This is a genomic window from Bacillus cihuensis (genome assembly GCF_000504145.1).
Lineage (GTDB): Bacteria > Bacillota > Bacilli > Bacillales > DSM-1321 > Peribacillus > Peribacillus huizhouensis.
Window position 1 is genome coordinate 832,779 of record NZ_KI632495.1, and the last position, 57,671, is coordinate 890,449.

The 57,671-nt window shown below is 36.4% G+C and carries 53 protein-coding genes and 1 riboswitch; of the genes, 9 read left to right on the forward strand and 44 right to left on the reverse strand.

Going from position 1 to position 57,671, the window contains the following annotated elements; genetic code table 11:
* Positions 1–126 precede the first annotated feature (126 nt).
* From V179_RS0109895 to V179_RS0109945, 11 genes are all read right to left on the reverse strand, one after another.
* Positions 127–1,140 (reverse strand): glycoside hydrolase family 15 protein, encoded by a 1,014-nt coding sequence (locus V179_RS0109895; protein WP_028391298.1) that lies wholly within the window; start codon positions 1,138–1,140, stop codon positions 127–129.
* Between the two features lie 392 nt (positions 1,141–1,532).
* Positions 1,533–1,859 (reverse strand): AzlD domain-containing protein, encoded by a 327-nt coding sequence (locus tag V179_RS0109900; protein WP_028391299.1) that lies wholly within the window; start codon positions 1,857–1,859, stop codon positions 1,533–1,535.
* On the reverse strand, positions 1,850–2,581 hold the full coding sequence (locus V179_RS0109905) for an AzlC family ABC transporter permease (protein WP_028391300.1): 732 nt from the start codon (positions 2,579–2,581) through the stop codon (positions 1,850–1,852). Before V179_RS0109905 ends, V179_RS0109900 begins: the two co-directional genes overlap by 10 nt.
* A 228-nt stretch (positions 2,582–2,809) precedes the next feature.
* Positions 2,810–3,334 carry a mismatch-specific DNA-glycosylase gene (locus tag V179_RS0109910; protein ID WP_028391301.1) on the reverse strand — a complete coding sequence of 175 codons (525 nt, stop codon included), beginning with the start codon at positions 3,332–3,334 and terminating at the stop codon, positions 2,810–2,812.
* A gap of 193 nt (positions 3,335–3,527) precedes the next feature.
* A complete protein-coding gene (locus V179_RS0109915) occupies positions 3,528–4,184 on the reverse strand; it encodes a TetR/AcrR family transcriptional regulator (protein ID WP_028391302.1) in 657 nt (218 codons plus the stop codon).
* Positions 4,185–4,215: 31 nt separating this feature from the next.
* A complete protein-coding gene (locus tag V179_RS0109920) occupies positions 4,216–5,271 on the reverse strand; it encodes an ABC transporter permease (protein WP_028391303.1) in 1,056 nt (351 codons plus the stop codon).
* Positions 5,268–5,993, reverse strand: coding sequence for an ABC transporter ATP-binding protein (locus tag V179_RS0109925; protein WP_028391304.1), 726 nt, complete (start codon positions 5,991–5,993; stop codon positions 5,268–5,270). Before V179_RS0109925 ends, V179_RS0109920 begins: the two co-directional genes overlap by 4 nt.
* 219 nt (positions 5,994–6,212) lie before the next feature.
* The gene (gene rpsN, locus V179_RS0109930; protein WP_028391305.1) at positions 6,213–6,482 is read right to left on the reverse strand and encodes a 30S ribosomal protein S14; all 270 of its coding nucleotides are present in this window, start codon (positions 6,480–6,482) and stop codon (positions 6,213–6,215) included.
* 59 nt (positions 6,483–6,541) lie between these two features.
* Entirely contained in the window at positions 6,542–6,691 is a 150-nt protein-coding gene (gene rpmG / locus V179_RS0109935) for a 50S ribosomal protein L33 (protein WP_028391306.1), read from the reverse strand.
* A 30-nt stretch (positions 6,692–6,721) separates the two neighbouring features.
* Complete coding sequence (locus V179_RS0109940) at positions 6,722–7,903, reverse strand: GTP-binding protein (RefSeq protein WP_028391307.1); 1,182 nt, start codon at positions 7,901–7,903, stop codon at positions 6,722–6,724.
* A 333-nt stretch (positions 7,904–8,236) separates the two neighbouring features.
* Complete coding sequence (locus tag V179_RS0109945) at positions 8,237–9,214, reverse strand: aromatic ring-hydroxylating oxygenase subunit alpha (protein ID WP_028391308.1); 978 nt, start codon at positions 9,212–9,214, stop codon at positions 8,237–8,239.
* Positions 9,215–9,405: 191 nt separating this feature from the next.
* Between V179_RS0109945 and V179_RS0109950 the strand changes: the two genes are divergently transcribed.
* Complete coding sequence (locus V179_RS0109950) at positions 9,406–10,740, forward strand: uracil-xanthine permease family protein (protein ID WP_028391309.1); 1,335 nt, start codon at positions 9,406–9,408, stop codon at positions 10,738–10,740.
* Positions 10,741–11,229: 489 nt separating this feature from the next.
* Here the strand turns inward: V179_RS0109950 and pdxT are convergent, their stop codons facing one another.
* Together pdxT and pdxS are read right to left on the reverse strand one after the other, a co-directional pair.
* Positions 11,230–11,823 carry a pyridoxal 5'-phosphate synthase glutaminase subunit PdxT gene (pdxT, locus tag V179_RS0109955; protein ID WP_028391310.1) on the reverse strand — a complete coding sequence of 198 codons (594 nt, stop codon included), beginning with the start codon at positions 11,821–11,823 and terminating at the stop codon, positions 11,230–11,232.
* Positions 11,823–12,710, reverse strand: coding sequence for a pyridoxal 5'-phosphate synthase lyase subunit PdxS (gene pdxS, locus V179_RS0109960; protein WP_028391311.1), 888 nt, complete (start codon positions 12,708–12,710; stop codon positions 11,823–11,825). The genes pdxT and pdxS overlap by 1 nt, the downstream gene beginning before the upstream one ends.
* Positions 12,711–12,832: 122 nt before the next feature.
* Here pdxS and pdxR point away from each other — a divergent pair, with 122 nt between their 5' ends.
* Positions 12,833–14,233 (forward strand): MocR-like pyridoxine biosynthesis transcription factor PdxR, encoded by a 1,401-nt coding sequence (pdxR, locus tag V179_RS0109965; RefSeq protein ID WP_028391312.1) that lies wholly within the window; start codon positions 12,833–12,835, stop codon positions 14,231–14,233.
* 294 nt (positions 14,234–14,527) lie between these two features.
* Here pdxR and V179_RS29100 read toward each other — a convergent pair whose 3' ends face one another.
* The 9 genes from V179_RS29100 to pepF all read right to left on the reverse strand — a co-directional run bounded on the left by V179_RS29100 (position 14,528) and on the right by pepF (position 27,389).
* Complete coding sequence (locus tag V179_RS29100) at positions 14,528–14,794, reverse strand: hypothetical protein (protein WP_051404912.1); 267 nt, start codon at positions 14,792–14,794, stop codon at positions 14,528–14,530.
* A 747-nt stretch (positions 14,795–15,541) separates the two neighbouring features.
* Positions 15,542–16,312 (reverse strand): sporulation protein, encoded by a 771-nt coding sequence (locus V179_RS0109970; RefSeq protein WP_028391313.1) that lies wholly within the window; start codon positions 16,310–16,312, stop codon positions 15,542–15,544.
* Positions 16,313–16,380: 68 nt separating this feature from the next.
* Complete coding sequence (pabB, locus tag V179_RS0109975) at positions 16,381–18,114, reverse strand: aminodeoxychorismate synthase component I (RefSeq protein WP_051404913.1); 1,734 nt, start codon at positions 18,112–18,114, stop codon at positions 16,381–16,383.
* Positions 18,115–18,286: 172 nt separating this feature from the next.
* The gene (locus tag V179_RS0109980; protein WP_028391315.1) at positions 18,287–18,853 is read right to left on the reverse strand and encodes an anthranilate synthase component II; all 567 of its coding nucleotides are present in this window, start codon (positions 18,851–18,853) and stop codon (positions 18,287–18,289) included.
* Between the two features lie 335 nt (positions 18,854–19,188).
* Positions 19,189–20,211 (reverse strand): LLM class flavin-dependent oxidoreductase, encoded by a 1,023-nt coding sequence (locus V179_RS0109985; RefSeq protein WP_028391316.1) that lies wholly within the window; start codon positions 20,209–20,211, stop codon positions 19,189–19,191.
* A gap of 413 nt (positions 20,212–20,624) precedes the next feature.
* A complete protein-coding gene (locus V179_RS0109990) occupies positions 20,625–21,992 on the reverse strand; it encodes an LLM class flavin-dependent oxidoreductase (protein ID WP_028391317.1) in 1,368 nt (455 codons plus the stop codon).
* 53 nt (positions 21,993–22,045) lie between these two features.
* Entirely contained in the window at positions 22,046–22,645 is a 600-nt protein-coding gene (gene ssuE / locus V179_RS0109995) for an NADPH-dependent FMN reductase (protein WP_051404914.1), read from the reverse strand.
* A gap of 45 nt (positions 22,646–22,690) precedes the next feature.
* A riboswitch (SAM riboswitch) is annotated at positions 22,691–22,795 on the reverse strand.
* Positions 22,796–23,202: 407 nt separating this feature from the next.
* Entirely contained in the window at positions 23,203–25,449 is a 2,247-nt protein-coding gene (locus V179_RS0110000) for an AAA domain-containing protein (RefSeq protein WP_028391319.1), read from the reverse strand.
* 143 nt (positions 25,450–25,592) lie between these two features.
* Positions 25,593–27,389, reverse strand: coding sequence for an oligoendopeptidase F (gene pepF / locus V179_RS0110005; protein WP_028391320.1), 1,797 nt, complete (start codon positions 27,387–27,389; stop codon positions 25,593–25,595).
* 267 nt (positions 27,390–27,656) lie between these two features.
* Between pepF and V179_RS0110010 the strand changes: the two genes are divergently transcribed.
* Both V179_RS0110010 and V179_RS0110015 read left to right on the forward strand, forming a co-directional pair.
* Entirely contained in the window at positions 27,657–28,979 is a 1,323-nt protein-coding gene (locus V179_RS0110010) for an FAD-binding oxidoreductase (protein ID WP_235179017.1), read from the forward strand.
* Positions 28,976–29,527: an MFS transporter gene (locus tag V179_RS0110015; protein ID WP_028391322.1), complete on the forward strand. Its 552-nt coding sequence runs from the start codon at positions 28,976–28,978 to the stop codon at positions 29,525–29,527. Before V179_RS0110010 ends, V179_RS0110015 begins: the two co-directional genes overlap by 4 nt.
* 182 nt (positions 29,528–29,709) lie before the next feature.
* Here the strand turns inward: V179_RS0110015 and V179_RS0110020 are convergent, their stop codons facing one another.
* The 3 genes from V179_RS0110020 to V179_RS0110030 all read right to left on the reverse strand — a co-directional run bounded on the left by V179_RS0110020 (position 29,710) and on the right by V179_RS0110030 (position 32,485).
* Complete coding sequence (locus V179_RS0110020) at positions 29,710–30,444, reverse strand: YqcI/YcgG family protein (protein WP_028391323.1); 735 nt, start codon at positions 30,442–30,444, stop codon at positions 29,710–29,712.
* Between the two features lie 131 nt (positions 30,445–30,575).
* Positions 30,576–31,667 carry a branched-chain amino acid aminotransferase gene (locus tag V179_RS0110025; protein WP_028391324.1) on the reverse strand — a complete coding sequence of 364 codons (1,092 nt, stop codon included), beginning with the start codon at positions 31,665–31,667 and terminating at the stop codon, positions 30,576–30,578.
* A gap of 341 nt (positions 31,668–32,008) precedes the next feature.
* Complete coding sequence (locus V179_RS0110030; protein WP_028391325.1) at positions 32,009–32,485, reverse strand: YueI family protein; 477 nt, start codon at positions 32,483–32,485, stop codon at positions 32,009–32,011.
* Between the two features lie 603 nt (positions 32,486–33,088).
* Between V179_RS0110030 and V179_RS27720 the strand changes: the two genes are divergently transcribed.
* Complete coding sequence (locus tag V179_RS27720; RefSeq protein ID WP_034300995.1) at positions 33,089–33,829, forward strand: L,D-transpeptidase family protein; 741 nt, start codon at positions 33,089–33,091, stop codon at positions 33,827–33,829.
* Positions 33,830–34,419: 590 nt separating this feature from the next.
* On the opposite strand, the gene V179_RS0110045 is transcribed toward V179_RS27720, so the two are convergent.
* The 10 genes from V179_RS0110045 to V179_RS0110090 all read right to left on the reverse strand — a co-directional run bounded on the left by V179_RS0110045 (position 34,420) and on the right by V179_RS0110090 (position 42,617).
* Positions 34,420–34,899: a metal-dependent hydrolase gene (locus tag V179_RS0110045; RefSeq protein ID WP_028391326.1), complete on the reverse strand. Its 480-nt coding sequence runs from the start codon at positions 34,897–34,899 to the stop codon at positions 34,420–34,422.
* 248 nt (positions 34,900–35,147) lie between these two features.
* A complete protein-coding gene (locus V179_RS32025) occupies positions 35,148–35,270 on the reverse strand; it encodes a hypothetical protein (RefSeq protein WP_268745187.1) in 123 nt (40 codons plus the stop codon).
* Between the two features lie 148 nt (positions 35,271–35,418).
* A complete protein-coding gene (locus V179_RS32435; protein WP_051404915.1) occupies positions 35,419–35,895 on the reverse strand; it encodes a VanZ family protein in 477 nt (158 codons plus the stop codon).
* Between the two features lie 841 nt (positions 35,896–36,736).
* Positions 36,737–36,865 (reverse strand): hypothetical protein, encoded by a 129-nt coding sequence (locus tag V179_RS32030; protein ID WP_268745188.1) that lies wholly within the window; start codon positions 36,863–36,865, stop codon positions 36,737–36,739.
* A gap of 289 nt (positions 36,866–37,154) precedes the next feature.
* Positions 37,155–37,805, reverse strand: coding sequence for an amino acid ABC transporter permease (locus tag V179_RS0110065; RefSeq protein ID WP_028391328.1), 651 nt, complete (start codon positions 37,803–37,805; stop codon positions 37,155–37,157).
* Between the two features lie 13 nt (positions 37,806–37,818).
* Entirely contained in the window at positions 37,819–38,457 is a 639-nt protein-coding gene (locus tag V179_RS0110070; protein ID WP_028391329.1) for an amino acid ABC transporter permease, read from the reverse strand.
* A 64-nt stretch (positions 38,458–38,521) separates the two neighbouring features.
* Positions 38,522–39,340 (reverse strand): transporter substrate-binding domain-containing protein, encoded by an 819-nt coding sequence (locus V179_RS0110075; RefSeq protein ID WP_028391330.1) that lies wholly within the window; start codon positions 39,338–39,340, stop codon positions 38,522–38,524.
* 21 nt (positions 39,341–39,361) lie between these two features.
* A complete protein-coding gene (locus V179_RS0110080) occupies positions 39,362–40,090 on the reverse strand; it encodes an amino acid ABC transporter ATP-binding protein (protein ID WP_028391331.1) in 729 nt (242 codons plus the stop codon).
* An 834-nt stretch (positions 40,091–40,924) separates the two neighbouring features.
* Positions 40,925–41,335 (reverse strand): hypothetical protein, encoded by a 411-nt coding sequence (locus tag V179_RS0110085; protein ID WP_028391332.1) that lies wholly within the window; start codon positions 41,333–41,335, stop codon positions 40,925–40,927.
* A 379-nt stretch (positions 41,336–41,714) separates the two neighbouring features.
* Positions 41,715–42,617, reverse strand: a complete 903-nt coding sequence (locus V179_RS0110090; RefSeq protein WP_028391333.1) for an AEC family transporter — start codon at positions 42,615–42,617, stop codon at positions 41,715–41,717.
* A gap of 440 nt (positions 42,618–43,057) precedes the next feature.
* Here V179_RS0110090 and V179_RS0110095 point away from each other — a divergent pair, with 440 nt between their 5' ends.
* The 4 genes from V179_RS0110095 (at position 43,058) to V179_RS0110110 (ending at position 47,956) form a co-directional block, all read left to right on the forward strand.
* A complete protein-coding gene (locus tag V179_RS0110095) occupies positions 43,058–44,098 on the forward strand; it encodes a lactonase family protein (RefSeq protein ID WP_028391334.1) in 1,041 nt (346 codons plus the stop codon).
* 245 nt (positions 44,099–44,343) lie between these two features.
* Complete coding sequence (locus V179_RS0110100; RefSeq protein WP_028391335.1) at positions 44,344–45,306, forward strand: D-2-hydroxyacid dehydrogenase; 963 nt, start codon at positions 44,344–44,346, stop codon at positions 45,304–45,306.
* 459 nt (positions 45,307–45,765) lie between these two features.
* Positions 45,766–46,290 (forward strand): DUF2179 domain-containing protein, encoded by a 525-nt coding sequence (locus V179_RS0110105; RefSeq protein ID WP_028391336.1) that lies wholly within the window; start codon positions 45,766–45,768, stop codon positions 46,288–46,290.
* A gap of 427 nt (positions 46,291–46,717) precedes the next feature.
* Positions 46,718–47,956: a multidrug effflux MFS transporter gene (locus V179_RS0110110; protein ID WP_028391337.1), complete on the forward strand. Its 1,239-nt coding sequence runs from the start codon at positions 46,718–46,720 to the stop codon at positions 47,954–47,956.
* A gap of 425 nt (positions 47,957–48,381) precedes the next feature.
* Here the strand turns inward: V179_RS0110110 and V179_RS0110115 are convergent, their stop codons facing one another.
* The 9 genes from V179_RS0110115 to V179_RS0110155 all read right to left on the reverse strand — a co-directional run bounded on the left by V179_RS0110115 (position 48,382) and on the right by V179_RS0110155 (position 57,671).
* Positions 48,382–49,374 carry an ABC transporter ATP-binding protein gene (locus V179_RS0110115; protein WP_281384497.1) on the reverse strand — a complete coding sequence of 331 codons (993 nt, stop codon included), beginning with the start codon at positions 49,372–49,374 and terminating at the stop codon, positions 48,382–48,384.
* Positions 49,371–50,399 carry an ABC transporter ATP-binding protein gene (locus tag V179_RS27725; protein WP_051404916.1) on the reverse strand — a complete coding sequence of 343 codons (1,029 nt, stop codon included), beginning with the start codon at positions 50,397–50,399 and terminating at the stop codon, positions 49,371–49,373. The genes V179_RS0110115 and V179_RS27725 overlap by 4 nt, the downstream gene beginning before the upstream one ends.
* A 55-nt stretch (positions 50,400–50,454) precedes the next feature.
* On the reverse strand, positions 50,455–51,384 hold the full coding sequence (locus V179_RS0110125; protein ID WP_028391339.1) for an ABC transporter permease: 930 nt from the start codon (positions 51,382–51,384) through the stop codon (positions 50,455–50,457).
* Positions 51,384–52,313, reverse strand: a complete 930-nt coding sequence (locus tag V179_RS0110130) for an ABC transporter permease (protein ID WP_028391340.1) — start codon at positions 52,311–52,313, stop codon at positions 51,384–51,386. The genes V179_RS0110125 and V179_RS0110130 overlap by 1 nt, the downstream gene beginning before the upstream one ends.
* A 106-nt stretch (positions 52,314–52,419) precedes the next feature.
* Positions 52,420–54,081, reverse strand: coding sequence for a peptide ABC transporter substrate-binding protein (locus V179_RS0110135; RefSeq protein WP_028391341.1), 1,662 nt, complete (start codon positions 54,079–54,081; stop codon positions 52,420–52,422).
* 340 nt (positions 54,082–54,421) lie between these two features.
* Positions 54,422–55,177, reverse strand: a complete 756-nt coding sequence (locus V179_RS0110140) for a Cof-type HAD-IIB family hydrolase (RefSeq protein ID WP_028391342.1) — start codon at positions 55,175–55,177, stop codon at positions 54,422–54,424.
* 123 nt (positions 55,178–55,300) lie between these two features.
* Positions 55,301–56,077, reverse strand: coding sequence for a nucleotidyltransferase domain-containing protein (locus tag V179_RS0110145; protein WP_028391343.1), 777 nt, complete (start codon positions 56,075–56,077; stop codon positions 55,301–55,303).
* Positions 56,078–56,193: 116 nt separating this feature from the next.
* Positions 56,194–57,180 (reverse strand): cation diffusion facilitator family transporter, encoded by a 987-nt coding sequence (locus V179_RS0110150; protein ID WP_028391344.1) that lies wholly within the window; start codon positions 57,178–57,180, stop codon positions 56,194–56,196.
* 212 nt (positions 57,181–57,392) lie between these two features.
* Positions 57,393–57,671 (reverse strand): CC/Se motif family (seleno)protein, encoded by a 279-nt coding sequence (locus V179_RS0110155; RefSeq protein WP_028391345.1) that lies wholly within the window; start codon positions 57,669–57,671, stop codon positions 57,393–57,395.

Consider the following 57,671-nt stretch of genomic DNA (forward strand, 5'->3'; position numbering starts at 1 on the left):
TATCGTTTGGATTTTTATATTTATTTTAAATTTATATATTATTATTGAATAATTACGTTTCTATTTTTTATAAAATATTTATACATAAAAAAACGAGACTGTTTGAGCAGCCTCATTTCAAAAAATCTATGTCGCTTTTTCATCACTGACTTTTCCAATGCGGTCAATGAATAGATATGATAACGCAACTGACCAGGCTAGCGGCGTATTACCATTTGGGATGTTTGTTCCGCCGATATACAACTCAGGCACTTCCCAATTTTCTGGAATAATCGCTTCTGTTTTTCCTAAATAACCAATTGCTTTGTTAAATAGACCTAATTCTAAATAACAAAGGCCGAGCCACGGGAGTCCAAAACACCATTCAGCCTCACTGCCCTGATTATAATACTGATCATTTTCGTAACGAATTACGCCATATTTTCGTTCCAATTTGGTAGATACATTTTCTACAACTTTCAATGCGGTTTTACGATCCAATATACGATAAGGGTAGACAAGTGAAAGCAACGCAAGATCCGTGTCCTTTGATTCACTTTCTCTTGGAAGTAGGAATCTTAATGTTTCTTCACCTTTTTTAATCGATTCTTCTTTCACATTCACGAGCATTTTCACTGCGTTTAATCCTGCTACACATGCTCCGATACTTGATGTGTGCAGCTCCATATTTTCTTCCCACATTCCATTGTCTTTTGCTTGCCAGTATTGAAGACAGTCTAGGTAATCAACAAGCTTTTGAACAATTTCTAAATCTTTTTCATCACGAATCACTTTTTGTCCTAAACGATACCCTTCCCCTACTCCCCATAAGAATGCACCAATGGCATCATTTTGTGCATGACCCCATTCTACAGGTATTTCTTTTAAATCGGTTGAATAGCGCGAGTGAATATACTCAAACAAATATACAGGTCGCTTTTGTCGATGGATATCAATTTTCCACTCGTATGTTTTAAATAGATCGAATAAGGCATGATATGCTTTTTCATAACGTTCTGATGGTTTTTGCATAAAAGGAAGAACCGTATAAACAATATCCCGAATCCAAACAAAACTATAATCTTGCGACAAACTTGCCGTATAAGCTCCATTCGATAAACGCATCCGATCTAGAACTTTAATGGCTTCATTTGTATTCATTTAATAACACCCCCATAGCTATTTGCTTTCTTCACCATTGTTGACAGAGATTCAATTTCTAAACATATCAAGAAAAAGATTCTCGACAAGCACCGAAAGATAACGCTTACAATTATTGTTACTTATAATCTATGTTGAAATATATGATTTGATTATCAACATCTAAAATTCAGCATCTGCCTACGTAATTAATATTGTTCGTTGGTGATCTTAGCATATTTTATATCGTACTTCCTGACTAAATATATAAAATTCAAAATAGAGGTGTCCGATTAGGTTCTTAACTCGCACTTTATATCAGTATGTAGTGTCTCATACAATTATATTATACTGTATTTAGTTGTTAAGGGGGCGCCCCTATGCTTTTGGGACGCCTCCTTCCATCCAACCAATTATAGTAAATATCGAAAAATCATTAATGTCGATACGCCTACTAGTACTGTACCGAGTAAACTCTTTGTGTAAATAGCTACTAATAACGTTGGAATAGCAGTTATTATGCTTAAGCTGTTTGCTTGAAGTGAAATTTTATTATCATGTAAGAGTAATTCCGATGCCAATAGAGCTGCCATTACAGCAACCGGTACGTGTTTGAGCCAATTTATTCCCCATTCTGGTATTTCAAGTTTACTGAGAACAACTAATGGTAAAACTCTAGGTATAAATGTAACAATGGCAGATCCAATAATAACGCTAATAATATACCAATTTATTTCCACTTCGAAATCACCAACCCGATTGTAGCTGAAAGAATCGTCGCCAGAATGACCCCAGCACTCCCTGGTACGAAAAAGCTTGCCACTATAACGATGATACTTGAGCTTACTGCAACGATTATATCTGTGAAGTATTTTTTCTGGCTAAGAATTTGTAAAACAAGCAAGCCGATAAACATCGCAGGTAAAGCGAAATCAAGTCCAAATCGTTCGGGATCTGGTATCCACTGGCCGAAAATTCCTCCAGCAATTGTAGCGAGTACCCAATTTAAATAGGCGGCGATATTTAAGCCGAGCATCCATTTATAATCTAATTGTTTTTTAGACTGGGCATGCGTAATAGCTACTCCGAATGTTTCATCGGTTAATAATGCACCCGTGATAAGATTTTTCGATGTCGTATTATTTCTAAAGTATGGAGCAATTGCTGCACTCAACAGAAGATGTCGACTATTGATGAAGAAAATGGTGACGATAATCGCAGATACAGGATGACTTGCTGCAATCATTCCCGCAGCAATAAATTGACCAGAGCCGGCATAAAGAAGCAGGCTCATTAGTGCAATTTCAAACATGTTCAAGCCCGCAGTCTTCTCAACAACTCCTGCTGCAAATCCAATACTAAGATAGCCTAATAATGTAGGTATGCAATCTTTAACACCTTGCCAAAAGCTATCATCTGCTTCCACTACGTTTTTGTTCAAATCAGTACTTAGTTCCCTCATATGTTATACCCCTGTTCTGCGTGGCTTTGTTCAATGTTCAACAATTATCATTTTTTGTATGAAGGACATGGGGACGGTGCTACGCGACTTACTCTTCTAGCCAAATCTACTTTGCAGATATACATGCTTTATTAAGAGAGTATTTCATAATCCTTGCTCCGCACCGCCACCATAGTGATTAAGCGAGTGTTGTGTGCTAATGGATCCTTCATGGTAAATGGTGGCGCTTTATTGCCATCTTCGTTGTGTTTCCTCAATAATAGAAGGTAGCTCGCTGTATATGTTTATAACTTCTTCTATTTTCATTCTGACCAATCCACTAGAAGAAGGAGCCACAAATTCAATCGTTTCTGGAATTACCCTTTCGTCTTGTACACCCCAGAATATATTTTTTTTCTGGCTGTATTGCTGATACACTCCCTTGCCTACAAAACAAACTACCTTTGGCTTGAAAGTTTTAATTTTTTGCTTCAATTCTTTCCTGCCTTGTATGTATTCTTCTTTCGTAATTTCATCTGCCGCTTTAGTGGGGCGTGAAACAATATTCGTAAATCCATATCCTAACTCTAGTAGTGTGTGATCTTCTATAGGTTGATATTTTCTTGGCGTTAATCCCGCTTCATGAATAATGCGCCAAAAGCGATTGTTCGGATTTGCATAATGATGACCGGTTTCTCCAGAGCGGACGCTAGGGTTAAAGCCGACAAAAAGCAAGTCCAAATCTTCCTTAATATGATCTAAGATGCCTTCCATTGTGCTCCCTCTTCTCATATATATTTTCTATTTTACATCTACTTAAAGAATTTTCTACCTTTATTTATCATTATTGTCCGTGCGAATTACTTCCGGTTAAAGCGGTATAAATGAAAGGTCAGACCTCGCGACTACAATATCCAGTTCACATTTAGTACCACATGAACCGTGTATAATGCGCGCGGTCAGGCTCTCATTGTTTTCTTAATCCATCCATTATAAATTGAATTAAATTTTCAATTTCAGCCTCTTCATTTATATCGCAATTATCTAATTGTAATACAAACCGCGATACGAAATAACCTCCAATCAAAGTAAAAATCATTCTTTGAATCGTATGGCTTGGGATATCGATCAGCTCACCACGATCTTTATACGTATTAATCACTTTTGTGATTCGATGTAAAATGTTGTCAGCAAAAAAAGGTAGCAACTCTTTTCTTAATTCGTCATTATATAAAAGTTCTTTAACAACTATTTGAAATATTTCTCTATTTTCATTTATAAAATGAAGCCGATTTTTTAGTAAGGCTCTCAAAAAATCCTCAAAACACCCCACATTTTTTGACATAATTTCAGTGAAAACTTCTTCAGCCATCGTAGGGATAGAATCTTTTATAAACGGAAGAATAACTGATAGTAATAAATTATCTTTCGTACCATAATGACGAAAAATGGTTCCTTCGGCAACCATCGCAGCTTTTGCTATTTCACTTGTTGAAGTATTTGCGTATCCTTTTTCGGCAAATAATTTAATAGCCGTTTCGACTATTTTTTGTTGCTTATCCGTTTGTTTCTTTGTTAATTTTGTTTGAGCTATGATTGCATCTAATAGTTTGTCATCAGACAAAGAAGACCACTTCCTTTAAACTCTGAACTACTTATAACCTACGGTACTTTTTCAATGCGAATATATTTAGTATAATAAAGAATGTCGCAAATACAACCAATACGAAAAGATCGCCACATATATCCTTCAAACCTAGTCCTTTATACATGACACCTTTCAAAGCGTCAGCTGCATAATAGATTGGCATGATTTTACCAATGGATTGTAACCAATTCGCCATTCCTTCAAGTGGGAAAATCCCAGCAAAGAATACTTGTGGTATAACTGCGATCGGAATAAATTGTACCATTTGAAATTCAGAAGCAGCAAAGGTAGACAATAGTGTACCTAAAGAAAGGGCGACTAACGCTAACAGTAAATTAATAAGGATAACATGCCAAACGGAACCTACCAAGACCATATCTAACACATTTATTGAAAATAATACGACAATAACAGTTTGAATTACAGCAAAGATACCAAAGCCAACCAAGTATGCGGTAACGATTTCTCCTCTGCGTATCGGTGTTGACATTAACCGTTCCAATGTACCAGTAGTTCGCTCCTTTAATAATCCAATTCCTGAGATGAGAAATACAAAAAAGAATACAAAAAAACCAACTAATACAGGACTTAACACATCAAAAAATGATGTTTCACTATTTCCATATACATACTGCGTATCAATGTCGTTTTTCTGTATTGCTAATGGGGCAGCATTTGGATTTAAAACTTTTGATTGTGCCTGGAAGGATACAGATTGGTTTACCTTCATTTGCAACGCTTTTGCTATTGATGGATCACTATTTTGTAATGTTAGTACCAATTTTTCATCCTTTAGTTCCAATAAACCGTCAAGTTCTTCTTCTACTATTAATTCCCTACCCGCTTGGTCATAATGCTTCACATTTATTTTTGTTTCCTCTAAAATTTTAACCAGGTTATTATCAATATTCACTACACCTAATTTAGGGTCAACTGTATTTCCATTGAATAAGAAATACATTAAAGTAAGAATGATTAACGGTGCAACAAACAAGAGTGCTAATGTCCTTTTGTCCCGTAACATTTCCTGACAGATTCTTTTGATTACCGCTACTGTTCTCATGAATCATTCCTCCCCGCTTTTAAGAACACTTCATCAAAATTATCAACTTGGTATTGCTCCTTTAATTCTTTTGGTGTACCTCTAGTTAAGATGACACCATCTCTTATCATCGCTACAAAATCACATCTTTCTGCTTCATCCATAACATGTGTTGTCACAATGATTGTTTTCCCTTCCTCATTTTTCAAACGTAACAATTCATTCCAAATACTTAATCTCAATTCAGGATCAATCCCTACAGTTGGTTCGTCTAATATTAAGATTTTTGGGTTTTGGATTAAAGCAATCGCAAGAGATAATCGACGTTTCATCCCACCGGAGTATGCTTTAACTCTTTTATTTAGTTCGTTGGTTAGATGTACTAAATCAGCTGCATAAGAAATTCGTTCCTTTATTTCTGTTTTATTTAATTTGTAAAGTGAAGCAAAAAATTTAAGGTTTTCCATGCCTGTTAACTCGGAATATAGGGCATCAGATTGAGCCATGTAACCAATCGCTTGGAGTAATCCTAAATGAGGCATTTTTTTATTTAATACATGAATTGTTCCAGTATCTGTCGTATCCATGCCAACAATCATTTTTACTAATGTTGTCTTACCAGCACCTGAAGGACCAATAAACCCGTATATTTGACCCTCTTCGATCGTTAAATCGATCTGATTTAAAACCACCTTTTTTCCAAAGCTTTTGCTCACTTGGTTAATAGCAATACTGTAATTCATTTATCTTACCTCCTCTAAATAATAAGTGAGTAATTACTCACTTATTATTTCCCTTTTTTTATTCTTATGTCAATAAAAAGTGAGTGATTACTTTTTTAATTTTAATATTAAAAAAAATGCTAAAAGCAGTGAGAGTTCTTTACTGAAACCCACTGCTTTTAGCATTGTTTGTACTTTTCAATTTAACTTAAGTGAACCAAGAAAGACAATTTCATCTTGTTACCAGCTAGCTTTTTTCACGCCAGGAATTTGCCCTTTATGGGCTAGCTCTCTAAATACGATACGAGACATATTAAATTTACGCATATACCCTCTTGGTCTACCCGTTACTCCACAACGATTATGCAGTCTTGTTGGTGAAGCGTCTCTAGGTAATTTCATAAGGCCTTCATAATCCTTATTTAAGATTAGTTGCTTTCTTATTTCTGCATATTTTTCTACAGTTTTTTGCTGTTTTTTAGCTTTTGCTACTTTTGACTTTTTGGCCATTCTATACCACTCCTTAAATCTTAATGATTACGATTTATCACATGAATTTTTACACTACTTTATTTAGTTTCGCGATGCAACGTGACTCTCTTTAAACGCGGGCAATACTTTTTCAATTCAATTCTGTCTGGATTGTTTCGTTTATTTTTTGTCGTAATATAATTACGGTCACCAGTTTCTATACATGCAAGCGTTATTGATACTCTCATTATTTTTTCCTCCTAGTTTTTAAGTATTGCTTATGAAAAAGCTGGCAGCGGGTCATGCATTTGAGCCCAATCTTGATTCAATTCCTCTTCTGTTAACAAGCACTGATCCAATGTATTAATGATCTTTTCTTGATCCATATGGATTCCTATTAACACAAGCTCAGTCATACGATCTCCATATTCCTTGTCCCATTGTTCGAGCAATTCAGGCTCTGCTGCTAACATCTTTTGTTTTTCCTTTTCTGGATAAGCAGCAATCCAAAGTCCAGCTTGTTCAATTGTTAATGATGGACCTGCTTGTGATAAAAGAGTTGCAAGATTATTTCTTGTAGCGAGCCACAGAAACCCTTTTGCACGGATAATTTCCACTGGCCATTGTTCAAGCCAATGTGAAAGTCGAACCGGATGGAATGGCCGTTTTCTGCGATAGACGAAGGATGCAATGTTATACTCTTCCGTTTCTGGAACATGTTCTTCATTTAATTCTTTAATCCAACCTGCGCTCTGGCTTGACTTTTCAAAGTCAAAACTTTGTGTTCCGAGTACTTCCCCTACAGGTATTTGAGCATGAATCGTTTCAATTAATCGTGCATCAGGATTTAAAGTTTGAAGAACTCCTTTAAGTTCTGCTACATGTTTTTTTGTTACCAAATCTATCTTGTTAAGAACAATTACATTCGCAAATTCAATTTGCTCAATGAGAAGGTCTGCTACTTCACGTTCATCTTGTTCACTTGCACCTTGTTTGCGCTCTAACAACGTCTCCCCTGTAGAAAAATCATGCCAGAAACGATTGGCATCAACGACAGTAACCATCGTATCTAGCTGACAAAGGGCCGTTAAATCTATACCTAAATCCTCGAATGCATAGGTGAATGTTTGTGCCACAGGTACTGGCTCACTAATTCCTGTTGATTCAATCACAATATAATCAATGTTTCCTTGAAGGGCTAGTTTTTCCACTTCCAAAAGCAAATCTTCGCGTAATGTACAGCATATGCAGCCATTCTGCAATTCCACAAGCTTTTCTTCTGTTCTCGAAAACCCACCCGACTTAATCAGTGCTGCATCAATATTCACTTCACTCATATCATTCACAATAACGGCGATTTTCTTTTCTTCCCGGTTATGTAAAATATGATTTAATAAAGTAGTTTTACCAGAGCCTAAATAACCACTTAATACCGTTACAGGCACTTTCTTATTATTCATAACACATCTCCTTAAGATAAATCGTAAATATTACGATTTAATGCAAATGTTTTAACTTCCGAATACTTCTGTTAGATTATAAACCGAAATCATTACTATTTGCAATCGATTTTCACAAAAAATTTTAATATTTATTTGAAGGTATAAAAATAGAGTATATCAGGCATGTAAAACATTCTAATAATGAAAGGAGAATGTCCGAAAGCAAAGAGTCTGACCCCGCGATAACTAAATTCAGTATAAGATATGTGTATCAAACACTACATACTGATTTAGAATGCAAGGTCAGACCCTTATGAGTTACCCTATTTAATTGAATTAGTTAGGCAATTCTTATGCTGTTCCTAATTCTACCCCTAATTTCTTTAAATACTGACGATAGGCAATACTTACCCGATCACTCTTTAGTGATAATTCAACTTGTAGATCCAATGGTAAATCTTCAGGTTTTTGGTTTTCAACAATTGGTTTGTCTTGAGAAAATATCATATCCTGAAACTCAATAATTTCCTGATCTGATTGTCCTGAATCATAATTGAATAACATGACACCAAATGCAACTGACTTCTTCTCTTCAACAGGTAATATCGTTAAAAGAATCACCATCTCTTGATTTGTTTCATGATCTTTTTTCGTAAAACGAACTGTTAATGGACGAAGGATTTCGTACGTATAGTAAACATGCTTAGGTTGACCTGAACCATCTGGATCTGGTTGATAGATCGCAATTTCATCAGAACGAATACTTTCATCCTCCCAATGAATATCATAATCACCAATAACCGAATGTTCTGGGACACCAAGAAAACCTTCATGTAAAATAGATAAATGACCGACATCAAGAAAATTTTCCACAATTCTTGGCGGATTCGCTAAGGCTTCAACCGGCCCCCATATCACGCTGCGAAACTTCTCATCATTATATTCAGGAAGATTAAATAACTCCGTCCCTGAATTTTCAAGATTAACCCAAACTAGTCCATATTTTTCGATACAACCATATTTAAAAGCTTTTGCTTTCTTTGGTATCGCTCGACCTTCAGGAAGCTGAGGGATATGAGAACATTCCCCATTCGATTCATATTCCCAGCCATGGTATGGACATACCAACTTTCCATCTTTTACACATCCTAATGACAAAGCTGCTCCCCGGTGGATACACAAATCTTTAAAGGCATGAACCCCTTCTTCATTGCGGTACAGAACAAGACGCTCTCCCATTACGATAACTTGAACAGGTTTCTCTTTAATATCTATCGACCTACTAGCGACAATCCAATCATTTCGTAAAACTTCATCTTGTATCAACAAAATAGTTCCCCCTCTAGCCAGTTCACTTATTCGTTATTATTTTAGAAATATTTTAAGAATTTGTCAACGGAAACCGAATAATTTTAAATTTAATAAAAAAAATGTTCGTTTTTTGTTTACGAAATGCCCTTTTTCTCCTATAATAACGGTTATAACTTTCACAAACATATTTCCGAGGGGGAAAGTATCAGGTGGAACAACAAAAGAATAATTCAGAAGTATTAGTAGGTATTGATGAAAAAATCAGCGTTGGGAGAGCCATTTTGCTTGGTTTGCAACATGTACTTGCAATGGATCTTTACATCGCACCAATCATCATCGCCGGCTTATTGGCGCTTGATACGAGTAATACAACTTTTTTTGTACAAATGTGTTTTTTAACAGCTGGTATTGCGACCATCATCCAAACTGGATTTGGAATTAAACTTCCAGTTGTACAAGGTCCCTCCTATGTTCCTATCGGTGCACTTGCGGCAATTGGTGGAAAGCTAGGTCTTGGAGCTATTTATGGAAGCTTGATTCCCGGAGCACTTTTAATAGCGTTGATTGGATATCCATTGAAAATTTTTGCTAAAACAGTAGTGAAAATTATCCCACCGCTTGTTGGCGGAACCGTAATTGTAATTGTTGGAATTTCTTTAATGCCAAATGCATTTAATAGTATTTACGCAGCGCCTGGACACTTAGGTCACAATGTGATCGTTGCAGCCGTATCAGCTGGCGTATTAGTTACTTGTATGATTCTTGGTAAACAAGCAAAGAAATTTGGAACGATTTTCAGACTGATCTCCGTTATTCTAGCAATCATTGCTGGCACGATTACAGCGCGTCTATTTGGTCAAATTGATTTTTCAGCTGTCTCCGATGCAGCTTGGTTTTCCTTACCAAAATTCTTTCCTTTCGGAGCACCTGTATTTGATTTAAGTGCTATTTTAACAATTGTTTTTATCTATTTAATTATTTTAATTGAAACGACTGGTACATGGTTCGTTGTCTCAAAAGTGACGGATAGTGAGTTAACAGAAAAAAAGTTAAACAGAGCGTCTTTTGGTGAAGGTCTTGGATGTTTCGTTGGAACATTGTTTGGAGGGACTCCAATGACAGGATACTCCTCAAATGCTGGAATTATTGCCATCACAGGTGTTGCTAGTCGAATGGCGATTCTCGCAGCAGGTGGAATCTTGATTGCTTTAGGATTAATCCCGAAACTTTCAGCTTTAATTATATCGATTCCTGAACCTGTAATCAACGGAATTTTCGGAATCGTCTGTGTTGCCATTGTTATGAATGGATTCAAAGTTATCCAACATATTGTAGTCGACGATCGAAACATGATGGTAATCGGGATCCCTATTTTATTAGCAATCGGCGTCACGGTACTTCCGAAGGATATTCTCTATTCATTACCTGATTTCGCTAATTATATTCTTTCTTCTGGAATTGGTATAGGTGCCATTTCCGCTGTTGTTTTAAATTTGATTATTCCTCATGAAAAGCCTCAAAAGGATTTACAGGAAACAGCTTAATTGTTCTCAAAAACCTTCTGTTCATTTAATGACAGAAGGTTTTTTTAATTCGTAGTTCCTAAATTATTGAATATATTAAAGCTCATTGTTGATTTTGGCACTATGTTGATTGGAGCGGAAGGCGAACGCCTTTCGTTCCATCAACAGGCAAGTTAAACAGAGCCAAATTCTAAAACTCTTTTATGTGAATTACAGGAACAAAACGCCGCACATCTTATCTATTTAGCACGATTTCTTCTACTTTATCGAACATTACGTAATTTAGCACTAATACCAGTTTAAACGTTAAAAAAATTCACTTGACCAATGTGTCTTATACTTCACTACATGGTCAAGTGTCAATATTTCGGGACTTTTGCAAAATTAGTTTCTTACCATAAAACATTTTATCTTTGCCCAACTTAATAATATTCCTGTTCCATAACAAGAGGGTCAGAGCTCACATCTAACTAGTGCGATAACTCTGACCCAATTTAAATTCTGAGGACTTTAAACCTCTACCTTCGTCTTTATAGTTTGTTCGACCATTGCATTAAAATATTGCATCAGCCGAGTATCATCTGTTAACTCTGGATGAAAAGCGCTGACAAGTATATTCCCTTGCTTTGCTACAACAATTTTCCCTTCATATGTAGCAAGTATCTCCACCTCAACACCAGCATTTTCTGCATAAGGAGCGCGTATAAAAATCGCATTGAACTCTTTTACAAGTCCATTAATGTTAATAGCTGCCTCAAAGCTCTCCCGCTGACGGCCAAACGCATTGCGGCAAACTTCTATATCAATTAATTGCAGATGAGGATTGTCAGAACCACTCACTTTTTTCGCAAGTAAAACCATACCCGCACATGTTCCAAAGATTGGCTTACCTTGTTTTGCAAATTGCAAAATCGGTTCAATAAAGTCATAACGATCCATCAGCTTCCGCATCGTTGTACTTTCACCACCGGGAAGTACAAGGCCATCTATCTCTGCTAATTGGTCAGCATGCTTAACAATTACGGCTGTTTGTCCTATTGCTTCTATCTGGCTCACATGCTCACTAATGGCACCTTGTAAGCCCAAAACACCAATCGTTGCCATTACCAGCCACGCTCCTGCATTCTTTCTGCTTGCGGTAATCTTGAAATATCGATTCCTTTCATAGCGGATCCTAATTCTTTTGAAAGTTTTCCAATTAAATCATAATCAGTGAAATAAGTTGTTGCTTGAACGATAGCATTTGCAAATTTTTCCGGATCTTCTGATTTAAATATTCCTGAACCGACAAATACGCCATCTGCTCCAAGCTCCATCATTAACGCTGCATCAGCAGGTGTAGCTACACCTCCAGCTGCAAAGTTAACAACCGGTAATTTGCCTGCTTCTTTAATTTGCTTCAAAATCTCATATGGAGCACCAAGAATTTTTGCTTCAGTCATGATTTCGTCATCATTCATTAACGTCAGCTTTCGAACCTGTGCCTGAACTTTTCGCATATGACGAACAGCTTCTACAATATTCCCAGTACCAGGCTCTCCTTTTGTCCGTAACATCGATGCTCCTTCACCAATTCGGCGTGCTGCTTCCCCTAGATCCCGACATCCGCAAACAAATGGAATTGTAAAGCTGCTTTTTAATAGATGAAACTCTTCATCTGCAGGTGTCAATACTTCACTTTCATCAATATAGTCCACGCCCATCGCTTCTAGTACTCTCGCTTCAACAATGTGGCCAATTCTAGCTTTCGCCATGACTGGGATAGTTACCGCGTTCATGACTTCTTCTACAATTCTAGGGTCAGCCATTCTAGCCACTCCACCTGCTGCACGTATATCAGAAGGTACCCGCTCAAGTGCCATTACCGCAACAGCTCCTGCTGCTTCCGCAATTCTCGCTTGTTCCGCATTGACAACGTCCATAATGACTCCACCCTTTTGCATTTGAGCCATTCCTCTTTTAACTGCGTCTGTTGCTATTAATTTCTCCATTCTTAATCCCCCTAAATAATATTTGCAATTTTCATTTATATTCCTTAGTATAAAAGAAAGTGGCATCATTAAAAGTGTCAGTTTTATATTAATTAATAGGGTCAGAATAGAGGTTATTAATTATGAATATGCTATCATGTGTGTTAAATAGGGAAATTACTGTCCCGTTATATGAGCAATTATATGATTATATTAAAACAGAGATCATTGAGGGTCGTCTAGAATTCCAGACAAAGCTACCGTCAAAGCGCAAATTGGCGCAACACCTACATATTAGTGGTAACACAGTAGAGACGGCTTATGAACAACTTGCAGCTGAGGGCTACTTAGAGGTCAAACCTAGAAAAGGATATTATGTCATGGACTTGGAGGACTTAGAATATGCCGGCGTAAAAAGTGATATTCTGCCCATCCATGAATTAAAAAAATCATATGACTATCATTTTCATCCAAGTCAAATTGATACTGAACATTTTCCTTTCGCACAATGGAGAAAGAATGCAAAAAATGCGATGGATGTTGCCAATCAGGAGTTATTATTACTAGGAGATGCCCAAGGCGAATACTCACTTCGTCGAGAAATTGCTACATATTTATATCACGCACGAGGTGTAATTTGTGAACCTGAACAGATTGTTGTTGGAGCAGGTATCGAGATCCTTCTTCAGCAGCTTGTACTTTTATTCGAAAGAAATTCTGTTTATGGTGTGGAAGACCCTGGATATCATTTATTTCAAAAAATTATCCGAAGCTACGGCAATCCTGCCTTCCCACTTGAAGTTGATGAAGATGGCATCAAGGTTGAAAGCATTGAAAAAAACAAGATTGATGTTGTCTATGTGACACCATCCCATCATTTTCCTTATGGGTCCGTCCTTTCCATCAACAGAAGAACAAAATTACTTAACTGGGCATCAAGCTCTAAACATCGATTTATTATTGAAGATGATTATGATAGTGAATTTCGTTATACAGGAAAATCAATTCCTTCTTTACAAAGTATGGATCAATTTGAAAAAGTGATTTACTTAGGTTCTTTTTCTAAATCACTTATCCCATCCCTTAGAATCAGCTATATGGTGCTTCCTAAATCGCTGATGAATCAATATAAGGAGAAATTCTCATTTTATCATTCAACAGTATCTCGAATCGACCAGCAAATTTTGACTGACTTTATGATTCAAGGAGACTTTGAAAAGCATTTGAATAAAATGAGAAAGCTATATCGTCGCAAATTAGATAGTGTCTTGACGCTATTAAAGCCTTATCAAGACAAAATATCGATTATCGGTGAAAGATCTGGCTTGCATATCGTGTTAGTCGTTAATAACGGTATGGATGAAACAACACTTATTGATCAAGCTGCAAAGGAAAGTATTAAAATTTATCCGATGTCAGCTTATTCCATAGAGAAGAAAATTGATGCACTTCCGGAAATTATTCTTGGTTTTGCCGGCATTCCTGAAGCAAAATTAGAAGATGCGATTCAGTTATTAATCCACTCTTGGGGATTCTCTGGTTAATATCATCGTAACTTTTGTTCCAACTGATTTAAAAATTCTCTAATTACTGCTTTACCATTCAACTTGTTGCATTTATATATTCCAATCAAAAAAACGATAATGGACGTAGTTGCCATTTTGAATCAACTGATCAAAGTATTTTTCATTGCTAACAGAGCCGATTCATTATGTTTTGAAGCTAATTGGTAATTGCCTAATCGATCATAACAAACAGCTAGTTGCAGATGGGGTAGCCATGTAGAACATACGTAGTTTTGGAAACTCAATATTTCCATATTGTTTTCTAAACTTTTTTCATACCAATAAATAGCGGCTGGGATAGATATCATTCTTTTCTAAAAATAAAAAGCCTAATCTACAACATGTTTCCGGTTGAGGCATTCCATATAAGAGAGCTTGTAAAACCCAGTGCGCTTCTTGTTCTTTTAGATTGAGTTTGTGATAACAATTGGCTAATTTGTTGCAAGCACGAATGTTATCTTCCATCAACCCTTTCTTGGTTTGTAAAAAGCGTTGATAAAAATCAATTTCTACTGATAGCATTTTTTCAAATATATTCAAGTTGCGATTCGTATCGTAAGTAAGCGGTAAATGTGTTACTGCGATATCACTATCATGGATAATCCCTTGAACGGCTAAATATTCATGTACCTACCCTATCCAAGGGTAGTGTTTTTCCCTTTTAACTAAGCGATTTCTTCTTATTTTTGAAGGATATTCACCTCCTTCTTAATTAGTGCCTTTCTACTGTAGGTGATTGATTACAGTTCTATAAATTCAATCATTTCCAATGTAAGGATTGAATTTAGTAAGAATATTAAAAAACTGAGTACAGATTGTGAGCTGCACTCAGTTTTTTAAACTCTAGGCCTCTGTTAAACTTGCTTGTTGATTGAAACGAAAGGCGTTCTCTTTCCGCTCCAATCAACATAGTGCCAAAATCAATAATGAGGTTTAACGTTTAACATAGCCAAACACTATAGAGTGAAACATCAATCAGTGGGAGATTCTACATGCCCACTGATTGTTAGTCCGGTTCTAGAGTCGCAATATCTCCGCTCTGCTTCGATAAATCGACTCTACGAACACGATTCATTGAATCACAGACTAAGCACGCCGCTTCCTCATGTCTTTGTCTGTTGTGATCCACATCCCGTGGGCCTTAACTATATTTTTGAAAAGCACAAAGGTAAGTTTTACGGTATCTCACCGATTGGGTATTTACGGGCCATTTCCCTCACATATACTTCTTCAATTCCTTTAAGCCTTGAGGTGGGGGCTTTACTGCCCGTTAATACGGGATAAAATTCAAGAATAACGTTGGATGATTTCAAACAGTTTATTATTTAAATTAGGGAGATCTCCAGTTGTAACGGTTAAACGAAGATTTGTTTCATCCATGGACAGTCTTTCTGCTAAAAAACTACCTAATCCTCTTGCTCGTCTGTCGATTTGAATCATGATATCTAGCGTATTTACCTGTTGTTGTAAAAATACAATTTCAAGCTCGTCAAGTTTGCCTCGGAAAGGGCCACTGATTGCTACGAATTCAAATTCTTGAACGAATGGCAATCCTCCTCTTAATCTACTCGGTGCAGCTTCACATTCAACTTCTCGTAGACGGAAGCCGAGATCTTGAACAGCATTTAGAACTTCTTGCATAAGTTTTGAAGGTAGAATATCAATATAATCCTTATCCGATGGATCGACGGAATTTTTAATATCAAGTCCCGTCTCTATCCATATCTTTGTTTTTCCGCCACTAATCGGCGTATCAATTGGAACTGTAATGGATAAAGGAAATTCTTTCACTTCATTTGGTGAAATCGTAAACTTTTCAGAGATTCGATATTTGCCGATTACGCCTTGCTTGGTATATTTTTTATCATCTGATTCCTTTATATATGTAGTGATCAATGATACATAAATATCAGCAATTTCCTGCTCTACATTTCCGCCTCTTATTTCAACAATTCCAGTAATCTGTTCCCCCACAATGACCTGACTATTAAATAATTTTGTATCAACTTTAGCCGCTCCGATTCCCACACTCGCTAAAACTTTATTAAACAACGACATAGTTATTCCCCCATTGAAATGTACCTTCATATTTATGAAAGGCAAACTTCTAGTATGCAATTGAATTTTTATAAAAGGTTCACTTTTACCCATCCCCTGACACTATTAATGAACCAAATATCGTTGACTGATTCAAGATCTGTAAGGTGGATAACTCTTTCTTTGACTGTTCCATTTCGTATTAGTTCTTCACGAAATGTACCAGCAAGTAGTCCAGAATGAAGAGCGGGAGTTATTAGCTCACCATCAATTTTCACGACAATATTTCCGTTTGTAAATTCAGTTATTTCTCCCTTTTCGTTCATAAGTAAAACATCAAAATAATTAGGGTGCTGGTCTTTATGTAATTGATAGACAGTACGATTGGTAGTTTTATGATATAAAAACACATCATTACTTGATACAGGTTTTTTAGCCAAGGTAACATGCAGTACGTCTGGATATAATTTAATTTCTTCAGCTTCTATTGTGTATTTACCTGTTTTTGAAACAAGTAATCGGACCTTTTTATCTTTAGTTTTATGTTTTACAGCCAACTCTTCTAGCGCTCCCTTAATAGTTGGGATTGAAAGATTGAAATCAAAGTACCTTGCCGATTCTGAAAGTCGTTTCAAATGATTTTCCAGCAAAATATATTTACCATTCTCAAGCTTTAGAGATTCAAGCAACTCAAAGTCTGGCGTTTCTGCTGTAAGCAAAGCTGCTTTCAGAAATGCTTCGTCATATTCTTCGGTAAGATTCGAATCCCAAGTAATACCTCCGCCAACTCCGTATTGAGCAAGTCCTTCATGCGAATCAATTACAACTGTTCGAATCGGTACATTAAAAGTTGCTTCGTGATTAGGAGTAATATAGCCAATGGCGCCACAATATACCTCACGTGGCGATTGTTCCAATTCTGATATTATTTTCATCGTACTAATCTTTGGAGCACCCGTAATTGAACCGCATGGAAACAAAGCTTTGAAAAGATCAATTATTGTAGTTTCCGGTTTTGTTTTTGCCGTAATGGTCGAGGTCATCTGCCAAACTGTCGGATATTGTTCGATTTCAAATATGCGATCAACAACAACACTTCCTGCTTCTGCAATTTGCCCTAAATCATTTCGCAAAAGATCAACAATCATTAAATTTTCTGCACGATTTTTCTCAGAATCTTGTAGCCATTGCTGTTGGTTCAAATCCTGTTCAATGGAGTACCCTCTTTTCGCCGTTCCTTTCATCGGTCGAGTTGTCAAGGTATCCTTTCGCCAATCAAAAAAAAGTTCAGGTGAAGCAGATAATATTTTATATCTACCCGTATTCAAATAAGCACTATAATTGGAACTTTGTGCTTTAGCTAGCTGACGATAAAAGGAAAATTCATCGCCGATAAATGAGGAATTCAGTCTCATCGTATAATTAACTTGATATGTATTGCCCTCTTCAATCTGCTGTTTAATCTTTTGAATCGAAGCCTTATATGTTTCATAAGTTGTCTTAGATTGCCAATCGAAAAGAGTGAAATCAGCCGGTGTTTCTGTTAATTGCCGATTGTCAAATTTTTCAAAAATCCCAAACCAAAGCAGTGGCATCTTATTTTCTTCTGCCACTTGATAGGCAGGGTCAAATGCAGGAGCTGCTTCGTATGACAGATATCCAGCTGCATAATAGCCTGCATTGACTTCTTTTTGAATATTTTCTAAGGCTGTTAACACCTCATCTATTGTATGTGCTTCAATAATCTTTAATGGATTTTGAAATAACCTACATTCTTTATTAAATTCTAATAGAATATGAATATTCTCAGCGCGTTTATTCATGATAGCTACCCCGTTTACATAACGTATTTATCCCGCATTAACGGACAGTAATCCCCCCACCCAAAGCTTAGAAGAATCGAAGAAGCATAGGGGGGTTAACTGCCCATAAAAGCCCGATTGGTTCAACTAACAAGCAGGGTGGAAGAAGCCCACCGCTGTTTGAAGTTTCACTTTATTGTTTATTAAGAAAGTTGCCAATTAGAGTATGACCATGTTCCGTTAATATTGACTCAGGATGGAATTGCAGTCCTTCAATTTGATATTTTGTATGTCGAAGCCCCATAACAACATTGTCTTTTGTTCTTGCACTTACCTCGATACATTCAGGAAGCGTCGACTCGTTGACAACTAAGGAATGGTAGCGGGTAACCAAAAATGAGTCCTGAATCCCATTAAAGACTCCTTTTCCATCATGGGTGATCATCGATGTTTTCCCATGCATAGGTTGTTCGGCCTTTTCAACTCGACCTCCAAACGCATCGGCAATCACTTGATGCCCAAGACAAATCCCCAGAATGGGGGTGCTTTGATGAAATTTCGCTACTACTTCAAGACAGATCCCAGCTCCTTTTGGATTTCCAGGCCCTGGGGAGAGAATGATAGATTCAGGATTCATTTCTCTAATTTCATCTAACGAGATTTCGTTGTTGCGCCGGACTGTGACTTCTTTACCAGCCTGAAGAGTATACTGATATAAGTTGTAAGTAAAAGAATCATAATTATCGATTAGTAAAATCATTGTTGTTCTCCATATTTTTGATTTAACGTTACACGAATAAAGAAATGAAAATATCGACACATAGTAGCCAAAACATATTTAATACCTGCTAAGCTTCTATATCCCTATGTATTTATTTTAGCAAAAATATCTTCAAAATGCTTGCTAGATATTATTTTCAACTTTGATAGGGTTCGTCGATTTATTGGTATTCTTGTTGGGAAATGAACTATACTCTTTAATATTTCCGGATTTTCATAAGTTTTATCTAAAAAAAGCCCCTGAAATTTCATCCAGAGGCTGTAATACGATTTGAGAAGCTGACTTTTTTCATCGTTTGGTTATATAGCAGACACTCATGAATGTTTTTTATCAGCGATTTCAGCAATGATTTCATATGAACGAAGTCGAGACTCATGATAAAACATGCCAGAGTTAATGATCATTTCATCAGCACCTGTTTTATCAAGGAATGCTTGCAGTTTTTCCTTGACTTGTTCAGGGTTCCCAATCACACTTGCATCCAGCTTACTTTGAATCGATGCTTTCTCATAAGGTGTCCAAAGACCATCCATTGAATCTACTGGTGGCTGGAGCTGATTAGGTGTATTGCGAATCAGACTTAAGAATTGCTGTTGATAAGAAGTGGCTAAATAAGCGGCCTCAGCTTCTGTGTCTGCTGCAAAGACATTAATTCCAACCATTGCGTAAGGTTTTGCTAAGACGTCTGATGGCTGGAAGTTGCTACGGTATAGTTCTAGAGCGGCCATTGTATTTTCCGGAGCAAAATGACTTGCGAAAGAAAAAGGCAAACCTAGTCTTCCAGCAAGCTTTGCACTGAATCCGCTAGAACCAAGCAACCAGATTGGGACATTTAAACCTTCACCTGGGATTGCACGAACTCTATTATGACGGGAATTGGCATCAAAATATGTCTGAAGTTGCTCTAATTGTTCTGGGAAGTCATCGCCGGTATTTCTGATATCACGACGAAGTGCCATAGCTGTAAATTGATCACTTCCCGGTGCGCGTCCAAGCCCCAAATCAATACGACCAGGATACATAGATTCAAGAGTTCCAAACTGCTCAGCTATTACAAGGGGGGAGTGATTCGGTAGCATAATCCCACCTGAACCTACTCTTAGAGTAGAGGTTCCAGCTGCCACATAGCCGATTACTACAGACGTTGCAGAGCTGGCAATTCCTGGCATACTATGATGTTCTGCTAACCAGAAACGATTAAAGCCCCATTTTTCTACATGCTGCGCTAGATCTAAAGTATGTTTAAAAGATTCAGCTGGTGTACTACCTTCTGTAATGTTTGCAAGATCCAGCACTGATAAAGGAATTTCACTCAGCATTTTTTTGTTGTGAGACATTTAATCATCTTCTTTCTATATTCTTTTTGTATGAAGGACATAGGTGAACAGGCTTCGAGACTTACTAATATAGCCTATCTATTTACCAGGTCTACTGTTTTTTTCTTGAAAGCATCCGAAATCCCGGCTCCGAACCGCCACCATTAAGATAGGCGTACTTCATGTTAGACCCTTCATGGTAAATAGTAGCTTTTTAACACCATTTTGTTTTATATCTGATTACTTACAGCCATCATATAAAAGAAACAAAAAAATTGCACAAAGTATGCCTAGACTTTAAATTTCTCATCGCAAAAAATAGACAATCAATAATTTGATTGTCTGTTATTCGACCTTCATGATTAATTTTATATAAAGCTACAGAGAGTCGTGTATTTTTTGATAAATGTACAACAATATATCTATTTCATAAGTTACACGCTAGCTACCGGTAACAGCCTTTTACGAAATTGTCTACCATGGTGATGATCGGGCAAATAATCACTGCCAAATAAGTTCTTTCGTAAGGTTCCATCTTCATATTCTTTTCTGACTAACCCTCTCTCTTGTAAAATTGGAATCACATATTCAACAAATTCTTCAAAAGTCCCAGGTGTAACCGCATAAGCAATATTAAAACCATCTACACCTGTTACATCAATCCATTCTTCTAAAGAATCAGCGACTTGTTCAGGAGAGCCAACCACAACAGGTCCCATTCCGCCAACTCCAATAAACTCAGCAACTTCTTCAACGGTAAAATCGGACATCGATTTTAATGTTGATTGGATGGCATCATTCTTAACATATTGAATTTTTTCCTGAGGGTCAACACCATCCATATCTACACCAGTCCAGCCACCGAATAATGCAAGTGAGCCTTCGTAACTGGCATGCTTTTTATAATCCAAATATTTAGCTTCAGCCTCTTCTTGGGTCGCACCTACAATTGGCGTAATCAATGTAAGAATCTTTATTTCATCTGCTTTTCGACCGGCCTTCACTGCCTCTTCTCTAAAAGCCTTTACTGTGTTTTTGGTGCGCTCCATTGATGTTGAGCCAACAAAAACAAGTTCTGCATGTTTTGCTGCAAATTTTGTTCCTTTTGGTGATGCTCCCGCTTGAAATATTACGGGAGTACGTTGTGGTGAAGGTTCACAAAGATGTGCTCCTGGAACTTTATAGAATTCACCGTCATGATTAATATCATGAACCTTTTCTGGATCTGCATAAATCCCTTTTTTCTTATCCACTACGACAGCATCATCTTCCCAACTAGCTTCCCATAATTTATAGACAACATCTAAATATTCATCAGCTATATCATAACGATTATCATGATTAATTTGTTGATCTAAGCCAAGATTACGTGCAGCACTATTTAAATAAGATGTAACGATATTCCAACCGATTCTTCCTTTTGTTAAATGATCCAATGTCGAGATTCGCCGAGCAAATAGATAGGGATGTTCATAGCTTGTCGACGCAGTTAAACCGAATCCTAAGTGCTTTGTAACTTGTGCCATGATCGGAACAACAAATGCAGGATCATTGACTGGAACTTGAGCACCTTGACGTACTGCTGCATCACGAGAACCTTGGTATACATCATATGTTCCAAGAACATCTGCCAAGAAAATGGCATCGAATTTTCCTTTTTCCAGTACTTTTGCAAGATGTGTCCAGTATTCAGCATCCTTGTACGTAGACGATTTATCGTCCGGATGTGTCCAAAGACCCGGAGATTGATGTCCAGCACAGTTCATATCAAATGCATTTAAATATATTCTTTTTTTAGTCATAATCATTACCACCCATTCGTTTTTTATGATGAAATATGGTGCTAAAAATGTGCTTAAGAGGTTATTGCTTTAGTTTGTTTAATGATTTGGAGAAACTCCTCTAAATCGTTATTAAGTCGTGCTTGTATATCTTGATCAGTAATAGGTTGTAAACTATTTTCTTTATCGATTTGGTTATCTATAATATAAGTCCCTTGAGTGGCTCTTCCTTTTAAAGTGGTAATAAGCGGTTTTAAGGCAAAATCGATTGCTAATAAGTGTGCTTTACTCCCACCGACCATTATTGGTAACACTGGAATTCCTTTAAACGCACCTTCTGGAATTAAATCGATTAGAGATTTTAACACACCTGTGTAGGAAGCTTTGTAGACAGGAGAACCAATAATTACACCATCCGCTTCCTCAATTGACTTTGCAATCGCTTTAATTTCACTGCTATTATAGCGTGCATTATGCAAATCCTCAGCAGGAATATCCAAAACGGAAACATACGTTACCGTTATATTCTCCTTTTCTAACAATGATTGAACAAATTTTAAAACAAAATCAGTCCTAGAAGGTGCTGAAGGGCTTCCAGATAAAATTACAACATTAGGCATTTGTTGACCTTCTTTCTTAGTAAAATAGTAATTATCCTTTGTACGAATTAACATAAAAAGTCCTCTTTCCTGAAAGAAAGAGGACTTTTACATTAGTCACCCTTATCTAACAAGCATATGCTTGCAGGAATTAGCACCTTTCTACTAGTTGTAGAGGTTGCTGAAGCTTCATCGGGCCAGTCCCTCGGCTTCTCTTGATAAGTATTATTAAATTATTTTTATCATAATATTCTAATAACTAAAAGTCAAGATTAATTCATATATCTTTCATCGGAATTGTTTGAATAATACTTACTCACATAGAACATACTATGATGCACGTAATCTAATTGCTCAAGATATAATATGAAAATTTCATCAATATTTTTTCATTTCTCCCTGATGGTAAGCCTTATTTTCCTGTCGCTAAACGAAAAACTTACGGTATATAAGCGCCATTAGGCACGAGTAAGTTTCACTAGAACTCACCAATCGGGTTTTTACAGACAGTTGTATTTCACCTACTCTTCTTCAATTCTGCTAAGTCTTTAGGATTTTGACTTTCTATTAATGTAGGATAAATTAAAGGGTCTGGACACATCTTTAATGTGTCCAGACCCTTTTAGTTACTCCTATTCTATCCCAGGTAGTTGTGTAAGAAAATGTTCAACTACTGCTACTGAATCTAAGCGTGCTGCCACATAAGGTGGTAAAAGTCTGCTCGCTGCTTCAAGTGGAACACCTAACCAGAAATATTGCTTATCAATAATGATGAAAGGAAATGCAACACTAGTTTCAATTTGTTCTACTACTGCCAAGCCGGGAACCGGACGAGTTGAAATAAGTGTAATCTTGACATGTTGTTCTTTACTATTCAACATATTTATCCATTCTTCCGTAACAATTCCTGTATCAGGTATTGACAATAGTATAGAATGGCGTGCTTTTTTAATATCCTTACTTAGAACATCTAGTTTACGTGCATGCATCCATTGGAGCTTCGGATGTTGATTTTGAATCCACTTCCCAATATCCTTCGGCCTTACTGTATATCCGTAAGATGCTTGATGGTCCACAAGTTTACGTAATGTTTTGCCTAGATATACCTTTTTTCGAATATAGTCCGCATCGCTCACTTGAATGAATTTTCCTTTTGTTCTCGTAATCGCAACATTAATAAGCCGCTCACTATTTTTTCCTGTCAAAAGCATGCCAGGACGTGTTTCAGGATAGCTATCAACTGTATCAAATATCATTACATCCCGTTCGCTTCCCTGAAATCGATGGACTGTTGCAGCGATAATATCTGCTAGTTCAAGCTCTTTCTTATAAATATCTTGTAATAATAAATCCATAAGACAAGATTGAGCACGATAAGGTGTCACATAGCCAATAGAGCGTGAGCCGCTTGAATATGCTTCATGAAGTAGTTGAAACGATATGAACAACTGCCAAAGATTTATTCTTGATTTCGATGAACGCTCTGTTATGCAATGTTCACCTGTACCACTCGTCTCTAATAGCATTAAAGCACGGTTTGGGAACGGCCTTCTCCCTGTGATTTCTTCACGGCTCATAAGTACACTCTTATGATCGCCAACAAGGGAATGATAAATAAATTTATTCGTGAAAGCGGAAATATCCGGATGCATTCTCCGTTGTTCTTTAAGTAGAAACAAATGTGGATGGAGCTTACCTTCATTCACTACATTCGCGACTTCTGAACGATGAAAAATATCTTCCTTTAACCATTTATTCACTGATTCATCACGTGCAGAAGCAATGGGCGGCAATTGTTTAAAGTCACCGCAAACGATGATGTTTTTGCCTAAAGAAGCAGCAAACGCAACTTGTGGCACATAAGCCATACTTGCTTCATCAACTATAATTACATCATATTCCTTTTCAAATATCGTGCTGTCGCTCGCTGCTTTAGCCAATGTGCTACCAACAATTTTCGCTTGCTTCACGAGCTCCATTTCTTTACGGTGAAACTTTTCTATAATTCTACCTAGCTTTTTTTCCAATTCAATCAATCGGTCTGTATCACGCTTACTAAATGAGCCAGATAGATCTTGTTTTAAGAGCCTTTTCTCTTCAGTTAATTTTTGCTTATCCTCAACTAAATCAGGTTCAAACTTTTCCAACAACTGGCTTGATATGATATCAAGATGATTAGCTAAACTTTCCCCAGTATGCGAACCATACCTAAGTATATCGCCTTCTTTAAAACGTTGTTTCTTTTTTGTAAACGCGGAAATTTCAGCCATTAGTACATCAACGGCTTGATTGCTATGCGAGAGAACTAATAGTTTTTTCCCTTTAAAATAATGATTTGCTGCTGTTCGGGCCAAAGTATATGTTTTTCCAGTTCCCGGGGGTCCCCAAACATAAGTGATAGGATTAAAATTAGAACGTAAAAAAAGCTCCTTAACACTGCTGTGGTCCTGAGCTATCGGATGCCTGCTCTCCATCGACGGGTCCATCAACCGTTTGACTCGAAGCCGCTTTTTCTTACTTTTCTTCATTTCGTCTAGGCGCTCAATTAATTGCTCCAACAGCTCCCATGGATCATGATAAAGGTAGGCTTCGGAAATCAAATCACCAAGTGTTTTTTCAAATAATAAAATGATGCTTTTGCCTTCAGAGGAGAGGACAAATCCGTCTTGCTTGATCCCTCCCCATTCCAGACGAACTATGGATCCGACTGGAATCCTTAGTGAACCAACCGTTTCAAAGTAATAAGTAAACCCGTCTACCTGATCTATCAAATGACCATTCAAAACGTGATATTTTGTACTTCCGTACTTTTTTAAATGGCGGATTTCATTATCTAATGCTGATTGCCATTCTTTTATATAGCTTACCGTTGAGTTCATTATATCTTCCTTTTAATAATAAATTCATGTTCTTTTACAATAGTACGCATTTCACAAGATTTGTCAAAGTATCATAATTGATTGAAAAAAGGCTTTCTCAGCAAAGAATTAAACCTTTGCTGAGATTAGCCTCTTTTGAAATATTACTTCTCCAATAATTCGCCAAATTCCTTCACTAGTTCACTAAATATCTTTAACGCATTTTCAATCGGCTCGGGTTTAGTAAGATCGACTCCAGTTTTCTTTAGCAATTCAAGAGGATATTCTGAACTGCCGCTTTTTAGAAACATTAAGTACTGTTTTAGTGCATCGGCCTCACCAGATAAAATCCGGTCTGCGATATCGATAGCAGAAGCATATCCCGTAGCATATTTATAAACGTAGAACGGTCGGTAAAAATGGGGAATTCTAGACCAGCCGAATTTAACTTCATCATCAAAAACGATATCTTTCCCATTATATTCTCGGTATATCGTTTCGTAGATCGTATTGAATACTTCAGCATTCAAAGGTTCGTCATTCTCTGCTTTTTCGTGAGTAATTTTTTCGAATTCTCCAAACATGACTTGTGTGAAGAAAGTCCCTTTAAAACTATCAATAAAATGGTTAAGTAAATGCTTCTTTTTATTCAGATCTTTCGTTGTGTTTATTAAATAACGAATTAATAGGATTTCGTTCACGGTTGATGCCACTTCAGCAACAAAGATGGAGTAACCTGCTGATATTTGTGGTTGATATTTTGAACTGAAATACGAATGCATTGCATGACCAGATTCATGTGCTAATGTAAATAAACTGTCCAAATCATCTTGATGGTTTAATAGAACAAATGGATGAACACCATATAAACCTAAGTTATAAGCGCCAGATCGTTTACCTGGGGTTTCCCTTACATCGTAATAACGATTTTCTTTGAAGCTCAAAAGAGTCGATACATACTCTTCGCCAAGTGGCTTCAGAGCTTGTATCATGATTTCAAACGCTTCGTCATATGGGATATCTTCCTTTGCCTCTTGTACAAGCGGAACACTTAAATCATATGGATGTAATTCATCAACACCTAGATGCTTCTTACGTAATTTTATATAGTCATACATCGGTTTAATATTCGCTTTCGTTGCCGAAATAAGATTATTATATACTTCTGTTGGGACTTGATCTGAAAATAATGATTTTTCAAGAGCAGATGGATAGTTCCTTGTTTTAGCCATCGTCGTATTGTTTCGAATTGCTGAAGAAAGAGTCGTGGCAATTGTATTTTGCAACTGGATATAAGGTTGATAGTAGGACTTGTATGCCTCTCTCCTTTTTTTTCGGTCTTGATCTTCAATCAATTTACTGTACATACCACGTGTTAAAGTAACCCTTTCACCATCGTCGTTTGTCACTTCTCCAAATTTAATATCAGCATTGTTAATCATGCCAAATGTTTTTTGCGGAGAAGAAAGGGCATCACCAAGCTGTGAAAGAATCGCTTCTTGATCTTTGTTTAGTACATGCGTTTTAAAACGATAAGAATCGAGCAAATCATCCTCGAAATAGCGTAGTCCTTCTACTTCATTTATGTATGCTTTTAATGTACTTTCTTCAAGACTTAATAAAAATGGCATAAAAAACGAAGTTGCGGAGCTAATTTTTTGCCCTAATTGACTAGCGCGATCAAGCAAACCTTGTGTAGTGGATACTCTTGTGTCTAAGTCCACTTGAAGCATGGCGTATACATATAGCTTTTTATATGTATACCCTAATTCCTCACTAAGTGATAAATAACCAAATAATGACTCTGCATCGTCAATTTTCCCGTCAAATGCCTTTAACTTTTCCACACTATTCAAGATTGATCGAAAATCCTTTTCCCAATTTCCCTCGTTTTCGTAAATATCCTCCAATTTCCAAGTTTCCTCTACTTTAACATCAGCTCTACTCGAATATGCGGTCATAATTTATCCCCCTTTTTATATTATTTTTCCCATTATATCGAAAATGTATGAATCTGTATAATTAGGTGTTTTTTCGAAAATGTCGAGCATCTTTCATAATATGGTGTAATATAGGAAAGTATAGCTACATTTTTCCAAAAGGAGGCGAGACTAATTTTCAAGTATCGTTATTTCGCTATCTTAATCTATTTGGTAATATTTATATGCTCATTATCATACTTTCAATTTCAGCTTTCAAATCCAGTAGTAGAAGATAAAGGCCGTCTCTTGCCTGTTAGGATGAAAGCAGTTAAATCTAGTGATGATGAAGATAAGCTTAGAGAGATTGTATTAAACGCAAACACCCATCATGATCCAATATCCATTGCCGGTATGCAGCACAGTCAAGGTGGGCAAACGCTATATCCAAATGGAATCCTACTTGATATGAAACAATATAATAAAATTTTGAAATTAGATGAAAATAAAAAGCAAATTACGGTTCAAAGTGGAGCAACTTGGGCAGATATTCAAAAATTCATCAATCCCTATGGTCTTGCTTTAAAAGTAAGCCAGTCACAAAATATTTTTACAGTAGGCGGTTCATTGAGTGTAAATGTGCATGGTCGTGACATACGCCATCACGCCTTGATCGAAACTGTTGAATCATTTCGCCTATTAAACGCACAGGGTGAAATCATTAATGTAAGTCGTGATACGAATTCAGAGTTATTCCATGCAGTAATAGGAGGTTATGGATTATTCGGAGTAATTCTTGATGTCACTTTTCAATTGACAGACGATGAACTCTATCAAATTCAAACAAAATCAATAGCTTATGATGATTATAGCGCGTATTTTACCCGTGAAGTCCTTCAAAACGACGCCGTAAAAATGCATCTCGCTAGAATCTCGGTTGCACCTGACAGCTTATTAAAGGAAATGTATGTAACTGATTATTACGAAACCGATGACCGATCACAGTTAGAGAAGTATAGTTCGTTAAAACGAGAAACAATCATTGCAATACCCAAATTCTTTCTCGGACTTGCTCGCTTGAATGATTGGGGGAAAAATATGTTTTGGACTACTCAAAACACATACAATGAGAATATTAATGATTCATACATTACTAGAAATAATGCCATGCGATCCGATTCCACATTTATGGAGTATGATAGTTTTAACAAAACAGAAGTATTACAGGAATACTTTGTTCCAGTTCATCAATTTTCTGCTTATATCGATGATCTTAGGGATTCGCTTAAAAATGAAAAAGATTTTAACTTATTGAATATCACCGTCCGCTATGTGGAGAAAAATGAAGAAGCAGTTATGAGTTATGCAAAAGATGATATGTTTGCCCTCGTTATGCTTATTAACCAAGGGACAAGTAAAGATCGTATTGAAGACACGGAGCGTGTAATCCGAAACATGATAGATATAACCTTAGATCACGAAGGAAGTTACTATCTTCCGTATTATCAATATCCTACGAGAGCACAGTTAGAAAAAGCGTACCCACGAACAGCTGAATTCTTTGCCCTGAAAAAAAAGTATGATCCTAAAGGGCGGTTCATGAATCTATTCTACAAGGAGTACCACCAATGAATTATAGACGATTTATTATTTATCAAGGGACTGTCGGTATGGCAGCTAGTATGATTTTTCCGTTTTATGTTTTACTATTGAAAAATGCCGGCAGCAGCTATTCTCAGTTTGGCTGGGCCTATGGTTTATTCGCATTAACAGCAGCACTGAGTTATTCTGCAATTGGAAAATTCGCTGATCGTGTTGGAGATAAAGTATTGTTGATCCTTTATTCTTGGGGTATGGCACTGATCTTGCTCGCTTTTCCGCTCGCTTATGAAATTTGGCATGTTTATGTATTGCAGATTGTAATGGGGTTATTAGGTGCCGTACAAAAAAACTCGGAAAAAACTGTTATAGCTCGTTCTGTAAAACCAGAAACAGCTGGGAAAGAAATCGGCCACTATCATATTTGGACATCAATTGGTGTAGCAATTGCTGTTATTACCACAGGTTATTTAGTTGATTTTCTGACAATCGGCAGTATCTTTTATCTTGCATCGGCTGTATTTGCTTGGAGTGGGTTTTATATCATGAAACAGGATACAACTGAAGCCTTTCATAGGTAATATTCACAGATTTAAACTTTCAACCATTGTTTTCTACATTGGATATAAATTCATTTTATTATTGAGATAGGATGTCAGAAAGTGAAGAACAGACAGAAGATATTTTTTGTCCTGTCTGTTCTGAAAAAGTGAAGCCTATTTTGTGTTTTAGACGATCATTAGACTCCCCTAAATTAATTTTCTTACATGAAATCTTTATGGTGAAACGGGCATTTTCCTAGTATAGGTTCAATATCATCACCGATAAAAAATTGTTTCCATTCATTATGTTCTGGGTCACCATAATGGCTAATATCCGGATGCTTAGGTAGATTATCCCATTTTTCAACGCGTTCTCTTACTTTTTCACGTGACATAATCCCACCTTTTTCTGTTCCTTCAAGTCCGTTGAAAATCATTCTAGGCTGAATTCCAAGCACAAGCCCTCTCCCTAAGTCACGAGTTTTCCGCTGTTTATAGGCAGGTGCGTTACCGAATATGAAAAAAGGTTCTCCCGCAAAATGAAAATCCCAAAGATGGTGTTCCGGGTCTCTCGGTTTGTCTTTGGGCCATTCTTTCGGATCATGCTCATGCAAATATTGCAAAACATTCCAAAAATAATTTCGAAAATGCGCAATATCCCCCTCTTCTTTTTCTGGTTCAACAAAAACAAATAGCCCATGTCGAATATATGGTGGCTCCTGAAATAATTCTAGGAATTCTTCAATCGCTTTCGGTAGATTGGTCCAATCATCTTGAGTTATGTACGCATAGCGAAGCTCACCCTTATTTTCAGCTTTCATTCCAAAATAGCATGGAAACGTCTTATCGGTTACAATGTTATGAAAGGTTTGGTATTCCTGAATTAACCACGCAGGTACTTTATCAGGATTTTGCATATCTTCTTTCGTCAATAAGCTCGGAGAAGTAATTTGCATTATTTCAACCCCTTATCATTATTTGTCTTTTACTTCTTTACCTACCAGCTAAAAAGAAATAAAACGTTTCATTGCGCTACCATGCTTAAAAAAGGGCAAGCATCTGGATTTTCCATTTGCTTGCCCTTTTTTTATTTTTGAGTAACCTTTTCTTCAACATGTGTGACCCACCCTAACTGATCTTCTTCTTTACCAGTTTGGATTCTAGTAATCGTGTTGTATAATTTCGTTGATAATTCACCCGTTTTTCCTCCATTGAGGATGAGTTTTTCATCATTCCAGAAAAACTCGCCAATTGGTGAAATGACAGCAGCCGTTCCAGTACCAAATGCTTCTTCCAATTTTCCTTCTTGATGAGCTTGATATACCTCTTCCATGGAAATTTTCCGTTGTGAAACAGGAATGTTCCAATGTTCAAGCATTTCAATGATCGATGATCTAGTAACACCGTCAAGAATACTGCCATTTAGTGCAGGCGTTACTACCTCCCCGTCGATTTTGAAAAATACATTCATACTTCCTACTTCTTCAATATATTTTCTTTCAACACCATCAAGCCAAAGTACTTGAGAATAGCCATTTTCTTCAGATACTTTTTGCGCTTTTAAACTAGACGCATAATTGCCGCCTGTTTTCGCTGTACCGGTTCCACCTACGACAGCCCGCACAAACTCATTTTCAACTGCAATCTTTACAGGGTGAATTCCTTCTTTATAATATGAACCTACAGGTGACATAATAATGATAAATTTATAGCGTGAAGAAGGTGATACGCCTAAGAACGGCTCTGTAGATATAATAAATGGTCGAATATAGAGTGATGTACCTTCTGCATCTGGAATCCATTCTTTATCAATAACAATTAATTTTTTCAATGCTGCCAAAGCAAAATCGATATCTACCTCAGGTATGCAAAGACGATCATTCGATTTATTTAACCGTTGGAAATTCTTTTCCGGACGAAATAAAACGATATCTTTGTCATCTGTATAATATGCTTTCATTCCTTCAAATACAGATTGTCCATAGTGAAAAATCATTGCAGAGGGTTCGAGTGTAATCGATTGATAAGGAACGATTCTTGGATCATGCCATCCATTTCCTTCAGTATAATCCATAATAAACATATGATCAGTAAACACTTTCCCAAATTCTAGTTGATCAGATTTCGGCTTTTCTTTCTTCGTTGTTGTTAGTGTGATCTCCATGTCATGTTCCTTCATTACCAAGACTCCCTTGTGGATAATAATTTATAAAAAATTCTATATTTCATTGTACTACCTCCTGCTATCAAAGTTCAAGCATTAATAACCTAATTTTCCGAATTTTTTAATAAACTTAACTGTTTTTTCTACTATATTTAATGTAGGTTTCCCTTCATACTATAACAATTCACTCTATCCCCATTTCATTGTACAGCTTCTATGGATTGGATTATGTAATATGGGGTATTTTTCAATTGCCAATTTTCCCTAAAAAACTAAGAGATGTGGATGCCCCGTAAGTATAGGGTCACATACAGTGTCGTGACTTTGTCAAATCCTTTTTGGGACATCCTTAATTCTTATGAATTACTTTTTCCCTTTACTTCATGGCGTTTTTCTCTTAACCAACTCGCTAATTTAGCCAAAGAGCCCTTTTCTTTTACATTGGCGACTTCAAGGTTTGTAACTTTTTTTTCTAGAAAAATCTCTTCTTTATCAATTGCATACTCATAAGCTAAAACAAGGCCAATGTCAGTGTTATAATCTTTATTAATCACCATCTTATATGGGATTTTGTTAACTCGGGCTGCTTCAATATATTTTTTTAGAGAAGCGTACTCCATATTTCCGTTTGCAAATAACAATGCCTGCGGGTGCTTTTTCATCAAATTCAAAAATTCGTGATAGACCTCTTTATCCCTCACTTGTGGTTGTGTCAAAACAGCAATAATTCGTTCTCGAATCGTACCAAGGAATCTTTTTCTTTCTTCAGGTTTTAATTCCTTCTGTCCATGTATTCCTTGTTGAATGATTTCATCTACGTTTTTGCCAGACAAACCGGCTCCCTCCTTGCGTTGATCATCTAAAATAGTGTATTTAGCAACAATTTATTTGTGAAGAATTTCTGATACAGATTTGGTGAATTGCATATGTATCACTAATATTTTCAGCCATTATTAAGAAAAGAGTAATTTCGCTTTAAGCTCACTTACTTTTTAGAAATCAGAAAGGACCAATTATATTTGCTCAAATCTACCTATATCTGATTTTCCAATACAGACTTTCAAAAAGGCTCTTTTCGTAAAGATTGTTGTTTTTAGCAAGAAACCAATTCGAACAGATGTTGATCTTCGTTACAGGTGCGAGACTCCTGCGGGAAAAGCGTGTTGAGGGAGACCCGCAAGTGCAAAGCACTAAGGAGGCTTCTAAGACCGCCTCTGCAACGGAAATCAACCCGGGTTATTAGTGTAAAAATGATTGAATAGCAACAAAGTATGTGAAAACAGCCTTTAAAAAAAAGCATTAATTCACTCATCCAGCCCCCATTATCTGATACCTACAAATTAGTCTTTTCCTTTAACCTTTTTATCATCCAATCACATTCCAAACCATATAATGTTGTGATGATATTAAAAATAATATGTAAAGGAAGGAAAAGGATGAAAAAATGGTTGTCCGTAATCATCATGGCATGTTGTTTATTTTTTAGTGTTGGAACTACTTCTGCTGCAAAATCTCAATTGATTATTATTAACAAAAACACGAATCAGCTTGCCTATTATGAGAATAATCAACTAAAAAAAACATTTAGTGTTGCCACTGGCAGTAAGAATAATTACACACCTGAAGGAACGTTCAAAATTGTCAATAAAATTGTCAATCGTCCCTATTATAAAGGTAATATCCCAGGAGGATCTCCAAAAAACCCTTTAGGTAATCGTTGGCTTGGCTTGAATGCTAGGCAAACACAAGGAACGACTTATGCTATTCACGGTAATAATAATCCAGCTTCTATTGGTAGTTATGTAAGCGCTGGCTGCATTCGCATGTACAATGCTGATGTGAAGTGGCTATTTGAAACTGTATCTATAAATACTCCTGTCGTAATTACAAATTCTACAAAAAACTTTGAATCCATTGCGGCTAGTAGTGGTTTTAAAGTAAAAGGTAGCCCTGTCAATTCCGTATCAACGGTAATTACTTTAAAACGTGGAAGTAAAGGTGCAGAGGTTATTGAATTACAAAAACAACTAACTTCATTAGGCTATTCTACAAATGGCAATGATGGTATATTTGGTCCAGCAACGGAAAAAGCCGTTAAAGAATTTCAAAAAAACCGAAAGCTTCAAGCAGATGGAATAGTAGGATCCATGACGAAAAAAGCATTAGGTATGATCTAAAAAATAACGAGGACGTCTTAAAAGTATGACTTCGATTCACTTTATATAATTGTTTTATCAATTTTATATACGATCTACAGGCGATTGTATAGATTAATCATTTGCTTTTAAGATGGCCTCACTTTAATTCAATCCTAATTGTTCCATTTTTGGTTTTATCTTAGCGGAATATGTTATAATTAAATCATATGGTTTTATCGAATAACGGACAAGGGGGTTTTAAGTAATGGATGAACTTGTATTATGGATAATCAAAATCATATTTGCAGTAGGAACGATTGGTATGTTCTTTCTTTTAGGCGTAATTCGTAATGAAGGATAAGTTTATTTTACATACCTAGACAACTAGCATCTGTCTTATCCTCCAACTATTCAGCTTATTGTTTCATGTACGACAAATAAAATGGATAGAGTAGATCTGGTACGGAACAACCGTATTCTGAATACAAACAAAGTGCCATCCTTCCATATTTTGAAGGATGGCTTTTTAATTCCAAATGATTGAAAACCTATAATGGCGGGAAATGATGGTCTAATTGTTCAAGCTACTTAACTACTCATCTTTGCCATTGATAAACTTAAGTAAGTCTTTATAAGTAATAAACTAAGATATCTTTTCCATAATAAAGAACAATGAGAGTCAAAGCTGTTAATACGACAGACTCTAAGGCACTGCCTGTTTTCATCGTTAATGGCAGCCGGAATGTTATGTCCAAAGGATACAATAATTTAATTCCATTTTTTGTTGCTGCATCCAACAATAGATGACTTGCCATTCCTATCAAGATTCCAATCCGAATTGATTCAAACGGGATAAATAATAGGAGTAGGGCATTAACAATGATTAAAAATAATATACTGTGGGTTAAAGTACGATGGCCAAATAACCCATTTATAAATTTTGATAACCATGGCAGCTTTTTACCAATTTTACTTCCCCCGTGACAAATATCTGGAATCATTCCACCAAGTGCTCCAGCAATGATCATTATTGCAGGATCATAATTTGATGTTTGTGCAAATGCAGCAGTAGCTGCAATGCCCCCCATAATATGTGTTTTTCCAGTCAAACTCTTTCCACCTTCTCTTTTCAACATTTACATAGAAAACCATTATACTCCATTTTTTCATGAAGTCATAGTTTTCTAGTAAAAGAGTTTAATTGAAGTTTTAGTATACAAAAAGGGTCAGACTTCACATTCTATACTATTTATTTCGTGTTACGAGCACGTAGAATAAATATATAGTAAATGTGTAGTCTGACCTTTCATTATGGGACAGCTTTTTTAACTAAAAAACTATTTGAGAATTAGGTTTATTACCAATCATCTGTAATTTCAAGTAAGTCATCAATATCAATTATATTCTTAGGGTAAGAAAAAACTCCTTCTGCGTACTCTTCGGTTGCTTCTAATAAGTAATCAATATCAATTGTAACCACAGCGGACGCCTCCCTTTATATTGAGTTATTGATCTATACCCCTTATTTAAACAGAATAAACCTTCTAAACTATTTTTTCAAAAAAGAAAATAGCCATTGTTGAACAAAACATAATACTGGGATTACAGTTAAATGCCGTTTTATATACTTATGAACAATTTACCTGATCTACTCTTTTCATCGTCATTATAAAAATTCTCGCAATAAAATACCCGCATAATCCTCCGATTGTGTTAAGAATAATATCATCTACGTCAAAACTGCCAATCCGAAAACTCGATTGCAAACTTTCAACGAGCAAAGACACCATACATGAAGTAAATAACATTTTCACCAGATAAAAATGTTTAAATAATAATGATACAAGAAATCCAAATGGTAGGAAAGCTAATATATTTCCACAGATATTTGTAAACCAAGCATAAAAGTAGCCGTTTGCTAACATGCTAAAATACAAATTTATAGTGCTGAATGGAACATAGTTATAATTCAAGATAGTTACAGACTGGCGATAATAGGCGAAGAATAATAGGTAACTGAGGTATAGCAGATATATTATGAAAAGTAAACTTCCTACTATATATAGAAATCTTTTTAACAATACACTTTGGAGTTGCAAAATCATGTATAATCTCCATTTCTAAGTTCAGTAACATTCTGTTCATTGGGTAAACTATACCATATCAACTATATTATTGTGGAGAAAATAAAGTGAAACTTCCATCTATGATAGTTTTCTTCAACTCCCACTGATGGTTAATACTGTTACTGTCGTTAAGATCTTCGCTATCGCTTCGATCATTCGAGAGTACGAATCCAATTCAATGAACTTAGACTAAGTACGCCGCGTACTTTAGTCTTTCGTCTGTATGACACACATTCTGTATGCTACTACTACACCACTGAAGATCACAGCTGTAAGTTTCACTGTATCTCACCAATCGGTCTTTTTTGTCAATTAGCGAGGTGACTGTTTTAAGGAAAATCGACGTTGCTCACATCCTGTGATAGCCCGACAAGCATAGGTATTCGGCGTGGCATAGTTTTCCACAGGGTATTTATCTCCCACCTAGGTTTCTTCGATTACCCTATGCCTTGTTGTGGTGGTCATGACTATCCGTTAATGCGGGATAAAATAAGTTGGATCAGTATATTTGTATTTGTAAATTTTACCATTATGTTAAAAAATAGAAATAGTATTTGTTTTGTCTTACTTTAATGATTTTTTAGATCAATAATATATTCTAGCGAGATATTTATTGAAATATACAAATGCTGGTTAATTAGCTTTTGTATTAATCGCTATTTCTTTTCATAATTTTAATAAATAGTCAAAATTACAAAACGAAGTAATAAATTTTGTTTTGTATAAACAATATATTCTACCGATATTGACATTAAAATAAATACATAAGACTATTTTTCCGCTCAAAAAATAGAGGGTGACCCTTTGGTCCCCTCATTTTTTATTTAAATAATTGTTCGATATATTCTGAGGAACCATCCAATACATATTCCTTCTTAGAATCCACTGCTTTTAGACATTCTGCATCCAAAAGCACGCTCTCATCTTTTTGTTTTTCTAGTGATTCCATGGGTCTCCACCTCACACTATCTTATTCATATTAGAGCTTGGATTGTGACATTAAAGTGAAACTTCAATCAATCTTTTATGTTTGCTGGAAAATAATTGTTATTAAATACTTAATATACATAAACACAATCTCATTAAGTTAACATAATATTATTATTTGTTACAAAGGATCTCTGTTTAATACAATAAAAAAGGCTGTTCCCTTACGTGAGGTTCAGACCTAATTTCTACATATCGCTTATTTGATTTTCTAAACGGTGAAGTGTGTGACGTTCTTCGTCATCCTCTTTTTATGTTCGTTTTACTTCTAATCGACGTGATAGTATAGATAATGTATAATTTACGACAAAATACATGACCATAACCACTAATAGAGTTGGAACTAAGTAGCCAACTTTTTGACCGTAGACAATTTGGGCTTGATGGGTCAGTTCTGGAACGGAAATGACGACAGCCAGTGACGTATCTTTTAGCAACGAAATAAACTGACTAACTGTAGGCGGGACCATTCTACGTAAAGCCTGTGGTAAGATGATATGCCATAATGCTTGAAAGTAACTTAAACCTGATGAACGAGCAGCTTCCATTTGACCTTTATCAATAGAATTTAATCCACTTCGAATAATTTCTGATAACATAGCAGCTTCAAAAATCGTTAAGGCAATAATAGCTGCTGGAACTTCTTTGAATTTAATACCGATTTCCGGCAAAGCGAAAAATGTAAAGAAAATTAATAATAATAATGGTAAATTTCTAATAATCTCAACAATCACTGCAAGTACTTGTGATAAGACTGGTATTTTAGCAAAGCGGAGTGTTCCAACAACACCACCAAGAATAAAACTTAAAATGATTGCAATAAACGCCATTTTAAGTGTAAGCCAAAACCCATTTAATAGAAATGTTAAATGATCAGCTGAATAGGCACCAATAAAGTCCATTATTATCCCTCCTTCAATTACTCTTAGCCAGGCGTTTCTCTAAGTATCCTACTCCAAGACTTAAGGGAATGGTTAATAATAAATAAAACATCGCAACCAGAATATATGTATCCATAACAACGAGTGTTCTTGCGGAAATTAAGTCTGCTTGATACATTAAATCACCGCCGGCAATGACGGCTAATAATGAAGAATTCTTTACTAGGTTAATAAATTGATTGCCCAGCGGAGGGATTACCACTTTAATCGCTTGTGGCAAAATGATTAAACGCATCGCCTGCCCATATGTAAGGCCTGAAGAACGTGCTGCTTCCATCTGTCCTTTTGAAATTGAAAGGATACCAGCTCGAATCGCTTCTGCAATGAAAGCAGTCGTGTAGATTGTTAAAGCTATTGTTCCAGCTGTAAGTCCTTTAAAATTAAACACTAAATAAACGAAAAGCATTATGATTAACAGTGGAATGTTGCGGATGAATTCAACATATATCGTACCTAGCCAATTCAATAACTTGTTTGGTGCAATTCTTAATACAGCAATAAAGGCTCCGAGCAATAAACTTGCGATAAGTGCAATGACGCTTGCCATTAAAGTCACCTTAAATCCATCAAGAAACATGTCAATATTATTTGTCAATATCGAGAAATTCACTATAAGAACCACTCCTCTAACTACTCAGGATGAGCAAATGCCCATCCCGACAAATTAAACCTTATAATTAATCTTCTTTTATCCATTTATCATGGATTTCATCGTATTTACCAGAATCTTTTAGCACCTTCAATGCTTCATTTAATTTTTTTACAAAATCTTCATTACCTTTATTCACGGCAATTCCATATGGTTCTTCTGTAAATGTACCTCCAACTAATTCGAAACTCGGATCCTCGTCAGCCATACCATAAAGAATAGAGTCGTCTGTCGTTAAGGCGTCACCTTTACCTTGTTTAAGAGCTGCAAATGCTTCTGAGTAGTTTTCAAATTCTAACACGTTTGCATCCGGTGCTTTTTCACGAATATTTATTGATGAAGTCGATCCTTTAACAGCCAATACTGTTTTCCCAGTAAGGCTATCAATGCCTGTTACATCACTTCCTTTTTTCACGAGCAACGATTGTCCTGCATCAAAGTACACATCAGTAAAATCTACTTCTTTTTTACGTTCTTCTGAAATAGTCATCGTTGCGATAATCGCATCTATATCACCATTTTTCAAAAGTTGGATTCTAGTCTTAGATGTTACCTCTTTAAACTCAACTTTAGATTCATCGCCAAGAATTTCACCGGCAAGCGCTTTTGCAATATCAATATCAAATCCTTCAACTTCTCCTGTACCTGGATTTTTTAGACCAAAGAGCCGTGTATCATTTTTAACTCCGAATACAATTTTGTCTTCTTTTTCAATTTTTGCTAATACACCTGTTTTTTCACTACTACCTGATTTAGAGCTTGTATCACTGTTTCCACAACCTGCTAGTATCAGGGCTGCTATTGCTGGCAGTAATGCCATTTTAAAAAACTTCTTTGGATACATCATTTGTGTTCCTCCTTCAATTTTTTAATGATTTAATATACGGCTGAGAAATAGTTGAGCCCTTACTTCTTTTGGATTCTCGTAAAACTCTGCCGGAGTTGCTTCTTCTAAGATTTGACCTTGATCCATGAATACAATTCGGTCTGCCACTTCGCGGGCAAACCCCATCTCATGGGTCACAACAACCATCGTCATCCCTTCATGTGCCAATGCCTTCATAACATCAAGTACTTCCCCAATCATTTCAGGATCTAGCGCTGATGTCGGTTCGTCAAAAAGCATGATTTCAGGACTCATCGCAAGCCCTCTTGCGATAGCAACACGTTGCTGCTGGCCACCGGAAAGTTGTGAAGGGTATGAATATGCCTTATCAGAAATTCCTACTTTTTCTAAATATGTAAGGGCGGTTTCTTTAGCCTGTGCTTCAGTTTGTCCTAAAACTTTCATAGGTGCTAAGATGATATTTTGAAGAACGGTTTTATGAGGATATAAGTGGAAATGCTGAAACACCATGCCAATTTCCCGGCGGAGCTTATTGATATTAGTTTTCTTATCGCTCACTGAAATCCCATTTACCGTTAATACTCCATCGGTTATGGACTCCAAATGATTAATACATCTAAGTAACGTACTTTTTCCAGAACCAGAGGGACCGATGACAACAACTACCTCTCCTTTATTGATGGTCAGATTAATATTCCTCAGTACTTGAAAATTTCCATAAAACTTATTCACTTGATCGAAAACAATCATATTGTGCCCCCCTCATAATATGCAAGATTTAGAACGACTGAATTTATTATATTTTTAAAATATTCAGAAATAACTAACTATAAGGATTCATAATCAATTAATTTAGTCAACTCTAATAATAAACATTAAAAAAATACAATCTTGTTATAATTGATTTTGCTAGAAATGTCAGTGTTTATTATTCATTGAAAGCGCATACATTCCGTTACATGATTCCCGGAAATTTTTGATAGCCCACGATAATATAGAATATATAAATAATTCACTATGTCGTTCTAATTACAAATACTGTTTAATAAGGTCTATTTCTACTTATCATACAAATAATATTGTGGTTTTTAAGAAGTCAGCCATTTGAGTACATTTATCAAAATTAATTATCCGTTTTTTACCATTCGTTTATTCTTTTTTAAAGTTCTAAGAGCATATTGAGATTAAAGATGTGTGTTGTGCTTTTGTAGATGTACTACTAACCAACTCGGCTAGCCTTTCTAATCAACAAAAACCAAGTCACGGAACCTGGACTAAAGAATTGAATGAAAAAAAGAAGATCATAGTAATAATTGAAGGGAATTGCTTTATCCTTCCATTCCACAATGTATTGAAATCCAAAGCCTATAACAAAAAAGGGTCAGAACCACCACTACAATACAGGTTAAATTAAGAGCAAGTACCACTATGACCTGTGTATGGCGTGCGATGTCTGACCTTTTTTGTTCATTTACTCGATTAACTTTGTAAGACTCCCAGCTCAACCCTGGAGAAATATTGGACCTTAGTTCTACAATCAGCTGAGGTTTTCTTCTTCCCTCACTGATTGTAGTTTCACTTTATTTAATCAATTCTTGCATCTTCAAACGGGGCATAAAACAAGCCTTTAGGAGCTAACATGTCTGTTTCAGACTCCCGTCTTTCACCATTGACAAGATAATATCCAGCTGCGTAGAAATCGAAAAAGCCGCTTTCTTTATGAAGTTCAAGAAAATATTCGAATAAATCATCCATTAGTTGCTGATGTACTTTACGATCAATCACATCACCACATTCATCTGTTTCAAAGTTCTTGTTAATCGCCTCTTGAAGACCTTCATGATGGGAAGCGGCAATATATAAATCAACATCACCACATTCCATGCATAGCAACAGTCCTTCTTCCCTCACTTCTTCATATTCAGCTTTAACTATCTCTTTTAGAATATCTTCTATTTCTTCACGATTTATTAGTTCTATAGCCGTTTGCAACATATGATTTCCCCCATTATCATCTTTTTTCTGCCGCTAGGATCATATATAGTACTTCTATATTAAAACTTGATGTTAAAAAAAGCTTGTCTTACGATTTAATTTAGAGATATTTCGATATAGTTCGCTATCAATCGTATATTTCCGTGAAATAAATTGCTACTTTCAAAAAAATTGCCAAAACTTGCGCTTTCCCGAGAAATAATTTTACCCCGTTTTAACAAACCATCATTTTGGAAGAGAAAAACTCTGATTGATATTTCACTTTATTCTTATTAATCGGTTTAATGAATTAAGTATATGCTTAACCTATTTTACTATTCCTCTTTTTCTCAACAAGAGTATAGGTGAAACTTGCTCGAGAACAACAGAAATGATCTCCCTAAATCACAATAAAAAATACAACTGGCAGCGTTACTAAACTTAACACCGTGCTTACAAACGTCGCACTGGAAACAAACTCAGGATCTGTATTATATTGCAATGCGTAAATCGTTGTATTCGCCGCTGTCGGCATCGCAGCCATAATAATCATAATTTGTTTAACTAAATCATCAACGGGTAGGGCCAACGAGATACCAAACGCGATAACGGGGGAAATAGCCAGTTTAAGAAACAGTGATAGCGATAATTTATTAACAGCTACTTTTTTCATTGAAATATTAGCAAGCTGCATACCAAGCGTTATCATTATCGTTGGAATTGCAGCATCCGCAACAAGGCTGACTGCTGCGAGCATCGGTTCAGTTAATGAGATTCCCGTATATTTAAATAATACCCCAGCTATTGCACCATAGACGATTGGCATTCTTCTAACTGCACGAAGCGCTGATTGGATCCCATTTCCTTCGGGACTACCTTTAGCAGCATAATATACGCCTATCGTACACATAACCATTTGCTGTATCACCATCAAAACAATCGCGTATTTAAGACCTGTTGCGCCAAACAAGAGAAAAACAACAGGAGTACCATAATTTCCGCTGTTCATGAACGAAGACGCTAATATCATTGCACACGTTTCTCTAATGCTATACTTTCGGAAAAATGCCACAAAATATACAAGGAGAATTAGAACTAAACAAAGACTAACTGTATAGAAAATCATATATATATAATCTTTTTCAAATTCTGTTGTATAGAATGTCCGAAAGACTAAAAACGGACTCATTAAATAGAGAGCCATTGTTGAAATAACTTTGGTGTCGAAGCGAAACTTCTTTTGACCAATAAAGCCTAAAATGAATATTGCAAAAATCGGAAGTAATACTCCTAAAAATCCCATCAGGTTCACCTTCATCACTATTATGTACTGATAAGAGTACCACTTTTCTATCAAAATCAAAATACTTAGCTTCTTACAAAATAAGATACTACATTTTTATTCAGTATTAATAGAAAGAAAGATTGAAAGTGTTTTGTCAATTCAAATGAACTTTTTTAAATATCATCTTGTCCATGATTAACATTCATTAATAAAGAATTATTGGATATTGGAACATAGCTTGCATAGTCTCATTCAGATCATTCTTTAACTGTGATATTCCGCTTTGTTTGAGCATGGAATTGTCTGAATATAAAGGTTTTGTGGTAAGATGAAGGTGATACTTCAATCAGTGGGGGTTTTCCTCACCCCCACTGGTTGTTAGTTAAACCAAACGGTCTATTACTGCCCGTTAATGCGGGATAAAGTAGAACTTCAAAGAATTATATGGAGGCGAAAAAATGACAAAATTTAGAGGTTATGTTGGTACATATACGAAAGGTGATAGTAAAGGAATCTATACTTTTACACTTGATACTGAGAAAAAAGAATTAAGTACGCCCACTCTAGCAGCAGAGCTCGAAAATCCTACGTATTTAACAGTCACAGCAGATAGTCAAACTCTGTATGCAGTCGTTAAAGAAAGTGAGTTTGGCGGCGTCTCTTCTTACCGCATAACGAAAGAGAATGGCGAACTTACTCCACTGAATACCGAAGTCTCTCCTGGTTCATCTCCATGTCATGTAAGTGTGAACCGAAATAATGAAAAGGTGCTTACTGCATATTATCATCGCGGTACAGCGGAATTATATAAGACAGATGGAGGAAAAGTAGATCCAGCTTCAGCTTCCGTTCAACATACAGGTTCTGGTCCAAACGTAGAGCGACAAGAAAAGCCACATGTTCATTTTTCAGGTTTTACACCTGATGAGAAATATGCTGTTGTAGTTGATCTTGGCATTGATAAAATTGTAACGTATAGCCTTGAAGGTGACTCACTTGAAATGAAACAAAGTTTATCTGTTAAACCTGGCTGTGGCCCAAGACATATCGCCTTTCATCCTAACGGCAAATTTGCTTATGTTATGACAGAGCTAAGCAATGAAGTGATAGTCTTGTCATATAACAGTGAAGATGCGAAGTTTACAGAACTGCAATATATTTCTGCTATTCCAGCAGATTTCACAGAAAATAGTCAAGGAAGTGCTATTCATTTATCCTCTGATGGCCGTTTCATATACGCCGGGAATCGTGGACATAACAGCATTGCCCTCTTCAGTGTAAATAACGAAACAGGAAAATTAACGTTCATTGAACATACTTCTACTGAGGGGAATTGGCCGCGTGACTTCGTATTAGATCCAACCGAAAAATTCTTAGTTGCTTCTAATGAACAATCAGGCAATTTAGTTCTCTATACTCGTGATGAAAAATCAGGCAAACTAACATTAGAACAATCCAATGTAGTTGTTCCATATCCAGTATGTGTGAAATTTTTATAATATTAACCTTTTTAGTAAAAGCAGAGATTGTTAATGATCTCTGCTTTTATTTATCTACACCCGCTTCAAACTTTCTAGTTGAATGCTTATCTAAATTAGGAACTACCTATACTTCTTGATACTAATGACGGACATATCCATAACGATACACAGTATCAATTGTCAAAAGGGAGAGTATTTCCTATTAATTTGCTACAATATTAGTTATATTCAGATTTAACTTTTGCACTGCGAGGAGGAATAACATGTCTAAACGAACACTAATCATTAACACAGATTTAGAAAACCAATTTATTGAAAAAATAAAAGTGGTGATACCAGGCTGGAATATACTTATTGGCAATGATCCGCAGATATGGCAAGATCAATTAACAGAAGCAGAGATTATCGTGATTCGGAAAAATGAGATAATGGATACGATACTAAGTGATCAATCTAAGCTGAAGTGGCTTCAATCCTGGAGTGCAGGTGTAAACACTTTCCCTTTAAAGCAGCTTGAAGAAAAAGAAGTTATCGTCACTAGTGCAAATGGTGTACATGCCTATCCGATATCTGAAACTATATTCTCCCTAATGCTAGGATTAACTAGAAAATTACATACTTATGTGAAACAGCAGCAAAGCAAAATCTGGGATGAGGCAGATGTTAGTTTGGAAATACACAAAAAAACAATCGGCATAATTGGCGTAGGTGCAATTGGGCTTGAAACAGCAAAAATTGCCAAAGCATTTGGCATGAAAGTACTAGGTGTTCGCCATTCAGGAAAAACAGAAGAATATGTAGATACGATGTATAGGATTGAACATCTGAACGAAGTACTACCACAATGTGACTATGTAGTAGTAACACTCCCACTTACAAACGAAACGAAGTATTTATTCGGAACTGAGCAATTCAAAAATATGAAAAAATCTGCATTTTTTATTAATATTGCGCGTGGCCAAATTGTAAGAGAGGACGAAATGATTACTGCATTAAAATTGAAGGAAATAGCAGGAGCAGGACTGGATGTTTTTACAGTGGAACCTCTACCAGAAAACAGTCCCCTTTGGAATTTAGAAAACGTTATCATTACTCCACATTCTTCTGGTATAACTGAATATTATGATCAACGAGTAATAGAAGATATTTTTATTCCGAATCTCAAAAGCTATGTTGATAATAAAACACCGACTATAAATATTGTTGATTATCGCAAAGGATACTAATAATGATTCCTTATGAAATTAACAATCCATTAGACTATCAAGATATAAGCAATTTGTATTTGGTCAACTCATTTGGATCAAGGAATTTTATCCCATTGTGATTCTCACATTTTTATACTATATTATGATTTGGACTTATCCCGAATTGGGCAGTTACCTTTCTTCTAAGCAGCAATGTTTGGTCAACTCCCCTCTATAGCCCGATAAGTGTAAAACAGTGAATTTTCTCTCTTAAACAAAGTAAAGTTTAGACCTACAACATTAAGGTTAAACAGATTAAGATATGAAGACACCTGTAATATTTACACTATGATGCAATGAATCGGGTTATTACTGCCCGCTTTATCAAGGGGTTGATTGAAGATTTAACGACCACAAATACGGGGCTAATCATAAGTCGATGTAATAAACCCTTATTAATGAACGTTTCACATAATTGAAACAACTGAGGTGGTCATGATGAAAGAAATTCTACTCATTTTGTTATTGCAATTAGCTTATGTTCCGCTACTTACTTTAAGGACAATCTTTTTAGTAAAAGGCGTCACATCTCTAGCTTCTGTCATTGGGATTGTAGAAATGTTAATTTATGTATTTGGACTTTCCCTCGTTTTTAGTGGCGATCAAAATTTAATCGCAATGATTGTTTATGCAGTCGGTTTCGGAATTGGGATTATTTTAGGAACAAAAATTGAACGAAAATTAGCAATCGGTTATATTAATGTTATCGCGAATACACAGCAAAAAAACTCGGAACTTATTGAAACACTTCGTACACTCGGTTTCGGTGTAACTCTTTATATCGGAGAAGGACGTGACGGAAATCGTTATCGTATGGATATTTTAACGAAAAGAAATCGAGAAAATGAACTGTATGCGACAATCGAAAAGTTCGAACCAAAGGCATTCATTGTTTCTTATGAACCTACTAAATTCAAAGGCGGGTTTATGCTAGCAAGAATGAAAATGAATAAGAAATATTAGTCGAAAAGATAAAAAGTAGCGATCAGCCAATTGGATTGCTGCTTTTTTTATTTAATCCGCATTGGCTAGCAGTAAAATCCTTATTGAGAATAAGCTGAATATTCGTATCAACAGAGAGTCGAACTGTAAAGTCCAAAGAAGATCACAGGCTAGATGTTCCAAATCAGTCATCCTTGATAACATACCCCTCCTACTTCTTATGACCTGTATCAACTATAAACCATACTTCTATACAACTTAATGAATTTTCGAATATGTCTATAAGTAGCTATATGAAAAACAATACTATATCCATTTTGTATAAAGTTATAGCTATGAAATTTTAAAATGCAACATTAAAATAATTTTTTTCATTCGCTAATGTAAATCTTTCCTTTTTATGATAGATTTAAGAATATTCTAGATTGAGGTAGGAGAGGAATATGTAATGAATCAGGTACAAGTAAATTTAGAAACACCAAAAATTCAAAGTAAATCAAAGCGGTTATGGCTTGCACTAATTCTAGGGACATTATCTGCATTTGGACCATTGTCCCTTGATATGTACTTGCCCGCTTTACCCGTACTTACAGAGGATTTAAGTACAAGTGCATCATATGCACAACTCAGTTTAACTGCTTGCATGGTTGGGCTTGCCATTGGGCAAATATTCGCTGGACCGATAAGCGATGTTAAAGGTCGCAGGACACCACTTCTTGTCGGACTTTTTCTCTACATTTTATCATCATTGCTATGTATCGTAGCACCCTCGATCGAGATATTTGTTATTTTAAGATTCATTCAAGGTGGGGCGGGTGCAGTTGGTATAGTCATTTCAAGAGCTATTGTGAGAGACCTCTACTCTGGTACGGAGCTCACGAAGTTTTTTGCGCTATTAATGCTTGTGAATGGATCTGCTCCGATTTTAGCACCGATTGCTGGTGGTCAATTTCTAGAGTTTACATCTTGGCGAGGTATATTTTTTGTTCTTAGTCTAATTGGAATGATAACATTATTCTTTGTTTTTTCTAGTTTAGGTGAAACACTCCCGAAAGAACGTCGCTCCGAGGGTGGGCTTAAACAAACCTTCCAAACGTTTAGGCAGATTATAAGTAATCGTTTATTTATGGGCTACGCACTTACTCAAGGATTTATCGGGGCTGGACTATTCGCATATATTGCTGGTTCGCCATTTGTTCTCCAAAATATTTATCAGCTTTCACCGCAAATGTTCAGTGTATGCTTTGCAGTTAATGGGGTCGGAATTATTATTTTTACTCAACTAACCGGAAAATTGGCTTCGCGCTTTGGCGAAACAAAACTTCTAATGATTGGACTTGGACTTAGTGCTGTAGCGGGAACTAGTTTGCTTCTTATGATTTTATTAAACATAGGATTAATTGCCATCCTGATTCCTTTATTCATTCTTGTATCTTGTGTCGGTGTTGTCAATACATCCATCTTCTCACTTGCTATGAGAGACCAGGCAAATTCTGCAGGTAGTGCCTCTGCTTTACTTGGATTAATGACATTTTTATTTGGAGGAATCGTCGCTCCATTCGTTGGTATAGCAGGAGAAAATACTGCTTTGCCTCTTGGGGTTATCATTGCTACAGCTGAAATAGGTGCTTTAGTCATTTACTTTGTATTAGTTGGACGATCTAAACAAAACCGAGCAAGGAATTAGTAAATCAAAATAGTAAAAGAGGCGTTCTCTTATGGAACGGCTCTTTTCGTTAAGCTTGTTGTTTTTTACAAAGTAACTAATTCGAGTAGATGTTGCTTGTAGTGGAAGGTGCGAGAATCCTGCTTAGAGAAGCGTGTTGAGGGAGACCCCGCAAGTACGAAGCACTGGTGTGGGCTTCTGAAGACCGCCCGCGGAAAGCGAGTACCTGGAACGGAAATCACCCCAGGATAATAGGGCAACAAAGTATACGAAAACAGCCTAAGGAATTGATCTAAACCCACAACATTACTTCGATTTTTTTATGTCCTGTTAATGACACAATAAACGGTGTATAGAAGGTTAGAATTCTTATTGAACACCCTCTTTTACCTTAATTGGAAGATTGCGTTTTTGAAATTTTGATAAAAATCATATCCTCAAATAAACTACCAGTATAGGTGACATGCTACAAAATGTCCCGGTTTTTGCTCCTGCCATTTTGGAGTGGATGATGAACAAATTTCCATCGCAGAGGGGCAACGTGTACGGAATACACAGCCACTCGGCGGATTAATAGGACTAGGCACTTCCCCTTTTAAAACAATTCGATCTCGTTTCAGTGTAGGATCTGGAACGGGTATAGCAGAAAGTAATGCTTTAGTGTACGGGTGAAGCGGATCATTGCATAATGTATCACTATCTGAGAATTCCATCATATTCCCGAGATACATAACAAGAATCCGATCAGATATATATTTTACCATTGACAAATCATGTGCAATGAATAGATAAGTTAAACCCAATTCTTTCTGTAATTTTTTGAGCAAATTCACTACTTGAGCCTGAATTGATACGTCCAATGCAGAAATTGGTTCATCACAGACGATAAATTTGGGATTTAAAGCAAGTGCCCGTGCAATGCCAATTCTTTGACGTTGCCCGCCACTGAATTCATGTGGGAATCGATTAATATGCTCTGGACTAAGCCCAACAAGCTTTAATAATTCCTCCACCCGCTTCTTTTTTGCCTTCCCCTTTACAACACCATGGATTGTTAAGGGCTCACCAATAATCTCTTCTACTGTCATTCTTGGATTTAACGACGCATAAGGATCTTGAAAGATAAGCTGAATGTCTCTACGCACTTTTGCCATTTGCTTTTCAGAATAATCATAAATATTCTTTCCTTGAAACAATACTGCACCATCTGTAGGTTCATATAAACGAATCATTGTTCTACCGGCAGTCGATTTGCCACAACCTGATTCCCCTACTAGACCAACTGTTTCACCTTCATAAATATCAAAATTTAACCCCTCTACTGCTTTTAGGTTTTGTTTTCCTACTGAAAAGTATTTGCTTAAATTTTTCACCTGAACGAGGGGATTTTTCTTCATTAATTCGTCATTTAGGTCCGTGTATTTCTCAATAGTTGTCATTGGTTCGTCCCCCTCCCTGCATTTATTGCTTTTTTTACATTCATCGCCTTAGCCATTGGATGCTGTAACCAGCAAGCGGTAATTTGACCATCTCCGACATCTTCAAGATCGGGGTCATGTTCCATACATATCTTCATCGCGTAATCACATCTTGGATAAAAGGAGCAGCCCTTTGGCGGCGAAAATAAATCTGGTGGCGAACCAATAATCGGAGCTAAAGGAACGGATTTATCCATATCGAAACGGGGTACAGATTTTAACAACCCTTTCGTGTACGGATGCTTTGGTTTTTGAAAGATCTCTAAAACAGTGCCTGATTCAACTACTTTCCCCGCGTACATGACAACGACTCGATCACAAATTTCCGCAACTACTCCTAAATCATGGGTAATTAAAATAATGGCTGTTTCTGATTGCTTTTGAATGTCTTTCATTAACTCTAGTATTTGGGCTTGAATCGTAACGTCCAATGCTGTTGTCGGTTCATCTGCTATTAATAATTTAGGCTGACAGACCAATGCCATCGCAATCATCGCTCTTTGTCTCATTCCCCCAGAAAATTCATGCGGGTACTGCTCCATTCGCTTTTCAGGTTGAGGAATGCCGACAAGTTTTAACGTATCCAATGCAAGATTATATGCTTTCTTCCTAGTCATTTGATTATGCTTTAATACAGACTCCATGATCTGCATGCCAACTTTGCTTGTTGGATTTAAGGAAGTCATTGGATCTTGAAAAATCATACTAATTTCGTTTCCTCGAATTCTTTCCATTTCACGTTCAGATGCTTCTATCAAATCTATTCCATTATACGTGATCGATCCTTCTTTATATTGAGCAGGTGGTGAGGCTAATAGTTTCATAATTGCTTTTGCTGTCACACTTTTACCACAGCCAGATTCACCTACTATCCCGATTGTCTCTCCTCGCTTAACTTCAAAATTGACGCCTCTTACAGCATGAACTTCGCCGCCATACGTTTTAAAGTCAATTCGTAAATTCTTCACTTCTAATAAACTCTTCATTTCGGTCCACCTTCTCTCTATTTTTTATCTACTTAGGACCTCTTACTAGGCTTTTTTACTCACGCAGTTTTGGATCTAATGCATCTTGTAGTCCATCACCCAAAACATTAAATGCAAACATCGTTAAAGAGATTAGAAATGCTGGAATCGCCAACTGATAGAAATTACCGATTAATATACTTCCAAGCGCATCACTTGTTAGACTTCCCCAACTGGCTTGCGGTGGTTGAATACCAAGCCCAAGGAAACTCAAGGTTGCTTCAGCGAAAATAGCTGTCGGGATCGTTAAAGTAACATTTACAAGAATGGGTCCCATTGAATTCGGAATTAAATGTTTTCTTAATGTCCAACTTAACTTTGCACCAGCCGCTTTAGATGCCTGAACATATTCATTTTCCTTTAATTGCAGAACTTGCCCACGGACAAGGCGTGCCATCGGAATCCAACCGGTGATCGTCATGGCAATAATGATTGGGAAAATACCAGGCCTTAGTACAACCATGATTAGAATCACCATTAATAAATATGGAATAGAATAAATTACTTCTGCAATTCGCATCATTACATTATCTGTTCTACCGCCACTAATTGCCGAAATCCCGCCATATACTACACCTAAAACGAAGTCAATTAAGGCTGCCATCAAACCAATAAATAATGAAATCCGCGCGCCATACCACGCTCTCGTAAACAAATCCCTTCCTGACGCATCGGTACCAAACCAGTGCTCTGCATTCGGCTCTAAGTTCTTCTTCGTAAAATCCTGCTCATAATATGTGAAACCGTTCATATATGGACCAAAAATTGCCATCAGACACAACAGAATAATCAGCACCAAACCAATCATAGCTAGTTTATTTGCGCGCAATCTCCGCCATACATCGTTCCAATAGGAAATCGTGGGCCTAGAAATCTTTTCGGCCTCTAGAAAATTATTTTCTGCTGGAGCAAACATTTCTTCGGTTACATCTATTTTCCCCGCCATTATTTGCTCGCCCCCGTCACTTTAATTCTAGGATCAATCCATGTGTAAACCACATCGACGATAAAAATTAAAAAGATGAGAATCGCACTGTAAAAAACTGTTGATCCAAGAATCACTGGATAATCACGGTTCATTATACCTTTTACAAACATCTCACCAATTCCTGGAATCCCAAATATATGTTCAATTACGAAACTTCCCGTTACAACATTCGCTGTTAATATACCTAAGACCGTAACGACAGGCATCAAAGCATTACGAATTGCATGTTTAATGATCACTGCATTCTTTCGTAATCCTTTTGCTTTAGCCGTTAAAATATAATCTTGATTTAAAACTTCAATCATGCTTGTTCTCATCAATCTTGCAATATAAGCAAGCGGCATCATTGCAAGTGCAATAGACGGTAATACAGTATGGCTCCAAGATTTCCAGGTCGCTACCGGAAAAAAAGACCATTTTACTGCCAAGAAATTAATAAGTAAGGTCGCCAATACAAAACTTGGAACTGATATGCCAATAATTGCAATAATCATAGATGTATAGTCTGGCCATCGATTTCGATATAATGAAGCGATGACTCCTAATATTAGGCCAAAGAAGATAGCAATAATCATAGCCTGAGCTCCAAGATGAAAGGAGACCGGGAAACCTTTTTCTATATAATCGTTTACTGTTAATGTCTTAGACTTTATTGAAGGACCAAAATCTAACAAAGCCACTTGCTTGAGATAAATGACATACTGCACAATTTTTGGTTTGTCCAAATTATAGTATCGTTGTAAGTTTTCGTACATTGATTCTGTCATTGTTCCTTCTTTCGCGAACGGGTCACCAGGAATACTATGCATAATAATAAAGGTAATCGTAATGGTCGCCCATAACGTAATGATCGCCCACATAAAGCGATGTAAAATATATCTAATCATAATCAATCACCCCATTCCTCTTAAATGAAGACCTTTTTGATTGGTGATTTTCCAAAGGAAAAAAGGGGGCGTGCCAAGACATAAGCACACCTCCGACATTCTTCAATTATTCTTTTGCATCCATATCAACATCTGCATAAATAAATTGAGGATATCTGTTGATTGGTGTATAAACACCTGTCACATATTCTTTAACCATATGCGGTTTTGTATAGAAATAGATTGGGATAATCGGCATTTCAGCCATAAGAAGTTTTTCAGCTTTATGCATATTGTCCATCCGAACTTGTTGATCCATTGTTTGCTTTGCTTCTTTAATCAATTGATCGTATTCAGCATTTTTCCAATTCGCATCATTGTGTGGATTATCTGAAGTCCATAGATCCATAAATGTCATCGGATCAACATAATCGCCAACCCAGCCAGCACGAGAAACTTGATATTTACCCGCTTTTTCTCTATCAAGTTTCACTTGGAATTCAGTATTTTCTAGCGTTACAGTTACCCCAAGGTTCTTACGCCACATCTCTTGTACTGCTTCTGCAATTTTTTGGTGGCCTGCTAACGTATTATATAAAATTGAGAATTCTGGCAGTTTATCCATTCCTTCCTCTGCCAACCCTTCTGCTAGCAACTTCTTCGCTTCTTCTACATCTTCAGTGAAAAGATTTCCGGTATTTTCTTGGTAGTCCCCATTTACATCAGGAATCCCTGGTGGGACTACTGAATAAGCAGACTGTTGACCACCTTGTGCGACATTTTCAGTAATTGTTTTACGGTCAATCGCTAAACTTAATGCTTTTCTTACTTTTATGTTGTTAAATGGTTTTACATCGTTATTTAAATTGTAGTAATAAACAGCTAAATCTGGTCCATTGTGGAATTCTTTATTATTAGACTGTGCCAGTTGTCCTTGAACATCTTGTGGTAGAGGATACGATAAATCCAATTCGCCAGATTGATACATTTGCCATGCTGTATTTTCATCTTCAAGAATGACAAAGTTTACAACATCTAAATTAATTTTATCTTTCTCATAATAATTTTCATTCTTCTCTAACTTCACACTTTCTTTATGTTTCCACTCTGTTAACTTGAACGGTCCATTTGAAACGTAGCTAGTAGCTTCTGTGAACCATTTCGGATTTTCTTCTTGAACTTTTTTATTCACCGGATAGTACGTATAGAAAGAAGTTAAATCAAGGAAGTATGGGGTAGCTTGAGCAAGCTTCACTTCAAGTGTTGTATCGTCTTTTGCTTTTACCCCAACTTGATCGACTGTTCCAGTACCCGCATTGTAAGCTTCAGCACCTTCAAGATAAAACAATTGATACGCATATTCGGAAGCGGTTTCAGGAGCAAGTGCATATTTCCAAGCGAATTCAAAATCATGTGCTGTTACAGGATCGCCATTTGACCATTTCATGCCTTCTTTTATTTTGAAAATCCAATTTATCCCATCTTCACTTGTTGGAACAGACGCCATTCCATCTACGATTTCTCCTTCAGGCGTTTTCTTCGTCAATCCTTCAAACGCATGCTCTAATATCCATGAATCATGTGTGCCTTCTGCTGTTCCTGGATGCAGTGATCCTGGTTCAGAGCTGTTATTTAGATTCAAAACCTTCTCTACCGCTTCCTTTTTCCCATCACTTTTACCTGAGTCTTTAGTCGATGTTTTTTCTGTTTCTCCAAAGCTATTACATCCCGAAATTACTACCATTAACCCAATAACAAGAGCAAAAAATGAAAATTTATTTCGTTTCAAATAAATTCCTCCTTATTTCTCATAATAGTTAAAAAAAAACGAAATGCCTTTCATTGCAAATCTATTACAAAAACCCCACATGACTGCCAAACATTAGATTTACAAAAATACATCCCCCCATTCTCACAAAAGCCATCGTCAGCCATAAAAAATAGAATCACCCTTTCTATTTCAGAATTATCTCAATATTACAAATTCGACAATTACTTTATTTCCCCTTTAAAAAACACTAATATTTTACTAATATGTAAATTTTATTTTTTAGGTATTAAATCCTGATTTCTGACTTTTTATCGCCACCAAAAAAAGTCTAACAAAATTTCTGTCAGACTTACTTTTTTTATGATTTTAAAACCCATTTTTCAATCGCTTTAGCGACACCATTTTCTTCATTTGTTGCTGTGATCCAGTCCGCTGTCTCCTTCACGATTTCCTGTGCATTCCCCATCGCAACACCAAGGCCTGCTTCCTTAATCATCATAATATCATTCAAGCTATCGCCAACTGCCATCACTTCGTTCATGTTTATACCTAGGCGATTACAAACGACTTCAATGGCTTTGGCTTTATTAATTCCAAGTGCGTTCACTTCAATATTCGTTGGACTTGAATTACTAACTTCAAGCTGGCCATTCCCTTTAAGGAGCTGGATAATTTCTTCTCGTGCTTTATTATCACTCGTATTAAATCCGAACTTCAACCACTCTGAGGCGAAAAGGTCTTCAGGAATATCGTCTCGATACACTCGATCACAACTGACGGCCCAGTAGTCTGTTTTAAATTGGTTACATATGTCTAGCATCCATTTCACAAAATCGGTTTGGATAATATTTCTTTCGACTAGTTTTCCCTGTTCGTTATAAATTTCACTGCCATTTACTGTAACTAAATATGAAGATAGTTCTAATGATTTCGCATAGTCACTACAGGTTGCAAAAGTGCGTCCTGTGCTTAGAACAACATGAACCCCTTGTCCCTCAGCCGCCTTAATTGCCTGCCGGTTCTCTTCCGTTACTTTATTGTCTGGATCTAAGAGTGTTCCGTCCATATCCAAAGCAATTAATTTTATTTCATTTTTCAATATGTATTCTGACATTTCGCTACCATCCTTTCGCAAGTATTGATTTTCATTACATTCACTTTGTCGTTTCTTTCATCCAATCCTGTTAGCGAAACTTCCATCAGTGGGGGATTCAACCTGTTCATCCGTGATATATTATTAATGGGTCCATACCTCTTGCAATGTGTTTCTAAATAGCAGGTTTAAATCTGTTGTTGGATCAACAGCTTCTTTTTGTAAATGTTTTACATATTGTTCAAGTCGAGGAATTTCACTTTCGATAAATTGATTGATGATTTGTATTCTTGGCTCATAATCTAACTCGACACTTGCTATTTTTCTTTCTAGCAATGTAGTGATTTCGTCCTTCAATTTCCCATCGGGAACTAATGCTGCTAATAAAACCTGAAATTCATTTGGCGGGAATGTATTGTATGTTTCAATCCATTTTGCGGCTAGTAACGGACGTAAAACGTAAAAATATTTTTTAATTTTCACAGAATTTTGCTGCAGATAGTCCCGATAATTGCCATTGGCCATATGTAAATAGTGATATACGCCGGAGCTTGGGATAAACACATCTTTCTCCATATTGCGCATTTGATGGATCGTAGAATATGCCGTGTAATATTGTATGCTTGAATGCATCCATTCTAAAAGGGCTGGATTGGATTTGCGGAACAAACGTAAAGCTTTCGTGATTTCCCATCCATTTATATCAAGTAAATTATGGATAGGATGTTCAATCACATCTCGCTTGTTGTTATCAATGGATAAATACCATTCTGGTTTATGAACGTAAATAAAACGAACATCATAGTCACTGTCTTTAGACGGGAAGTCCCATGCCCTACTTCCTGATTCACATGCATAAACAATCTTCACATCAAATTCTAGTTCAATTCGCTTTAATTTTTGGAGTATTACCGGTTTCATTTTCCACCTCTACACGAAAATTTCGCTAACTATCATTTAAACCATACTGGAAAGTGCTAATTTATTCAACAAAAAAAGCCATAAGCAGGCTTTTTTAAGAAAGTTCAATGATTCCATCATTTTCCCTTAGGATCATTTGTTTGTAAGGAATTCTCCTTCCATGTCTGAACCCCATCATCTTCATCGAATTCGACGATGACGTCCGTAACACCTCTTTCATTGCTGATTGCTTCAACTAAACGGTCTTTTATATCATCTGCTTCGGCAATCGTAATTGATGCATCCAATTCTACTTCTAGTTCGACATGAAGATGCTCCCCTTCTTTTAATACAGTGATTTCTTGAATATCTTTCACATCGGGATCTTTAATGACCATATCGCCAATTTTATTACGAATTTCTGTATCAGATTCTCCAAGTACACCTGCTGCATTATCAAGGAAGACCCTCCCAACTACAAAGAACATCATCCCCCCAATCATGACAGAGGCAACCCCTTCTGCTTGAGCAAACATAGTGTAGTGTGACAGCAGAATAGCCACAATTGCGAGGACTCCTCCAGCAGTAGCAACGAAGTCTTCTAAAAAAACGAGTTTTGTTGCTGGTTTCGCTTTTTTATAAGCTCCAAAGCTTTTCGTAGCAATTTGAATCCCGGATGCCTCCACACCTGTTTCATGAAGTACTTCTTTCATCGCTTTAAATAATACAAACGCTTCAAGAATGACTGCTGCAATAAGAACTGTAAGATTAATCACAATCCCAGCTGAATGAGCTGGATGAATGATATGGTGAATTCCTTCTTTAACGGTTTCATATGACATGATGCCTACGATCAATACAGCTCCTAATAAAACAAGGTTGACAAGTCGACCAAATCCTTCAGGAAAACGGTCTGTAGGTGCTTTCTTACTAAGTGCTGAGCCGATGAATACAAAAAATTGATTGGCCGCATCTCCTATACTATGTAACATTTCTGCAAACATCGCGACATTTCCGGTAATAAAATAAGCAACAGCTTTTAAGATGGCAATAATTGCATTAACACATGCAGCGATAATTGCTGATTTATTACCTTGTTTTAATAATCTAAGTAATTCACTCATAGGCAGATTCCTCTTTCTTTTTGTATTGTTAAAGCCTAAAGATGGTTGAAAACAGTCATATTACTTTTATACTTTGAAGAAATATGCCCTTATTCTTTTATTCTAAATTCTTTATATATATGAACCATTTTATTTTAGTAAACTACCTCTAATGTTTTGAAATTATTCCATCTAACTTTTCAATTAACAATACAGCAAGAAAATTTTCCTGATTATTGTAGAGCAGTTACGGAAATGGATTTCAAGAAACTAATGCCTGAAAGTTTTAACAGAAGTTTATTCTGCACAGTAATGTTATTTTGCACATATACAGATAGATGATCCATTCTCATTTCCCTGTATTGTTCTAAATATTTTGGCTTACCAGGAACAGCGACTATTTCTTGTATACCTACCGAACAGCAACCATTCACTACTAAGTTTTTTACAGTTATTGTATTCCCTTTCGCTTCAATCCACTTTTTCGCTTGTTCTTCGATTTCAATAATCAA

Coding starts and splice junctions, on each gene's coding strand:
- V179_RS0109895 (WP_028391298.1), bottom strand. CDS start 1,140: ATGAATACAAATGAAGCCATTAAAGTTCTAGATCGGATGCGTTTATCG.
- V179_RS0109905 (WP_028391300.1), bottom strand. CDS start 2,581: ATGAGGGAACTAAGTACTGATTTGAACAAAAACGTAGTGGAAGCAGAT.
- V179_RS0109910 (WP_028391301.1), bottom strand. CDS start 3,334: ATGGAAGGCATCTTAGATCATATTAAGGAAGATTTGGACTTGCTTTTT.
- V179_RS0109920 (WP_028391303.1), bottom strand. CDS start 5,271: ATGAGAACAGTAGCGGTAATCAAAAGAATCTGTCAGGAAATGTTACGG.
- V179_RS0109925 (WP_028391304.1), bottom strand. CDS start 5,993: ATGAATTACAGTATTGCTATTAACCAAGTGAGCAAAAGCTTTGGAAAA.
- rpsN (WP_028391305.1), bottom strand. CDS start 6,482: ATGGCCAAAAAGTCAAAAGTAGCAAAAGCTAAAAAACAGCAAAAAACT.
- rpmG (WP_028391306.1), bottom strand. CDS start 6,691: ATGAGAGTATCAATAACGCTTGCATGTATAGAAACTGGTGACCGTAAT.
- V179_RS0109940 (WP_028391307.1), bottom strand. CDS start 7,903: ATGAATAATAAGAAAGTGCCTGTAACGGTATTAAGTGGTTATTTAGGC.
- pdxT (WP_028391310.1), bottom strand. CDS start 11,823: ATGGCAACGATTGGTGTTTTGGGCTTACAAGGTGCCATTAGTGAGCAT.
- pdxS (WP_028391311.1), bottom strand. CDS start 12,710: ATGGAGAAATTAATAGCAACAGACGCAGTTAAAAGAGGAATGGCTCAA.
- pdxR (WP_028391312.1), top strand. CDS start 12,833: ATGAATATGCTATCATGTGTGTTAAATAGGGAAATTACTGTCCCGTTA.
- V179_RS0109970 (WP_028391313.1), bottom strand. CDS start 16,312: ATGTCGTTGTTTAATAAAGTTTTAGCGAGTGTGGGAATCGGAGCGGCT.
- pabB (WP_051404913.1), bottom strand. CDS start 18,114: ATGAATAAACGCGCTGAGAATATTCATATTCTATTAGAATTTAATAAA.
- V179_RS0109980 (WP_028391315.1), bottom strand. CDS start 18,853: ATGATTTTACTAATCGATAATTATGATTCTTTTACTTACAACTTATAT.
- V179_RS0109985 (WP_028391316.1), bottom strand. CDS start 20,211: ATGTCTCACAACAAAAAAATGCTGAGTGAAATTCCTTTATCAGTGCTG.
- V179_RS0109990 (WP_028391317.1), bottom strand. CDS start 21,992: ATGACTAAAAAAAGAATATATTTAAATGCATTTGATATGAACTGTGCT.
- ssuE (WP_051404914.1), bottom strand. CDS start 22,645: ATGTTAATTCGTACAAAGGATAATTACTATTTTACTAAGAAAGAAGGT.
- V179_RS0110000 (WP_028391319.1), bottom strand. CDS start 25,449: ATGAACTCAACGGTAAGCTATATAAAAGAATGGCAATCAGCATTAGAT.
- pepF (WP_028391320.1), bottom strand. CDS start 27,389: ATGACCGCATATTCGAGTAGAGCTGATGTTAAAGTAGAGGAAACTTGG.
- V179_RS0110015 (WP_028391322.1), top strand. CDS start 28,976: ATGAATTATAGACGATTTATTATTTATCAAGGGACTGTCGGTATGGCA.
- V179_RS0110020 (WP_028391323.1), bottom strand. CDS start 30,444: ATGCAAATTACTTCTCCGAGCTTATTGACGAAAGAAGATATGCAAAAT.
- V179_RS0110025 (WP_028391324.1), bottom strand. CDS start 31,667: ATGAAGGAACATGACATGGAGATCACACTAACAACAACGAAGAAAGAA.
- V179_RS27720 (WP_034300995.1), top strand. CDS start 33,089: ATGAAAAAATGGTTGTCCGTAATCATCATGGCATGTTGTTTATTTTTT.
- V179_RS32435 (WP_051404915.1), bottom strand. CDS start 35,895: ATGATTTTGCAACTCCAAAGTGTATTGTTAAAAAGATTTCTATATATA.
- V179_RS32030 (WP_268745188.1), bottom strand. CDS start 36,865: ATGGAATCACTAGAAAAACAAAAAGATGAGAGCGTGCTTTTGGATGCA.
- V179_RS0110065 (WP_028391328.1), bottom strand. CDS start 37,805: ATGGACTTTATTGGTGCCTATTCAGCTGATCATTTAACATTTCTATTA.
- V179_RS0110075 (WP_028391330.1), bottom strand. CDS start 39,340: ATGATGTATCCAAAGAAGTTTTTTAAAATGGCATTACTGCCAGCAATA.
- V179_RS0110080 (WP_028391331.1), bottom strand. CDS start 40,090: ATGATTGTTTTCGATCAAGTGAATAAGTTTTATGGAAATTTTCAAGTA.
- V179_RS0110085 (WP_028391332.1), bottom strand. CDS start 41,335: ATGTTGCAAACGGCTATAGAACTAATAAATCGTGAAGAAATAGAAGAT.
- V179_RS0110090 (WP_028391333.1), bottom strand. CDS start 42,617: ATGGGATTTTTAGGAGTATTACTTCCGATTTTTGCAATATTCATTTTA.
- V179_RS0110095 (WP_028391334.1), top strand. CDS start 43,058: ATGACAAAATTTAGAGGTTATGTTGGTACATATACGAAAGGTGATAGT.
- V179_RS0110100 (WP_028391335.1), top strand. CDS start 44,344: ATGTCTAAACGAACACTAATCATTAACACAGATTTAGAAAACCAATTT.
- V179_RS0110105 (WP_028391336.1), top strand. CDS start 45,766: ATGAAAGAAATTCTACTCATTTTGTTATTGCAATTAGCTTATGTTCCG.
- V179_RS0110110 (WP_028391337.1), top strand. CDS start 46,718: ATGAATCAGGTACAAGTAAATTTAGAAACACCAAAAATTCAAAGTAAA.
- V179_RS0110115 (WP_281384497.1), bottom strand. CDS start 49,374: ATGACAACTATTGAGAAATACACGGACCTAAATGACGAATTAATGAAG.
- V179_RS27725 (WP_051404916.1), bottom strand. CDS start 50,399: ATGAAGAGTTTATTAGAAGTGAAGAATTTACGAATTGACTTTAAAACG.
- V179_RS0110125 (WP_028391339.1), bottom strand. CDS start 51,384: ATGGCGGGGAAAATAGATGTAACCGAAGAAATGTTTGCTCCAGCAGAA.
- V179_RS0110130 (WP_028391340.1), bottom strand. CDS start 52,313: ATGATTAGATATATTTTACATCGCTTTATGTGGGCGATCATTACGTTA.
- V179_RS0110140 (WP_028391342.1), bottom strand. CDS start 55,177: ATGTCAGAATACATATTGAAAAATGAAATAAAATTAATTGCTTTGGAT.
- V179_RS0110145 (WP_028391343.1), bottom strand. CDS start 56,077: ATGAAACCGGTAATACTCCAAAAATTAAAGCGAATTGAACTAGAATTT.
- V179_RS0110150 (WP_028391344.1), bottom strand. CDS start 57,180: ATGAGTGAATTACTTAGATTATTAAAACAAGGTAATAAATCAGCAATT.